Source organism: Rhizobium sp. P1_C7, from assembly GCF_056406295.1.
Map to the genome: position 1 here is coordinate 342,102 of NZ_JBFUAL010000002.1, position 54,706 is coordinate 396,807.

The 54,706-nt window shown below is 60.3% G+C and carries 58 protein-coding genes and 1 pseudogene (1 of these 59 running past the window's edge); 30 read left to right on the forward strand and 29 right to left on the reverse strand.

From position 1 onward, the window contains the following. The 6 genes in view from napE to AC1D2R_RS04750 are tightly spaced (at most 8 nt apart) and all read left to right on the forward strand, a layout consistent with a single transcriptional unit that may run on beyond the window. Positions 1-107: the 3' portion of a periplasmic nitrate reductase, NapE protein gene (napE, locus tag AC1D2R_RS04725; RefSeq protein WP_477965237.1), read on the forward strand. 85 nt of this gene lie to the left of the window's left edge; only the last 107 of its 192 coding nucleotides appear in the window; its start codon lies off the left edge, out of view; it ends in the stop codon at positions 105-107. An 8-nt stretch (positions 108-115) separates the two neighbouring features. Beyond that, positions 116-616 (forward strand): ferredoxin-type protein NapF, encoded by a 501-nt coding sequence (gene napF / locus AC1D2R_RS04730; protein ID WP_477965403.1) that lies wholly within the window; start codon positions 116-118, stop codon positions 614-616. Further along, positions 609-866 carry a chaperone NapD gene (locus tag AC1D2R_RS04735; protein ID WP_477965239.1) on the forward strand — a complete coding sequence of 86 codons (258 nt, stop codon included), beginning with the start codon at positions 609-611 and terminating at the stop codon, positions 864-866. Before napF ends, AC1D2R_RS04735 begins: the two co-directional genes overlap by 8 nt. A 4-nt stretch (positions 867-870) precedes the next feature. Next, positions 871-3,378: a periplasmic nitrate reductase subunit alpha gene (gene napA, locus AC1D2R_RS04740; RefSeq protein WP_477965241.1), complete on the forward strand. Its 2,508-nt coding sequence runs from the start codon at positions 871-873 to the stop codon at positions 3,376-3,378. Continuing rightward, complete coding sequence (locus AC1D2R_RS04745; protein WP_477965243.1) at positions 3,345-3,848, forward strand: nitrate reductase cytochrome c-type subunit; 504 nt, start codon at positions 3,345-3,347, stop codon at positions 3,846-3,848. The genes napA and AC1D2R_RS04745 overlap by 34 nt, the downstream gene beginning before the upstream one ends. A 4-nt stretch (positions 3,849-3,852) precedes the next feature. Further along, positions 3,853-4,551, forward strand: a complete 699-nt coding sequence (locus AC1D2R_RS04750) for a NapC/NirT family cytochrome c (protein WP_477965245.1) — start codon at positions 3,853-3,855, stop codon at positions 4,549-4,551. Between the two features lie 144 nt (positions 4,552-4,695). Here AC1D2R_RS04750 and AC1D2R_RS04755 read toward each other — a convergent pair. Next, a pseudogene (locus AC1D2R_RS04755) lies at positions 4,696-5,049 on the reverse strand (chloramphenicol phosphotransferase); the annotation flags it as partial. 219 nt (positions 5,050-5,268) lie between these two features. Further along, positions 5,269-7,140 (reverse strand): L,D-transpeptidase family protein, encoded by a 1,872-nt coding sequence (locus AC1D2R_RS04760; protein WP_477965247.1) that lies wholly within the window; start codon positions 7,138-7,140, stop codon positions 5,269-5,271. A 401-nt stretch (positions 7,141-7,541) separates the two neighbouring features. Here AC1D2R_RS04760 and fumC point away from each other — a divergent pair, with 401 nt between their 5' ends. Both fumC and AC1D2R_RS04770 read left to right on the forward strand, forming a co-directional pair. After that, the gene (fumC, locus tag AC1D2R_RS04765; RefSeq protein ID WP_477965249.1) at positions 7,542-8,933 is read left to right on the forward strand and encodes a class II fumarate hydratase; all 1,392 of its coding nucleotides are present in this window, start codon (positions 7,542-7,544) and stop codon (positions 8,931-8,933) included. A 151-nt stretch (positions 8,934-9,084) separates the two neighbouring features. Beyond that, entirely contained in the window at positions 9,085-10,692 is a 1,608-nt protein-coding gene (locus AC1D2R_RS04770; protein WP_477965251.1) for a fumarate hydratase, read from the forward strand. Positions 10,693-10,697: 5 nt separating this feature from the next. Here AC1D2R_RS04770 and AC1D2R_RS04775 read toward each other — a convergent pair whose 3' ends face one another. Beyond that, positions 10,698-10,910, reverse strand: a complete 213-nt coding sequence (locus tag AC1D2R_RS04775) for a hypothetical protein (RefSeq protein WP_477965253.1) — start codon at positions 10,908-10,910, stop codon at positions 10,698-10,700. Between the two features lie 335 nt (positions 10,911-11,245). On the opposite strand from AC1D2R_RS04775, the gene AC1D2R_RS04780 reads away from it, so the two are divergent. Beyond that, positions 11,246-12,313 (forward strand): GGDEF domain-containing protein, encoded by a 1,068-nt coding sequence (locus tag AC1D2R_RS04780; RefSeq protein ID WP_477965255.1) that lies wholly within the window; start codon positions 11,246-11,248, stop codon positions 12,311-12,313. 43 nt (positions 12,314-12,356) lie between these two features. Here the strand turns inward: AC1D2R_RS04780 and AC1D2R_RS04785 are convergent, their stop codons facing one another. Beyond that, positions 12,357-12,968 (reverse strand): pyridoxamine 5'-phosphate oxidase family protein, encoded by a 612-nt coding sequence (locus AC1D2R_RS04785; protein WP_477965257.1) that lies wholly within the window; start codon positions 12,966-12,968, stop codon positions 12,357-12,359. A 50-nt stretch (positions 12,969-13,018) separates the two neighbouring features. Beyond that, positions 13,019-13,972: an alpha/beta hydrolase gene (locus tag AC1D2R_RS04790; protein WP_477965259.1), complete on the reverse strand. Its 954-nt coding sequence runs from the start codon at positions 13,970-13,972 to the stop codon at positions 13,019-13,021. 45 nt (positions 13,973-14,017) lie between these two features. Here AC1D2R_RS04790 and AC1D2R_RS04795 point away from each other — a divergent pair, with 45 nt between their 5' ends. Next, complete coding sequence (locus AC1D2R_RS04795; protein WP_477965261.1) at positions 14,018-14,485, forward strand: MarR family winged helix-turn-helix transcriptional regulator; 468 nt, start codon at positions 14,018-14,020, stop codon at positions 14,483-14,485. Between the two features lie 2 nt (positions 14,486-14,487). Here the strand turns inward: AC1D2R_RS04795 and AC1D2R_RS04800 are convergent, their stop codons facing one another. Then, positions 14,488-15,678: a low temperature requirement protein A gene (locus AC1D2R_RS04800; protein WP_477965263.1), complete on the reverse strand. Its 1,191-nt coding sequence runs from the start codon at positions 15,676-15,678 to the stop codon at positions 14,488-14,490. Between the two features lie 27 nt (positions 15,679-15,705). Beyond that, positions 15,706-16,080, reverse strand: a complete 375-nt coding sequence (locus tag AC1D2R_RS04805) for a gamma-butyrobetaine hydroxylase family protein (RefSeq protein ID WP_477965265.1) — start codon at positions 16,078-16,080, stop codon at positions 15,706-15,708. 134 nt (positions 16,081-16,214) lie between these two features. Here AC1D2R_RS04805 and moaA point away from each other — a divergent pair, with 134 nt between their 5' ends. From moaA to mobB, 4 genes are all read left to right on the forward strand, one after another. Then, complete coding sequence (moaA, locus tag AC1D2R_RS04810; RefSeq protein ID WP_477965267.1) at positions 16,215-17,261, forward strand: GTP 3',8-cyclase MoaA; 1,047 nt, start codon at positions 16,215-16,217, stop codon at positions 17,259-17,261. A 272-nt stretch (positions 17,262-17,533) separates the two neighbouring features. Further along, positions 17,534-18,442 carry a DMT family transporter gene (locus tag AC1D2R_RS04815; RefSeq protein ID WP_477965269.1) on the forward strand — a complete coding sequence of 303 codons (909 nt, stop codon included), beginning with the start codon at positions 17,534-17,536 and terminating at the stop codon, positions 18,440-18,442. A 7-nt stretch (positions 18,443-18,449) separates the two neighbouring features. Then, positions 18,450-19,082 carry a molybdenum cofactor guanylyltransferase MobA gene (gene mobA, locus AC1D2R_RS04820; protein WP_477965271.1) on the forward strand — a complete coding sequence of 211 codons (633 nt, stop codon included), beginning with the start codon at positions 18,450-18,452 and terminating at the stop codon, positions 19,080-19,082. Next, positions 19,079-19,600: a molybdopterin-guanine dinucleotide biosynthesis protein B gene (mobB, locus tag AC1D2R_RS04825; protein WP_477965273.1), complete on the forward strand. Its 522-nt coding sequence runs from the start codon at positions 19,079-19,081 to the stop codon at positions 19,598-19,600. Before mobA ends, mobB begins: the two co-directional genes overlap by 4 nt. Positions 19,601-19,649: 49 nt before the next feature. On the opposite strand, the gene AC1D2R_RS04830 is transcribed toward mobB, so the two are convergent. Continuing rightward, a complete protein-coding gene (locus tag AC1D2R_RS04830; protein ID WP_477965275.1) occupies positions 19,650-21,965 on the reverse strand; it encodes an OmpA family protein in 2,316 nt (771 codons plus the stop codon). A gap of 324 nt (positions 21,966-22,289) precedes the next feature. Here AC1D2R_RS04830 and AC1D2R_RS04835 point away from each other — a divergent pair, with 324 nt between their 5' ends. The 5 genes from AC1D2R_RS04835 (at position 22,290) to AC1D2R_RS04855 (ending at position 26,217) form a co-directional block, all read left to right on the forward strand. After that, positions 22,290-23,063, forward strand: coding sequence for a transporter substrate-binding domain-containing protein (locus tag AC1D2R_RS04835; RefSeq protein WP_037061208.1), 774 nt, complete (start codon positions 22,290-22,292; stop codon positions 23,061-23,063). 113 nt (positions 23,064-23,176) lie between these two features. Continuing rightward, on the forward strand, positions 23,177-23,980 hold the full coding sequence (locus tag AC1D2R_RS04840) for an ABC transporter permease (protein ID WP_477965277.1): 804 nt from the start codon (positions 23,177-23,179) through the stop codon (positions 23,978-23,980). Continuing rightward, positions 23,977-24,807 (forward strand): ABC transporter permease, encoded by an 831-nt coding sequence (locus tag AC1D2R_RS04845; RefSeq protein WP_477965279.1) that lies wholly within the window; start codon positions 23,977-23,979, stop codon positions 24,805-24,807. Before AC1D2R_RS04840 ends, AC1D2R_RS04845 begins: the two co-directional genes overlap by 4 nt. 157 nt (positions 24,808-24,964) lie before the next feature. After that, complete coding sequence (locus AC1D2R_RS04850) at positions 24,965-25,231, forward strand: usg protein (protein ID WP_477965281.1); 267 nt, start codon at positions 24,965-24,967, stop codon at positions 25,229-25,231. Positions 25,232-25,401: 170 nt separating this feature from the next. Beyond that, positions 25,402-26,217, forward strand: coding sequence for a class I SAM-dependent methyltransferase (locus AC1D2R_RS04855; RefSeq protein ID WP_477965283.1), 816 nt, complete (start codon positions 25,402-25,404; stop codon positions 26,215-26,217). A gap of 323 nt (positions 26,218-26,540) precedes the next feature. Here AC1D2R_RS04855 and AC1D2R_RS04860 read toward each other — a convergent pair whose 3' ends face one another. Then, positions 26,541-26,864 carry a hypothetical protein gene (locus AC1D2R_RS04860; RefSeq protein WP_477965285.1) on the reverse strand — a complete coding sequence of 108 codons (324 nt, stop codon included), beginning with the start codon at positions 26,862-26,864 and terminating at the stop codon, positions 26,541-26,543. A gap of 86 nt (positions 26,865-26,950) precedes the next feature. Between AC1D2R_RS04860 and AC1D2R_RS04865 the strand changes: the two genes are divergently transcribed. The 4 genes from AC1D2R_RS04865 to AC1D2R_RS04880 all read left to right on the forward strand — a co-directional run bounded on the left by AC1D2R_RS04865 (position 26,951) and on the right by AC1D2R_RS04880 (position 28,731). Next, positions 26,951-27,133, forward strand: coding sequence for a hypothetical protein (locus AC1D2R_RS04865; RefSeq protein ID WP_477965287.1), 183 nt, complete (start codon positions 26,951-26,953; stop codon positions 27,131-27,133). Between the two features lie 95 nt (positions 27,134-27,228). Beyond that, positions 27,229-27,915 (forward strand): glutathione S-transferase family protein, encoded by a 687-nt coding sequence (locus tag AC1D2R_RS04870; RefSeq protein ID WP_477965289.1) that lies wholly within the window; start codon positions 27,229-27,231, stop codon positions 27,913-27,915. Between the two features lie 26 nt (positions 27,916-27,941). Beyond that, positions 27,942-28,244 (forward strand): ArsR/SmtB family transcription factor, encoded by a 303-nt coding sequence (locus AC1D2R_RS04875; protein ID WP_477965405.1) that lies wholly within the window; start codon positions 27,942-27,944, stop codon positions 28,242-28,244. Between the two features lie 10 nt (positions 28,245-28,254). Continuing rightward, positions 28,255-28,731 (forward strand): SRPBCC family protein, encoded by a 477-nt coding sequence (locus AC1D2R_RS04880; RefSeq protein ID WP_477965291.1) that lies wholly within the window; start codon positions 28,255-28,257, stop codon positions 28,729-28,731. A 19-nt stretch (positions 28,732-28,750) separates the two neighbouring features. Here the strand turns inward: AC1D2R_RS04880 and AC1D2R_RS04885 are convergent, their stop codons facing one another. The 6 genes from AC1D2R_RS04885 to AC1D2R_RS04910 all read right to left on the reverse strand — a co-directional run bounded on the left by AC1D2R_RS04885 (position 28,751) and on the right by AC1D2R_RS04910 (position 34,005). Then, positions 28,751-29,575 carry an ATP-binding cassette domain-containing protein gene (locus AC1D2R_RS04885; protein WP_477965293.1) on the reverse strand — a complete coding sequence of 275 codons (825 nt, stop codon included), beginning with the start codon at positions 29,573-29,575 and terminating at the stop codon, positions 28,751-28,753. A gap of 10 nt (positions 29,576-29,585) precedes the next feature. Then, entirely contained in the window at positions 29,586-30,422 is an 837-nt protein-coding gene (locus AC1D2R_RS04890; RefSeq protein ID WP_477965295.1) for an ABC transporter permease subunit, read from the reverse strand. A 120-nt stretch (positions 30,423-30,542) separates the two neighbouring features. After that, entirely contained in the window at positions 30,543-31,718 is a 1,176-nt protein-coding gene (gene ssuD, locus AC1D2R_RS04895; RefSeq protein ID WP_477965297.1) for an FMNH2-dependent alkanesulfonate monooxygenase, read from the reverse strand. 33 nt (positions 31,719-31,751) lie between these two features. Next, positions 31,752-32,717 carry an aliphatic sulfonate ABC transporter substrate-binding protein gene (locus tag AC1D2R_RS04900; protein ID WP_477965299.1) on the reverse strand — a complete coding sequence of 322 codons (966 nt, stop codon included), beginning with the start codon at positions 32,715-32,717 and terminating at the stop codon, positions 31,752-31,754. A 200-nt stretch (positions 32,718-32,917) separates the two neighbouring features. After that, on the reverse strand, positions 32,918-33,883 hold the full coding sequence (locus tag AC1D2R_RS04905) for an aliphatic sulfonate ABC transporter substrate-binding protein (RefSeq protein WP_477965301.1): 966 nt from the start codon (positions 33,881-33,883) through the stop codon (positions 32,918-32,920). Further along, a complete protein-coding gene (locus AC1D2R_RS04910) occupies positions 33,880-34,005 on the reverse strand; it encodes a hypothetical protein (RefSeq protein WP_477965303.1) in 126 nt (41 codons plus the stop codon). The genes AC1D2R_RS04905 and AC1D2R_RS04910 overlap by 4 nt, the downstream gene beginning before the upstream one ends. Before the next feature lie 122 nt (positions 34,006-34,127). Here AC1D2R_RS04910 and AC1D2R_RS04915 point away from each other — a divergent pair, with 122 nt between their 5' ends. Together AC1D2R_RS04915 and AC1D2R_RS04920 are read left to right on the forward strand one after the other, a co-directional pair. After that, complete coding sequence (locus tag AC1D2R_RS04915) at positions 34,128-35,018, forward strand: NAD(P)-dependent oxidoreductase (protein ID WP_477965407.1); 891 nt, start codon at positions 34,128-34,130, stop codon at positions 35,016-35,018. Next, positions 35,015-35,701: a DNA alkylation repair protein gene (locus AC1D2R_RS04920; RefSeq protein ID WP_477965305.1), complete on the forward strand. Its 687-nt coding sequence runs from the start codon at positions 35,015-35,017 to the stop codon at positions 35,699-35,701. Before AC1D2R_RS04915 ends, AC1D2R_RS04920 begins: the two co-directional genes overlap by 4 nt. 2 nt (positions 35,702-35,703) lie before the next feature. Here the strand turns inward: AC1D2R_RS04920 and AC1D2R_RS04925 are convergent, their stop codons facing one another. The 3 genes from AC1D2R_RS04925 to AC1D2R_RS04935 form a co-directional block, all read right to left on the reverse strand. Next, the gene (locus AC1D2R_RS04925) at positions 35,704-36,192 is read right to left on the reverse strand and encodes an Lrp/AsnC family transcriptional regulator (RefSeq protein WP_477965307.1); all 489 of its coding nucleotides are present in this window, start codon (positions 36,190-36,192) and stop codon (positions 35,704-35,706) included. 66 nt (positions 36,193-36,258) lie between these two features. Further along, positions 36,259-36,903: a uracil-DNA glycosylase family protein gene (locus tag AC1D2R_RS04930; protein WP_477965309.1), complete on the reverse strand. Its 645-nt coding sequence runs from the start codon at positions 36,901-36,903 to the stop codon at positions 36,259-36,261. Beyond that, the gene (locus tag AC1D2R_RS04935) at positions 36,897-37,436 is read right to left on the reverse strand and encodes a thermonuclease family protein (protein ID WP_477965311.1); all 540 of its coding nucleotides are present in this window, start codon (positions 37,434-37,436) and stop codon (positions 36,897-36,899) included. Before AC1D2R_RS04935 ends, AC1D2R_RS04930 begins: the two co-directional genes overlap by 7 nt. A gap of 106 nt (positions 37,437-37,542) precedes the next feature. Between AC1D2R_RS04935 and AC1D2R_RS04940 the strand changes: the two genes are divergently transcribed. Next, entirely contained in the window at positions 37,543-39,078 is a 1,536-nt protein-coding gene (locus AC1D2R_RS04940; RefSeq protein WP_477965313.1) for a sensor histidine kinase, read from the forward strand. A 58-nt stretch (positions 39,079-39,136) separates the two neighbouring features. On the opposite strand, the gene AC1D2R_RS04945 is transcribed toward AC1D2R_RS04940, so the two are convergent. After that, positions 39,137-39,517, reverse strand: a complete 381-nt coding sequence (locus AC1D2R_RS04945) for a diacylglycerol kinase (protein ID WP_477965315.1) — start codon at positions 39,515-39,517, stop codon at positions 39,137-39,139. A 124-nt stretch (positions 39,518-39,641) separates the two neighbouring features. Beyond that, positions 39,642-40,658 (reverse strand): nicotinate-nucleotide--dimethylbenzimidazole phosphoribosyltransferase, encoded by a 1,017-nt coding sequence (cobT, locus tag AC1D2R_RS04950; RefSeq protein ID WP_477965317.1) that lies wholly within the window; start codon positions 40,656-40,658, stop codon positions 39,642-39,644. A gap of 137 nt (positions 40,659-40,795) precedes the next feature. Between cobT and AC1D2R_RS04955 the strand changes: the two genes are divergently transcribed. From AC1D2R_RS04955 to AC1D2R_RS04965, 3 genes are read left to right on the forward strand one after another with little or no spacing between them, the layout of a single operon-like run. Beyond that, positions 40,796-41,578 (forward strand): adenosylcobinamide-GDP ribazoletransferase, encoded by a 783-nt coding sequence (locus AC1D2R_RS04955; protein ID WP_477965319.1) that lies wholly within the window; start codon positions 40,796-40,798, stop codon positions 41,576-41,578. Between the two features lie 19 nt (positions 41,579-41,597). After that, positions 41,598-41,813 (forward strand): DUF1289 domain-containing protein, encoded by a 216-nt coding sequence (locus AC1D2R_RS04960; protein ID WP_477965321.1) that lies wholly within the window; start codon positions 41,598-41,600, stop codon positions 41,811-41,813. Further along, positions 41,810-42,511 carry a TIGR02281 family clan AA aspartic protease gene (locus AC1D2R_RS04965; RefSeq protein ID WP_477965323.1) on the forward strand — a complete coding sequence of 234 codons (702 nt, stop codon included), beginning with the start codon at positions 41,810-41,812 and terminating at the stop codon, positions 42,509-42,511. Before AC1D2R_RS04960 ends, AC1D2R_RS04965 begins: the two co-directional genes overlap by 4 nt. A gap of 23 nt (positions 42,512-42,534) precedes the next feature. Here AC1D2R_RS04965 and AC1D2R_RS04970 read toward each other — a convergent pair whose 3' ends face one another. Beyond that, positions 42,535-44,073, reverse strand: a complete 1,539-nt coding sequence (locus AC1D2R_RS04970) for a gamma-glutamyltransferase family protein (RefSeq protein WP_477965409.1) — start codon at positions 44,071-44,073, stop codon at positions 42,535-42,537. 26 nt (positions 44,074-44,099) lie between these two features. Further along, positions 44,100-45,356, reverse strand: a complete 1,257-nt coding sequence (locus tag AC1D2R_RS04975; protein WP_477965325.1) for an amidohydrolase family protein — start codon at positions 45,354-45,356, stop codon at positions 44,100-44,102. Between the two features lie 488 nt (positions 45,357-45,844). On the opposite strand from AC1D2R_RS04975, the gene AC1D2R_RS04980 reads away from it, so the two are divergent. Then, positions 45,845-45,976 (forward strand): hypothetical protein, encoded by a 132-nt coding sequence (locus AC1D2R_RS04980; protein ID WP_477965327.1) that lies wholly within the window; start codon positions 45,845-45,847, stop codon positions 45,974-45,976. 84 nt (positions 45,977-46,060) lie between these two features. Here the strand turns inward: AC1D2R_RS04980 and AC1D2R_RS04985 are convergent, their stop codons facing one another. The 7 genes from AC1D2R_RS04985 to AC1D2R_RS05015 form a co-directional block, all read right to left on the reverse strand. Continuing rightward, a complete protein-coding gene (locus AC1D2R_RS04985; protein ID WP_477965329.1) occupies positions 46,061-46,822 on the reverse strand; it encodes an ABC transporter permease in 762 nt (253 codons plus the stop codon). After that, positions 46,819-47,745, reverse strand: coding sequence for an ABC transporter ATP-binding protein (locus tag AC1D2R_RS04990; RefSeq protein ID WP_477965331.1), 927 nt, complete (start codon positions 47,743-47,745; stop codon positions 46,819-46,821). The genes AC1D2R_RS04985 and AC1D2R_RS04990 overlap by 4 nt, the downstream gene beginning before the upstream one ends. Positions 47,746-48,208: 463 nt before the next feature. Next, on the reverse strand, positions 48,209-49,519 hold the full coding sequence (locus tag AC1D2R_RS04995; RefSeq protein ID WP_477965333.1) for an extensin-like domain-containing protein: 1,311 nt from the start codon (positions 49,517-49,519) through the stop codon (positions 48,209-48,211). 223 nt (positions 49,520-49,742) lie between these two features. Beyond that, positions 49,743-50,453, reverse strand: a complete 711-nt coding sequence (locus AC1D2R_RS05000) for a TfuA-like protein (RefSeq protein ID WP_477965335.1) — start codon at positions 50,451-50,453, stop codon at positions 49,743-49,745. A gap of 41 nt (positions 50,454-50,494) precedes the next feature. Continuing rightward, complete coding sequence (locus AC1D2R_RS05005) at positions 50,495-51,901, reverse strand: pyridoxal phosphate-dependent decarboxylase family protein (RefSeq protein ID WP_477965337.1); 1,407 nt, start codon at positions 51,899-51,901, stop codon at positions 50,495-50,497. Positions 51,902-52,086: 185 nt separating this feature from the next. After that, positions 52,087-52,326, reverse strand: coding sequence for a hypothetical protein (locus AC1D2R_RS05010; RefSeq protein WP_477965339.1), 240 nt, complete (start codon positions 52,324-52,326; stop codon positions 52,087-52,089). A 441-nt stretch (positions 52,327-52,767) separates the two neighbouring features. Beyond that, entirely contained in the window at positions 52,768-54,429 is a 1,662-nt protein-coding gene (locus AC1D2R_RS05015; protein WP_477965341.1) for an alpha/beta hydrolase, read from the reverse strand. Between the last annotated feature and the right edge of the window lie 277 nt (positions 54,430-54,706).

Sequence of the window (54,706 nt, forward strand, 5' to 3'; positions counted from 1 at the left end):
CGTTCGGCATCTGGCCGATGATTGCAGTCGGTGTGGTCGGCGGTTTCGGTTTCGCCGTTTGGATGTGGCAGATCGTTTTCGGGCCACCTGGACCGCCCGGACATTGAGGCGGGTGATGCGCGCGGAATTTATCTCACGTCGCGATCTGTTCCTGGGCTCCTCCGCCCGGAAGAGCCGTGGAATCTGTCCCCCGGGTGCGTCCTCCCGAAGTCTTCAATCGTGTACAGGCTGTGGGCTCTGCGCCGAACATTGTCCCACCGGGATTATCGGCTTGATCAACGGCCTGCCATCGCTCGATTTCTCGTCGGGCGAATGTACGTTCTGCGGCGAATGCAGGACAGTCTGTCCGGAGCCTGTATTCGAACCGGATGCTGTGCGTCGCTTTCCCCACGCCGCCGTGATCACCGATGCCTGCCTGACAAAGCAGGATGTTGCATGCCAGTCATGCGGCGAAAGTTGTCCCGAACAGGCAATCCGTTTCCGGCCGCGCCTGGGCGGCCCGTTTGTACCGGAGCTCAACGAGCAGATTTGCAATGGTTGCGGCGCGTGCCTACAGGTCTGCCCTGTCGGAGCGATTGGAACCAAACCCCGCGAACAGGAGGCGGCCGATGTCTGAGACAACGTTGTCGTATCACATTTCAAGCGCGGTGATCGCGACGCTGCCCGCGCGGACAGACGACGTTCTTGCCGAGATTGGCATGATGGAAAATGTCGAGGTCCATGGGAATGCAGGCGGCAAGATTGTCATCGTCATCGAGGGCACGAGTACCGGCATGATGGGAGAATGCCTGTCGATGATATCGCTCCTCGACGGGGTCATCTCGGCGAATATGGTCTTCGAGCATGTCGAAACGGAGGAGGCGTAGAGCAATGACCGGAGGATTGACGCGGCGTGATATTCTGAAGGCCCACGCAGCCGGAATTGCCGCCGCTACGGCAGGAATAGCGCTTCCGGCTGCCGCACAGCCCGTGCCGGGAGGGGTTGGCGCGCTGGAGATCAAATGGTCGAAAGCGCCCTGTCGATTTTGTGGGACCGGTTGCGGCGTGATGGTCGGCGTCAAGCAAGGCCAGGTCGTCGCGACCCACGGTGACATGCAGGCGGAGGTAAATCGCGGCCTGAACTGCATCAAGGGCTACTTCCTTTCCAAGATCATGTACGGCCAGGACAGATTAAAGACTCCGCTTTTGCGCAAGCGCGACGGCGTCTACGCCAAGGATGGTGAGTTCACGCCGGTGAGTTGGGACGAAGCCTTCGATGTGATGGCGCAGCAGTGCAAGAAGGTGCTGAAGGAGAAGGGTCCAACGGCTGTCGGCATGTTCGGCTCCGGCCAATGGACGATCTTCGAGGGCTATGCGGCAACCAAGCTGATGCGTGCCGGGTTCCGGTCCAACAATCTCGATCCAAACGCCCGCCACTGCATGGCGTCAGCTGCAGTCGCCTTTATGCGCACCTTCGGCATGGATGAGCCGATGGGATGCTACGACGATTTCGAGAACGCAGACGTCTTCGTGCTCTGGGGATCGAACATGGCGGAGATGCATCCGATCCTGTGGACGCGTGTTGCCGATCGCCGCCTCGGCCAGCCGCATGTGCGCGTCGCGGTTCTGTCGACCTTCACCCATCGCAGTATGGACCTGGCCGACATCCCGATCATCTTCAAACCGGGAACCGACCTTGCGATCCTCAACTACATCGCCAACCACATCATCCAGACCGGACGCGTGAACAAAGCGTTTGTCGAGCAACACACCAAATTCGCCCGCGGCGCGACTGACATCGGTTACGGCCTGCGGCCGGACAATCCGGTGGAAGTGAAGGCTGCCAATTCGACCGATCCTGGCAAGACCGAGCCGATAGACTTCGAGGCCTTCAAGGAGTTCGTCGCCGAATACACACTGGAGAAAACGGTCGAGATGACCGGTGTCGACCCGGAGTTCCTGAAGCAATTGGCGGAGCTCTATGCCGACCCCGACCGTAAGGTCATGTCGCTCTGGACAATGGGGTTCAACCAGCATGTCCGCGGCGTCTGGGCGAACCAGATGGTCTATAACCTGCACCTGCTAACCGGAAAAATCTCCGAGCCGGGAAACAGTCCGTTCTCGCTGACGGGCCAGCCTTCGGCCTGCGGCACGGCGCGCGAGGTCGGAACCTTCGCGCACCGTCTCCCGGCTGACATGGTTGTTACCAATCCCGAGCATCGCAGGCATGCAGAGGAAATCTGGCGCATCCCGCACGGCATCATCCCCGAGAAGCCGGGTTACCACGCGGTGCAGCAGGATCGCATGCTGAAGGACGGCAAGCTCAATTTTTACTGGGTACAGGTGAACAACAACGTCCAGGCCGGGCCGAATACCGCTAACGAGACCTATCAGGGCTATCGCAATCCCGATAACTTCATCGTCGTTTCTGACGCCTATCCGACCATCACGGCGATGAGCGCCGACCTCATCCTGCCGGCGGCCATGTGGGTGGAAAAGGAAGGCGCTTATGGCAACGCGGAGCGAAGGACCCATGTCTGGCATCAGCTTGTGCAGGCGTCCGGGGAAGCGCGCTCCGATCTCTGGCAGTTGATGGAGTTCTCGAAGCGTTTCACGACCGATGAGGTTTGGCCGCGCGAGATACTCGACTCCAATCCGGCCTATCGCGGCAAGACGCTATTTGACGTGCTGTTTCGCAATGGCGAGGTGGACCGTTTTCCACTCAGCGAGATCAATGCCGACTACGCCAATAACGAGGCCGAGGCCTTCGGCTTCTACGTCCAGAAGGGCCTGTTCGAGGAGTACGCATCATTCGGACGCGGACATGGTCATGATCTGGCACCCTATGATCTCTATCACGAAGTGCGTGGACTGCGTTGGCCCGTTGTGAACGGGCAGGAGACGAAGTGGCGCTACCGCGAGGGATACGACCCCTATGTGAAACCCGGTGAAGGCGTGAAATTCTACGGGCAGCCGGACGGTAAGGCGGTCATCCTCGCAGTGCCATACGAGCCGCCGGCGGAATCGCCCGACGAGGAGTTCGATTTCTGGTTGGTGACAGGGCGCGTGCTCGAACACTGGCATTCCGGATCGATGACCATGCGGGTGCCAGAACTCTACCGGGCGTTCCCTGGCGCGCGCTGCTTCATGAATGCCGACGACGCCCGCAAGCGGGGCATCAACCAGGGCGCGGAAGTGCGCATTGTCTCTCGGCGCGGCGAAATCCGCTCGCGCATCGACATCCGGGGCAGAAACCGGATGCCTGCAGGCGTCATCTTCGTCCCTTGGTTCGATGCCAGCCAGTTGATCAACAAGGTTACGCTCGACGCCACCGATCCCATCTCTAAACAGACGGATTTCAAAAAATGCGCGGTCAAGATTCTCCCCGTCGCCTTTTGAGGCGGCCCGAATGGACAGTAGTCGCGGCTGGCCTCTTGGTGTTCGTCGCGACCGCGGCCATTGGTCAAGTGGTGTCGCAGCAGGTACCACAGCTCGAGGGCCCTACGCCTTCGATGGAAACGGGCGCTGCTGCGCCATTACCGAAATGGGTGATCGACGACCAGCGCAAGATGCGGGCGTACCCCGACCAGCCGCCGATTATCCCGCACTCGATCGAGGGCTACGAGCTTTCGGTCAATGCCAACCGGTGCCTTTCGTGTCACAAGCGCGAGTTCACGCAGGATTCGGGCGCGCCGATGATCAGTGTGACGCACTACATGACGCGAGATGGACAGATGATCGCCGACGTTTCGCCGAGGCGCTACTTCTGCACAGCCTGTCACGTTCCGCAGGCGAATACCCCACCACTGGTAGACAGTACCTTCAAGGATATGAGCGAATTGGGTTTCAAGCCGGCGGGAAGCGAGTGATGCCATGATCGCCTGGATCAGGAAAGCTATTCTGTGGGCTTGGGGGATCATGATCACGCCAGCCGGGACGCTCGGACTGGGTTTCCTGACGTTGGGTGGTTTCATTGGCGGCGTGATGTTCTGGGGCGCGTTCAACACGGCACTGGAGCTAACCAATACCGAAAAATTCTGTACCTCATGCCATGAGATGCATGACAACGTTTATCAGGAACTGACGCGCACGATCCACTTTTCTAACCGCTCAGGCGTGCGCGCGAGCTGCCCCGACTGTCATGTGCCGCACCAGTGGACCGACAAGATCGCGCGCAAGATGCAGGCGTCGAAGGAGGTGTGGGGCAAAATCTTCGGAACGATCAACACCCGGTCGAAATTCCTTGAGCACCGGCTTGAACTGGCGCAGCACGAATGGGGCCGCATGAAAGCCAACGACAGTCTGGAATGCCGAAACTGCCATTCCTCGGTCGCGATGGACCTGCAGAAGCAAACCCAAAGAGCCGCCGAAATCCATACGCGATACCTCCTCTCGGGAAAAGCAACGTGCATTGATTGCCATAAGGGCATTGCGCACGAATTGCCCAACATGGAAGGGATTGATCCCGGCTGGAAAATGCCGAAGGAGTTGGAAGGAAAAAAGATGGCCGGAAGTACACCGGTCGACGATCTCCGGCGCGCCTTGGGCGAACTTCACGCGGAGGCTTTCTGACGGTCTAGAAAAGGCCGAGAGGCCCCGGCGCTTGTCGAGCATCTTCGGGTCGAGGCGCGAACAGGCAACGGCAGGCCTCAACAAGCGCCGCTGCAGCCTATCTCGCATCTCTACGGCTAACAACGTGATCCCGTAGCCGTTAATCGATTTCAAGTGCTCGCGCCGTGGGGGCGACGAAATGCGGCGTGCCAATTCCTCTTCGGCACAAAAGCAATAATTGGGACAAAAACCGCGTCGCACTGTCTGGCTGCGTCAACGAATTGGAGGTACGTCCGAGTGCTCCGCTCGTCTCCTTCGACACCGGCATGAGTGAAGATGAAATTTGCCGAGAGGCGATTGCATCCAAGACGGTTGCCTGACCCGTCCAGTGTACTCCGATACTCCGTTTGGCAGCGGAGAAGTCCCATCCTCAAGTAGGAGGCGTAGTCGGGTTGTTGAACCAGTGATTGCCCACAATCTTTGCGGGATAAGCGAGCGAAGTTGTTTGCCGATTGTCAGCTTCCCGACGCCTGGGAAGTATGACGAATGTGGACTAAGCGACTACCAACGCTACCGTCGTTGGCGGTTGGGGGTATTCGCTACATGGTTCCAATAAATTGTCTACGGTCGCCAAAGCCACGACCGCCATTGGACGCGGCAACAGGACCTAATCTGATCGACTTAAGATCGGACGTAAAAAAATCGCTGCGCGGCAAAAGGGCCGCGCAGCGCTGGAGATCAAATCTGGGCGTCCCGCGCCTTCGTCGTGGCCTGGAAGGCTTTTTCGACATAGGCATCGCGACCATAGACGTCGTCAAAATACTGCACGACACCGTCCTTGTTCGGCCAAGCCGTGAAGTAGGCGACATAGACCGGGATCTTCTGAGGAACCTGAACGGCATGGTTCTGGCCGGTCGCGATTTCCTTTCCGATCTCGCCCACCGTCGTGCTCAGAACAGCCGCCGCCATGGCGCGCGGATCGGCAAGGCGAACGCACCCGTGGCTGAGCGCTCGGATGTCCCGCTTGAAGAAGCTCTTCGACGGCGTGTCGTGCATGTAGATCGCATGCGAGTTGGGGAACAGGATCTTCAGTTCGCCGAGCGCATTGTCGCCGCTCGGCGGCTGCCGCACGGAAACATTCGAGGTCGAGCCGTACCAATCGACGCTCGAAGACGCGACGGCACGTCCGTTGACCTGAACCTCGTAGCCCATGCGGTCGAGGTAGTTCGGGTCTGAGCGCAGATGCGGCAGCATTTCGTTGATGATGATCGACTGAGGCACGCCCCAGAACGGGTTAAACTCGACGGTCTCGATCTGGTCCTGGAAGAAGAACGTCTGATGCGACGACTGTCCCACAACCACCCGCATCGACAACTGCTCCTTGTTGTCGTTGTGGTAGTAGACCATATAGGCGGGCTGATTAATGAAGACGTAGCGCGAGCCAAGGTCGTCCGGCAGCCAGCGCGCCTGTTCCATGGCGACGACCAGCTTTTCGATCCTCGAGCCGTTGGTGTCGCCACCAGTCATGACGCGAATGGTGGCCTGGCCGATTACGCCGTCTGCCTTCAGGCCGTGTTCCTTCTGGAAGCTTTCGACCAGAGAAACGATCTCCGGAGAATAGTCAGTGCCACCGGCATACGATGCAAGCGTCACGGCATTTTCGGCCTTGAGCGCAGCCGATCCATGCTTGTCGATAGCCTTGACAATGTTCGGGATCTCTGTCGAGTTGCCACCTGGGCGCAGAAGACCGTCGAGCGCGATATTGATCCGCTCCTCGGCATGACCTTCGCCCCTCAACTTCGCAAGTTCAGACTTAAGTGTCACGAACTCCGGGCCATCGGGCGAGCGGCTGGAGACGTAAGCCGCCACATCCGGGCTCATGCGCGCAAGTTTCAAAACCGGATCCAGATTGACGGCCTTGCGCACGAAATCGTGGTAGCCCGACAGTTTGTTGGGATCGACGCGGCCGCGCACCGTGTCCTGCGTATATGCCAGAACCTTGGCCGACAGCTGGAGTTCGAACTGAGTCAAAGCGCGGTCGCGCGCTGCGGGATCCGGATTGACCGGATCGACCGACGGTACCTCGATTGCATAATCCGCGGGATCAAGACCGACGGAAGCTGCGTCGGCCAGCGCGCTCATCGCTGCCTTGGCGCGGTCGCTGATGTCAGTCCCCGTGAGCCAGATCAGCGGATTTTTGGCATCGCCGTAATAATTCTCCAGCGCCTTGGCGACTTCGACCGGCGCACGCACCTTCGCCTCGATCAGGAACCGGCGCTGTACCGACGGCGCAACCTCGGCCGATGCTGTCGTAGCGGCAACGGCGCCGGTGACAACCGGATCCGTGAACTTGCCGGTATCGACATAGCGCATGGGGTCAGGCTTGTAGGTATAGTAGGTCGGTGCCGAAACCTTCGGCAGCGGCGCGTCGGGCGCCATTTGACCATAAGGAGAGACCGGTACCGGACGGATCATGGTGCTCTGGGTCCGGGCGCGGTCGCCACGGATCATATCCATTAGCGTGTACGCATGCGCGGGCGCGACCCCCAGGGCCGCTACGCCGCATGAAAGCGCGAGTGCGGATGCCGCACTTTTCAAAAGGAATGCCATATTTTTTTCCAGTCCCAGTATCATGCTGTCTTCAACCGCGGGCGTAGCCCAGTTTAGAACTCGTATCATCCGGCGCCAGCCGGTCACATGGCAGAAAGCCAGCGCCACCGCCAGCCTTGAAGAACTCAACCTTCAGTAACGTAGCAGACCCGTCGCCAGCCTCCAATTCACACAAAATTATGTAATTATTGGTTAATTTTTTGTTTTATTTTCGGTTTGTGGCACAGGGGGGCAAAGGCCGCTGCAGGATAAAAGTTAAGCCGTGTCCGAAAAACCACGGAAAGCGCGACCAATAACATGAATGTTCAAATCATATATTGATCTGAGCGGTTTTCTTCGAGCCCTTTCAGACTTATAAGAGCGCATCTTTGCAGCCGCTCCCGCGAACGAAAGGCCTTACTATGACCTCCATCCGCACCGAAACCGACACGTTTGGCCCGATCGAAGTCCCGGACGACAAGTATTGGGGAGCTCAGGCACAGCGTTCGCTGGGCAATTTCAAGATCGGCTGGGAAAAGCAGCCGCTGTCGATTGTTCGCGCCCTCGGCATCGTCAAGCAGGCCGCAGCACGCACCAACATGGCACTTGGCCAACTTTCCCCGGAAATCGGCAACCCGATCGTCGCCGCCGCCCAGGAGGTGATTGACGGCAAGCTCAACGAGCACTTCCCGCTTGTTGTCTGGCAAACAGGTTCCGGCACGCAATCCAACATGAATGCCAATGAGGTGATCTCCAACAGGGCTATCGAGATGCTCGGCGGTGTGATGGGCTCAAAGAAGCCGGTTCATCCGAACGACCACGTCAACATGAGCCAATCCTCGAACGACACCTATCCGACGGCGATGCACGTAGCATGCGTGGAGGAGATCGTCCGCCATCTGCTGCCGGCGCTGAAGCATCTCCATGCCGCGCTCGACATGAAGGTCACGGAATTCAGCCACATTATCAAGATCGGTCGGACGCACACGCAGGATGCAACGCCGCTAACGCTCGGCCAGGAGTTCTCCGGTTACGCCGCGCAGGTCGGTTCCGCCATCAAACGTATCGAAATGACACTGCCCGGCCTCTCGCAGCTCGCACAGGGCGGCACGGCCGTAGGCACGGGCCTCAACGCACCGATTGGCTTTGCCGAAATGGTGGCGGAAGAGATTGCCTCCATCACCGGCCTCCCCTTCGCAACCGCGCCGAACAAGTTCGAGGCACTCGCCGCCCATGACTCGATGGTCTTCAGCCATGGCGCTATCAACGCGGCGGCGGCAGCATTGTTCAAGATCGCCAACGACATCCGTTTTCTCGGCTCCGGTCCGCGCGCCGGCCTCGGCGAACTTTCGCTGCCAGAGAACGAACCGGGCTCCTCTATCATGCCCGGCAAGGTCAACCCGACCCAGTGCGAGGCGCTGACCCAAGTCTGCGCGCATGTCTTCGGCAACAACGCAGCGCTTACCTTCGCGGACAGCCAGGGCCACTTCGAGCTCAACGTCTACAATCCGATGATGGCTTACAATTTCCTGCAATCCGTGCAACTGCTCGGCGATGCTGCGGTCTCCTTCACCGACAACTGCGTCGTTGGCATCGAGGCACGCGAGGACAACATCAAGGCGGGCCTCGAACGCTCACTGATGCTCGTGACCGCACTCGCCCCTAAGATCGGCTACGACAACGCCGCCAAGATCGCAAAGACCGCCCACAAGAACGGGACCACGCTGAAGGACGAAGCACTCGCAAGCGGTCTCGTCACCGTCGAGGAATACGATACGATCGTCCGCCCGGAAACAATGATCGGCCCGAAATAAGGTCCGACGCGCCCGCCTGCTGCACCGCCGCTCTTGCGGCGGTGTGTTTTCGTCTATTGTTGACCGAAATCTGTAGGTTTTAGAATTATTGCAATTGCGAAGGCGCGCGAATAGACCATCTGCGATTTCGGTCCGCATGAAAGGTCCTTCGATGGCTGACGATCTGTTTCCCCTCAGCAAAGATTCTACCCAATATCGCAAGATCAGCAGCGACTACGTCTCTGTCGACACCTTCAAGGGTCAGGACATTCTGATCATCGAGCCGGAAGGTATTCGCTTGCTGGCAGAAACGGCCTTTGCCGACATCAACCATCTTCTTCGACCCGGCCATCTGAAGCAGCTCGCCTCGATCCTCGACGATCCGGAGGCAACTGACAACGACCGCTTCGTCGCCTATGACCTCCTGAAAAACGCCAACATCGCGGCCGGCGGCGTACTGCCGATGTGCCAGGACACGGGCACCGCAATCATCATGGGCAAGAAGGGGCGCCGCGTCTGGACCGAAGGCGAGGATTACTCGGCCCTCGCCAAGGGCGTCATGGACGCCTACGAGAAGAAGAACCTTCGCTATTCTCAGCTTGCTCCCCTCAAGATGTTCGAAGAAAAGAATACCAAGAACAACCTGCCTGCTCAGATCGACATCTACGAGGAAGGCACGGATAGCTACGACTTCCTTTTCGTCGCCAAGGGCGGCGGCTCTGCGAACAAGACCTTCCTCTATCAGGGCACACCATCGCTTCTGACGCATGACCGGATGATCGACTTCCTGAAAGAGAAGATCCTGACGCTCGGTACGGCAGCCTGCCCCCCCTATCATCTAGCGATCGTCATCGGCGGCACCTCGGCCGAGGTGAACCTGAAAACCGTCAAGCTCGCCTCGACACGCTACCTCGATGACCTTCCGACCGAAGGCTCCGAAAGCGGCCATGCTTTTCGCGACATCGAGATGGAGAACGAAATCCACAGGCTCACGCAACAGATGGGCGTCGGCGCCCAGTTCGGCGGCAAGTATTTCTGTCATGACGTCCGTGTCATCCGTTTGCCGCGCCACGGCGCATCGCTGCCGATCGGCCTCGGCGTCTCCTGTTCCGCCGACCGGCAGGCCAAGGGCAAGATCACGCGCGACGGCATCTTCGTCGAGCAGCTTGAAACCGATCCGTCCAAATACATGCCCGAGATCGACGAGGCGAAGCTGTCGGAATCCATGGTTCGCATCGACCTTAACCAGCCGATGCCCGATATTCTGGCGGAACTAAGCAAACACCCCGTCAAGACCCGCCTTTCGCTTACGGGCACCATTATCGTCGCCCGTGACCTCGCGCACGCCAAGATCCGCGACCGCCTGGAAAAGGGCGAAGGCATGCCTGACTACATGAAGAATCACCCTATCTACTACGCAGGCCCGGCAAAGACCCCCGCGGGCTACGCCTCCGGTTCTTTCGGCCCAACGACGGCCGGCCGCATGGACAGCTACGTCGATCAGTTCCAGTCCTTCGGTGGCTCGATGGTGATGCTTGCCAAAGGCAACCGCTCCCGCGCCGTGCGCGAAGCGTGCAAGAAGCACCAAGGCTTCTATCTTGGCTCGATCGGCGGCCCGGCTGCGCGCCTGGCACAGGACTGCATCAAGAAGGTCGAGGTGCTCGAGTATCCTGAGCTGGGCATGGAAGCTGTTTGGAAGATCGAGGTCGAAGACTTCCCTGCGTTCATCGTTATCGATGACAAGGGTACCGACTTCTTCCAGGAGCTCAATCTCGGTTGAACGGGTCAGTGCAACGATGCGGTCGGCTGATGGTCGACCCTTACACCGTTGCTCATCGCAACCACGTCGGCGGCGCGAAGCACTTCATCGGCCTTGATGCTTGCGAGGATGTCGGTGCGAAACACACCGTCGAAAAACCCGTTATGCTGCAGCAACGCAGATCCCGAGATAACTGCAGCGATAAAAACAATGGGCCAAGAGTGACGAGAGGCTTCCATGATCCCATGCCCCCCAATGGGACCACTGCGGGTCCGTTACGGATTAATATGCTCCTCGCTCGCTGTCTGCAGAACGAGCATTGGAAACCGACTGTCAACGACACGACGACAACCAAGGTTAGGCAAGCAGTCTCCCTAAAAATTCTCGAGAATGTTTTCCGGCAGCCTGGCGGCACAGCCGGTGCCATGTAAATTATCGAATAAAAATCATTGGCATAAGAAGAAATCATAAAACTCACATACAATCGTTGGTATATCCAGCCTTAATCATTTCCCAACATTTTTAAGCTAACAAGTAGAAGACTGCATTTGAGATCTTCAAGAGGAGTAGCCGAATGACTACGGCTGTGGCGCCCAAGGCGCAGGTTCCCGATGTGGCGGGCCAGATCACCTTTGCCATGCGCTCGATGGGCGTAGCTCCGATCCCGAGGAACTACGAACTCTTCTATGAAGCCTATATCGGATCAAACCCGGCATTGACCAGAGATCTGGCGGCATTGGGCAACCACGCCACCCAAGTGGAACTGGACGAGCTCGGCATACAGCACTTTACGCACAGTCCGGCGCGCATCTACGATGACGCCCACCGGCGTATTGCCGCCGAGCTGGAGACACTTCTGCGCGTTCTTCGCCAGGAGCAGACTTCACTTGAGAGCTACAACAAGCTGCTTGGCGAGACCTATAACCGGATCAATTCGAAGAACCACTCTAGCGCCGACCTGATACAGAACGCACTCGATCTGCTGACCGAGGCAACCGGCGACACGATGGCGCATGGCGAACGGACAGTCGAGAACGTCGTTCAACGATCGCAGGAGATGGATCAGGTTCGCAAGGAACTCGATGAGTACAAGCGCATTGCCAACACCGACTCCCTCACGCGCCTGTCCAATCGTCGCGCCTTCGACGATCGCCTCGCTGCGGTGTTCAACAATCCTGCGGTGCGCCCGGTCACGGCGCTCGTGCTGGCAGATATCGATAACTTCAAGAAAATTAACGACACCTACGGCCATCCGGTTGGCGACAAGATCCTGGCGACCGTCGCTTCCGTGATCCGCGCCAATGTTCGCCGTGAGGTTTTCGTGGCGCGCACCGGCGGCGAAGAGTTTGCCTTGATTATCGAAGGCAATACGGCTGATGAAGTCATGCGGACGGCGGAGCGTATCCGCCGGACACTCGAAGCTACCCCCTTCAAAAACTCGCGTACCCGGATCAACTACGGCCCTGTTACGGTTTCCATCGGCGTGTGCATGGCCTCCACTGCCGAAGATCCCGGCGAACTGTATCACCGGGCTGACGTCGCCCTCTATGGCGCCAAGAATTCAGGACGCAACTGCAGCGTTCTGTTCGAAGACGGCATGCAGAAGGATTTCATCAAGAGCTGGCTCATCTACAAGGGGTAGTGCTGTTCCTCACGAACCTGCGTTCACCTGTAGATGACGTGCTTCACCACATTGTCTTCACGGCGCGGCCGGCCCATTCACGATCATATGTTTCGTGATCGAATTCGTCGGTTGCAGCTTTCAGCATCAGACCCGGCGTCGGCAGGCTCTTTGCGTCTGCGAAATGCTCCGGGTTCCACAGGTCGGACCGCATCAACGCCCTCGCGCACTGGAAGTAGACTTCATCGATCGTTATGACAATCACCGTTCGCGGGTTCTTTCCGTCCATCTCGAAGCTTGCCAACAGCGCCTCGTCATTCGAGACCACGCCACGCGCGTTGATACGCATGGTCGTGTTCGAGCCAGGAATGAGGAACATCAGCGCCAGGCGTGGATCGCGGACGATATTGGACAGCGAGTCGACGCGATTGTTGCCGCGCCAGTCCGGCATGTGCAGCGTCTTGTCGTCGACAACACGCACCACCCCGCCGATATCACCGCGAGGCGAACAATCGAGGCCTTCCGGTCCAACCGTTGCCAGCGCGACGAACGGCGATGCCTCGATCATCTGACTGTATAGCGGCGTCAGATAATTCGTGACCTTCGCGACTGATGCCTGTGTCAGGCCTCCGGCATAGATTGCCCCGAGTTCTTCTACCGTCGTGATGATTTTCATGATCGTCCTGCCGAGTTGCCCTTGGCGGCCATTAGCCGACTACGATGACGCTACAATGACGCTCGCTTAGCGGAAACCTCGAAATGCGGAATTATCTCAGCTTGCTTGCTCAAATCATCGTCGCTGAGAAAACTGCGGATAGCATCAAGTACCGGGGTAGCGCTGACGATGCGGCGATGTCCGTAGCCATTTGCCCAATACATCCTTACCGCTTCGCCGGACGCCGCGTAGCGACGCGCGTGGTTGGCGCTGACCTCCTTGTCGTCCTCGGCGTGAACGACCAATACCGGCCGTCGGATGGTTCCTGCCGCCTCGCCTGCGTCGAAATCCTCGAGTCTCCGGCCGGTCACACGTTGGACTTCGTGTTCCAGCACTGATTGCGCCGCCTTGCCTAGGCCGAGCATCCTGCCAAAGCCCTTGAACAGCCAGTGCATCTCGCTCGGCGATCCGATCAGCACAAGCTTCTGCGGAAGAACTGCCGGCACGTCGGGGAGCATGCCGGCTGCTGCAACCATCAGCGCGGCACCGCCGAAGGAATGCCCGATGGCAGCGTCGAACGAACCGAAGCGCTCCTCCGCCGCCCTGATCGCCTGTACGGCCAATCCCATATGAAGAAGGCGGCCACCTGCGCGGCCATGGCCGGGAAAATCGAGGGCAATCACCTCCGCGCCCGTCGCCGCCAATGATGCCACAAGATCCGCCATGTACGGGATGCCCGATCCCCAGCCATGCGTCACGAGATAGCGCTGACGCATGCCGACCGCACCGCCGTTGACCCGATAGACATGCGCGCGACGTCGGCCGGCGAGCCGCAGGGTGAACATCTCCGCCTCAGCGAGCTTCCGCCTGCCCACCGCATGCGCTGCTCTCGCCTTCTCGCCAGTCGGCTTGGCGGAGGGCGTCCGGCAGAACAAACGGAACGCCGCCTTGCCGGCCAGTATCGGTGAAATGCCTTCCAGCGCCGAAAAGCCGAGGCGGGTGACCTTCGCTGTAAAGTTTGCCATAGTGGGAATCCAATTATGTTCAACACTGAACAATAAAGTACAACGATGAACAAAAATCAATCCCTGCCGTGGGATCATCCGCGTTTTCGCAGCTGGATCGCTGTTGCGCGTGCCTGTCAGCTCATGCAGCAGTCGCTCGGTCGCTCGCTGGCCGCGTTGGACATCAAAACACCGCACCTCGACATTCTGATCAATCTCTACCGTTTCGAAGGTCTCTCCCAGCAGGAACTTGCCCGCAAACTGCTTGTCGGGCGCTCCAACATGAGCATGCTGTTGCCGCAAATGGAAAGGCGCGGCCTGATCGAACGCCGCAGCCACGACAAGGACAAGCGGGTGCTGAGACTGTACCTCACCGAGGAAGGTCGAAGCGTCACGGAACACGCCATGGTGATCCAGACAGAGCTAATCGAGCGCGTGCTTTCGCCCGAGCCGATCGATCAGTGCATGGCCATCGCGAACTCCATGGAGCGCATCATCCGTGTCCTGCAGCATGACCTCCGCGAGGACGACTGATCTTAGTGCAGCGTGTGGGCGGCAGGTTGTGCGGAAAGCGATCGGTACTCCCAGGCAGCGACGACGATCAGCACCAGGGTCGCGAGAATACCCGTCACGTAGACCTCAGTGAACGGCGCGACGAAGGCGAGCAGGATCAGCAGGACCAGACCGGCAAAGTGAGACAGCGGCGGCTTCCCGCTCGTTGCGCCCTTGACCCAGAGATTGCCGGCCAGGAACAAGCCGGAGCCTCCCAGGACGGAGGCCACGACACCAAGATCTCCGGTCTCGTGCGGGTGCGAAAACATAAACTCGACTGCAACTGCATGCACGATAATACCTGCCAAGATCGGGATATGCGCATAGGTGAAGACCTGCCGTGCAATGCTGCCGGGTGTCGCGTCGTGCTCGATCCGATGTGCCGCCCGCTCGTGTCCAAATCGGAAATAGAGCCACCACATGGTGACGGTGCCGACAAAGCCCGTGGCGAACACGACAGCAGTCAGCGTCGAAAACGGAAGTTCGGAGAACGTGCGTCCGGACACCAGGATAGCCTCGCCAAGGCAGATAATGATGAAGAGCGCGCAACGCTCAGCCATATGGGCGCCGGACACATCCCAGTCGGCCGCCGTCGACTTCCCGAGACCGGGCACGAAAAAGCCGGAAGCCGGACCCGCATATTCGATAGCAATCGCCACCAGCCAGGCGACAAGCCGTGCCTCGTGCTCAAGAAAACCGCCGGCGATCCAGAAGCCGCCGGATACGATCAACCAGACGCTGATACGGACAAAATTGCGATAATTCAGAGAACTGGCCTCTTTCACGGCGTAAGCAGCAAAGAGCGAGCGCCCGACCTGCATTGCAACGTAGGCACAGGCAAACAGCAGCCCCTTGTCGCCGAAAGCTTCAGGAATGGAGGCGGACAGCACGAGACCGAGCAGCATCAGCACAACCAGCATACCGCGCACGGGCATCTTGTCCGGATCGAGCCAGTTGGTTACCCAGGCCGTGAATATCCACACCCACCAGACGGCAAAGGTCATCAGGCCGGCTTCGACGGCGCCGAGCGGCGTATAGTGACCAGCCAGAGCATGCGACAACTGCGATATCGAGAAAACGAAAACCAGGTCGAAGAAGAGCTCCAGGAACGTTACCCTGCTGCCACCCGGACTGCCTTTTACGCGCAGCCAGTTTCGTTGTTTCGGTGCCGCCATGCGTTTTCCCTCGTGGCTTTGGTTTCCCTAGCGTGGCTTTTCCGATGTATCGCGAGTCATGCCTTTTTCGCGCAACTCGTTTTCATAGGCGCCGAAAAGCTCTTCGCCACGTTCGCCGAGTTCGCGCAGATAGGTCCATGTGTAGATACCGGTATCGTGCATGTCGTCGAAGCCGATGCGAACGGCGTAATTTCCGGTCGGCATCATCGAAATGATCGCGACATTGCGCTTGCCGGACACGGTGACCTTCTGGCCCGGCCCATGCCCCTGCACTTCGGCAGATGGCGAAAGCACCCGCAACATCTCCGCCGACAATTCGAAGCTCTGCCCGTCGTTGAAGGTCACGTCGAGACGCTGCCGGTCCTTCGATACCCTGAGTTCATTCGGCCAGATGTCGCTCATGATCCCAATCCCATTCGATTTCAGGAGTAGGCAATGAACCTTTGCGAGGCAAGTTCAATTTACCGTGCTCCGTCGCCGTTTCACTTGACGCAGCAATGACATATACACACATAATTCGCATCGCGGAGGTAGTCGTGAACAGTAAAGTTGGAACCATTGGCAATGCCACCCCGCTGGTGGCGGATGCGCGGCCGATGATCGACCCGTTCCAGCGGGCGATCAGCTATCTGCGCGTGTCTGTGACCGACCGCTGCGATTTCCGCTGCACCTATTGCATGGCGGAAGACATGAACTTCCTGCCGAAGAAGGATCTCCTCACCCTGGAGGAGCTGAACCGGCTCTGTTCCGCCTTCATCGCCAAGGGCGTGCGCAAGCTACGCCTCACCGGCGGCGAGCCCCTGGTGCGCAAGAACATCATGTACCTCGTGCGCGAGCTCGGCAAGCAGATCGGCTCCGGTCTCGACGAGCTGACACTGACAACCAACGGCTCGCAGCTCTCCCGTTTTGCTGACGAACTGTACGATTGCGGTGTCCGCCGCATCAACGTTTCTCTCGATACGCTCGATCCGAACAAGTTCCGCCAGATTACCCGATGGGGCGATTTCGCCAAAGTGATGGAAGGCATCGACGCCGCCCAGAACGCAGGCTTGAAAATCAAGCTGAACGCCGTCGCGCTGAAGGATTTCAACGACATCGAGATGCCTGAGATAATCCGCTTCGCCCACGGCCGCGGCATGGACCTTACGGTGATCGAAACCATGCCGATGGGCGAAATCGAAGAAGACCGCACGGACCGCTACCTGCCACTTTCCAAGCTCCGCGCAGACCTCGCGCGCGACTTCACGATGTGCGAGGTCGGCTATCGCACCGGAGGCCCGGCGCGCTACGTCGAGGTCAAGGAAACAGGCGGCCGCCTCGGCTTCATCACCCCGATGACGCACAATTTCTGCGAAAGCTGCAATCGCGTCCGCCTGACGTGTACCGGCACGCTCTACATGTGCCTCGGCCAGAACGACGCCGCCGATCTGCGCGCAACGCTGCGCGCTACCGAGGACAACGGCCCGCTCTTTGCCGCAATCGACGAGGCGATCTCACGCAAACCCAAGGGACACGACTTCATCATCGACCGCACCCACAACCGCCCGGCGGTCGCCCGCCACATGAGTGTCACCGGAGGGTGACACGAGCGCCTCGCGGTTTCCGTGTAGGGCTCGGCCCAGATAACAACCTCGACCTCGCCGAATTGATCTCGTCATTGAGCTCAACCCAGTTGAGAAGGGCATCTGAATTCCGATTGTTAGACGAATGTCCTAGCAAGCATTACGTTAGGTGAGTCTCGCTCGCTGTCCATGTATGCAACGCGCAACAGAATTATTTCAGGTGTGTCCTCCATTCGGTTTCCCTAACTGCCCTTCCCAATTAAAAGGAGCCGTACGAGAATCGGAAGAGTTTCATGCCGCGGTCACGCAATACTGAGGGTGCAATCTACATGACTTCGGCCATGGCCGGATTCTCCGCCAGCGACGCGCTTTCGAAATCGGTCGTCGCCTATATGAATGCCGGTCAACTCATGTGCCTGCGCGGTCTGATCACCAGCATCCTCGTCTATCTGATCGCACGCAAGATGGGTGCACTGCGCTCCCTGCGCGTGGTTTTGAAACCGATGGTGATCGTTCGCGTCGCGTGCGAGATGCTGGCTGCGGTCACATACATCACCGCGCTGGGAATGATGCCAATCGCCAATGCTTCCGCCATTTTGCAGTCCCTTCCGCTGGTCGTCACTTTTGGTGCTGCGCTCTTTTTCCGTGAGCCGGTCGGTTGGCGCCGCTGGTCGGCCATTACCGTCGGCCTGATCGGCGTCATCATCATCATCCGGCCTGGTCCGGAAGGCTTTACGGCAGCGGCGCTGCTCTGCGTCGCCAGCGTTCTGGCGACGGCAGGCAGAGACCTGGCGACGCGCAGCGTCGATCCAGAAATTCCATCGCTAATGATCACGGTTGTAACTGCGGTCTCCGTTTCGATCTTCGGGGCGATACTCATCCCGTTGCTGGGCGGTTGGCGGCCGGTCAGCGCCACGTCGTTGTCCCATATCGTGCTGGCAGCGGTGCTCGTGCTCGTGGGCTACCAGTCGGTTATCTTGGCCATGCGAACCGGCGAAATCTCCTTCGTCGCGCCTCTGCGCTATACAAGCCTGATCTTTTCCGCTCTGCTCGGCTTCTTTTTCTTCGCAGAAACACCGGACCGATGGACCTTGATCGGCGCAGCCATCGTCATCGCCTCGGGCCTCTATACATTCTATCGTGAGGCTAAGCGCCGCGGCGCTCCCGTCGCGCAAGAGTCCGAACCGAGAACACCTGTCTGAGGGAGCCATGCGCGAATTTAAGCTGGATCGATCCAACATTCCAGGCGTCGTCCTTGCGGGCGGACGCTCCTCCCGAATGGGGCGTGACAAAGCCTCTGTGGCTCTCGCCGGCCGCACGTTGCTCGACCGGGTCATCGACCAACTGACGCCTCAGGTCAGCGCAATCGCCGTCAATGCCGATGTGACGCCGGATATTTGCAACCGGCCGTTCATTCCCGATATCATCCCCGGCAAAGCCGGGCCGATGGCAGGGATTCATGCCGCCATGGCCTATGGCGCGACGCTGCCCGCTGTGACGCATATCGTCACGGTTTCTGTCGACAGCCCATTTTTTCCCGTCGATCTCGTGGACTGGCTCGCTGCCGCAATCGATACGCCAAATAAAATCGCTGTCGCCACTTCGGAAGGCCGCATCCATCCGGTGTTCGGTCTCTGGGCCGTCTCCCTCGCCGGCGACCTAGAAACGTGGATCGCCTCTGACGAGAAACACCGCGTCCGCGACTTCCTGTTACGGCATGACGTTACGGAAGTCGCATTTCCGCTACGCCCGACACGGGCCAGCCTTCTCGATCCTTTCTTCAACGTCAACACGCCCGATGACCTCGCCGAGGCAGAACGCTGGCTGAGGGTGCTGGCATGACGACGAAGCCCAGGATCTTCGGCATTTCAGGATGGAAGAATTCCGGCAAGACCGGCCTTGCCGTTCGGCTCGTCGAGGAATTCACCCGGCGCGGCTACCGGATTTCGACGATCAAGCATGCCCACCACGACTTCGACATCGACAAAGTCGGCGCGGACAGTTATCGGCACCGCCAGGCCGGTGCGCATGAGGTCACCATCGTGTCCGGTACGCGGTATGCCATCATGCACGAGTTGCGCGGCGCACCGGAGCCTACATTCGAGGAGGTTCTCGGCCGGATCGCTCCCTGCGATCTCGTCCTGATCGAGGGTTACAAGCGCGAGCCGATCCCGAAAATCGAGGCACGCCGCCTGGACGCCACAAACCGCGAGCCTCTGGCGCCAACCGATCCCCACATCGTTGCGGTCGCCGCCGACCACCCGGTGACCGACACCGCCCTGCCGGTCTTCGACCTCAACGACACGAACGCCATCGCCGACTTCATAGCGGCGACCGTCGCATTGCCACCGCGAAAGTAAAGAAGCCGCCAGTCACCCGGCGGCCTCTGTTGTTCTGGTGTGGCTTCGCTCAGTTGCGCGAGGCGACCGGCCGCACCAGCGCCGTCACTCGACGGATGGTAACGCGGCGGTTTTCCTGTTCGGGCCCCTGCGTATTGACCTTCAGATAGCGTTCGCCATAGCCCTGCGTCGCAAGGTTTTCAGGCGGAATACCGTAGACGTCGCTCATCACGTTGGCGACCGATTCCGCGCGCTGGTCCGAAAGAATCAGGTTGCTCTGATCCGAACCGACAGCATCCGTGTGGCCTTCGATGAGGAACGTTTCCGTCGGATCGTTCTTCAGGACTGCGTTGATCGCATCGGCTACCTTCCGCAGGCTGCGGGCTTGGCTCATGGGGATTTCAGCACTTCCTGTCGCAAAAGTGACCGTATCCAGATCGATGCGGCGCACCTTGTCGCGGATACGCGCCGAGTACTTCACTTCGTTCAGCGAATAGACGCGTTCGACAGGCTCGACCGGCGGCTCGCGCAGGAAGTCGTAGTAATCGCGGTCCTCGTCGTTGCTCGTGTCCATAATGTAATCTTGCAGTGGAATGCGCAGGCGCATCGGCGGCAGGTCGGCACCCGGATCCTGGAAGTAGTCGCGGTCCGGATTGTCGTAGAGTTCGGGGGTATAATAGAGCACTTGTTCGCGGCCGCGGTTGTCGATACGCGAACGCTGGATGATATCGCCGTAGCGATTGCGAACCGTCACGATCTGGTAGCCGTCGCGATCGATCGTCTCGCGGTAGCGGTCACGCGGAAGCTGCTCGTAGATCGGCCGTTCACCGTCGCGCAGGAAGCGGCGGTCGTCGTCACCTCGAACGTAGGTCTGATTGTTGAACTGGATGATCACGCGGTTGTCGTCGCCACGCTGACCGTAGTTGGCACCGTCCGGCCGGGCGAATTGCGGTCGCTGGTCGAGACGCCGGCCCTGCTCGCTCGTGATGGCTTCGATCTTGAGCGGCGCAGGCTTTGCGCCATCTGGTGCGATCTGTGCGTCGGCGTCCGACTTGGGCACGCGGACCTGCTGCTCTTGGCCGCGCTGCTTGTCGCGCTCACGCCGGGACTGAAGGCCGCCTGAACGATCGGCATCCTTGTCGCTGTCGAGAACGGCGGCGCCGTTTTCAATGGGCAGGACAACGGTTTCGGTGCTCTTGCTCGGATCGGCAGCAATCTCCTTACGTCGCTCCAGCTCCTTCGGAGTGACCTTTTCCGGGGCCGGAATGGCCTGCTCTGCCTGACCTGTTGCCGGCTGTGCACCACCGTTCGGCTGCGCCGGAACGATCTGCTCACCCTGTTGCTGAGCCGTCGCATCGGCAGGCTGTTGAGCTGGCACCTCGCCCTGCTGCGGTTGGACCGCCTGTTTTGCGTCTGCGGGCCGAGGCTCCGGGGGCACCTTCCCGGCAGCAGGTTCCTCCTGCGGCTTCGGTGCCTTCTCCGGCGCGGGCTGTTCCTGCGAGGCCGGCACCTGCTCAGCTGCCGGCTTCTGCCCCTCGGGCTGCGTCTGAAGCGCTTCGTCGGCAGCCTTCTTGCGTGGCTTCACCGGTTGTTCGCCGCCATCTGCCGCTGGCTGCTTGCCGTTCTTGCGCGAAGGCTTCTGCTCTTCGATTTGCGGCTGCGCCTGATCGGCCTGCGGCACCGGCTGATCCAACTGTCGCTGCGGCGCGGTTTCTTCCTGCTGTTGTTGCTGCTTGTCATGCTTGTTGCGGCGCGGCCTCTCAGCTGGAGCTTCCTGCTGTGCAGGTTGCGCGGCGGCAGGCTGTTCGGCTGCTGGCTGTTCCATCGCGGGTTCGCGCTTCTTGCGAGGCTTCTCGACCGGAGCCTCCTGCTGTGGTGGCTGCTGGGCAGCAGGTTGCTCGGCCGACGGCAGTTCCGCCGCAGGGTCGTGCTTCTTGCGCGGCTTTTCCACAGGAGCTTCCTGCTGCTGAGGAGGCTGTTCGACCGGCGGTTCGGGTTGAGCGCGCGGCTTTTCCGCGGGAGCTTCCTGCTGTTGAGGTTGTGGTTCCGCTGCAGGTTCAGGCTGCTTGGCAGGGGCTTCGGCAGGAGCCTGCTTCTGTTCTTGAGCTTCGGGCTGCTTATGGCGCTTCTTCAGCAGTTCCTCGTCGGTCGGCGCATCCTGCGCGACTTCGGTCGGCGCATCCTGCACGACCTCGGGCGACGCGTCCTGCACGACCTCGGGCGACGCGTCCTGAGCCACCTCGAAGCTGTCGACAATCGCCTGCGACGTCGTGCGTGCCTGCTCGACGCCTGCTGCCGCCGCAAAAGCATGTGCCGGAGGCATCACAAGCGACAGGGACAACAGCGGAAAGGCCGCACTGGCAAACAATATGGATTTCAGTCCCATAGGGGCTCCTCTTGTATTATTTCTTCGCTTTACCGCGTTCGCAGCCGCGTCTGTTTCGGCACGCAAATCAGCGTCCGGAAACAGAGCGGGGCCCGCTTTGTTCCACGCAGTCTTAGGAACTGCAGCATTAACCCGGTATGAATATGGCAGTCTGCCAATGTTCACCTTGGTCGCTGTGAGCGGCGCATAAGCGCTGCGATTCCAGTTGCAATTTTTTCAGAAAGAGTTTGATTATCGCGGCAAGGCGTTGCCAGGCAGCGCCCCATCCGGGCCGCTGCCGCAAAACAAGAAGATGGCCGGCGGTCACCAACAGAGAGGACTATCATGCGTATCTCCACCCGTTTTCTCGCCGCCGCGTCGATTGCCGCGATGTCACTATTCGCCGGTTCGGCAATGGCTGATGGCGAGAAGTATGTCATCGGCACCGACTCGACCTACCCCCCCTTCGAGTATGTCGACGCCAGCGGCCAGTTCCTCGGCTTCGATATGGATATCGCCCGCGCACTCTGCGCCGAGATGAAAGCCGAATGCACCATCGTCAGCAGTGACTGGGACGGCATCATCCCTGCCCTGCAGGCCAAGAAGTTCGACATGATCATTTCGTCCATGTCGATCACGCCGGAGCGGTCCAAGCTCGTCGACTTCACCAACAAGTACTACAACACCCCGCCGGCAGTCGCCGTGCCAAAGGACTCCACGGTGACCGACGTGGCTGGCCTCAAGGGCAAGACGATCGGCGCGCAGACGTCCACGACTCACTCGAACTATGCTGAAAAGCATCTTCCCGATACCGAACTGAAGCTCTACCCGACCGCCGACGAGTACAAGCTCGATATCGCCAATGGCCGCGTCGATGCTGTCATCGATGATGTCGTAGTGCTCTCGCAGTGGGTCAAGTCGGACGCCGGCGCATGCTGTAAGATCCTGACGACTCTTCCCGTCGACAAGGAAATCAACGGCGTAGGCGCCGGCATTGCCGTGCGGCAGGGCGATCCGCTGCGCGAAAAGCTGAACACCGCAATCGCCGCGATCCGCGCCGACGGCACCTACAAAAAGATCCAGGACAAGTACTTCGACTTCAACGTTTACGGCGAATGATAAATTCTGTACGCCGCTGACAAAGGTGATGGCGGAAGGCTTGCCCTTCCGCCATTTTTGTTTGACAAAGATCGCAAGAGAAAAGCGGCAAAAGCCGCGAGGGGAAAAGTGGCATGGGCGGATTATTTTCCGCGCTGGTCTCGTTGTGGGCCTGGATTGGATATGTGTTTGATCCGCTATGCGGACCCGCGGGGCTTTTCACTTGGTTCGGCTCTTCGACGATCCTTGCCTGCGGAGATACCGGCTGGGGTGACGAGATCGCCGCCGGCCTGAAAATCACCATCGCTGTCGCGCTCGTGACGCTGCCGATCGGCCTCGTCATCGGCTTCGCGGTTGCGCTCGGCCAGCAATCGGAGGAAAAATCGATCCGCCTTGCCGCGGGCATCTACACCACGATCTTTCGAGGTCTGCCGGAACTGCTGACGCTGTTCATCATCTACTACGGGATGCAGATCCTCATCCAATCCGTGCTCGCATCCTTCGGATATGACGGCCGCGTCGAGATAAACGCCTTCTTTGCCGGCGTCATCGCCCTGTCGGTGGTCTTTTCCTCTTATTGCTCCGAAGTACTGCTGTCAGCCTTCCGCGCCATTCCCAAGGGTCAATACGAAGCGGGCGATGCCCTCGGCCTTCACCGTGGACGCACGATGATGCTCATCGTTTTCCCGCAGCTCGTTCGCATTGCGCTTCCCGGCCTCGTCAATCTCTGGATGATCCTGCTCAAGGACACGTCCTATGTCTCGATCATAGGGCTGGCCGACATATTGCGTCAGACCGGTGTCGCCGTGAAGGTCACCAAGCAGGCGTTTCTGTTCTACACCCTCGCCTGCGCGATCTATCTTGGGCTCGCCGTTATTTCCTCCATCGGTCTCAGTTATATCGAACGCTGGGCGAAGCGCTCGGAGGTCCGCAGATGAGCTATGCGCAAGTGCTTATCCCGCCACAGCCGGCACCCAAGGAGACGGGAAGGCGCATCACGGGTGGGCGTGTCATCGGTTACGTCGTCGTCGGTCTTTGGTTCCTTCTCGCGGCCGTTTTGGTTGGAATGGTGATCAAAGGGTGGGACCCCGAAAAGTTTACCCGCTACGGCCCGCGCTATATCCATGGCCTCCTCACAACGATCACCCTCGTGGTGATATCGGTGGTCTGCGGCGCCATTCTCTCGCTGCCGCTCGCCTTCGCGCGGATGTCGCCGAACAAGCTCGTCAACGGGCTGGCCTATTGCTATGTCTACGTATTCCGCGGCACGCCGCTGCTCGCCCAGCTGTTCCTGATCTATTACGGCCTCGGCCAGTTCCGCCCGCAGCTCGAATCCGTCGGTCTCTGGTGGTTCTTTCGGGATGCCTGGTACTGCGGCCTGTTTGCGATGACCATCAATACGGCCGCCTATCAGGCGGAAATCCTACGCGGCGCCATCGAGAGCGTGCCGCGCGGCCAGCACGAGGCAGCCGCATCGCTCGGTATTCACAAGGCCGTGGCTTTCGTCAAGATCATTCTGCCCCAGGCCCTCATCGTCGCCCTGCGCCCGTATGGCAATGAGATCATCCTCCTCATCAAGGGATCGGCCGTCGTCGCCATCATCACCGTGCTCGACCTGATGGGCGAGACGCGCTACGCCTTCTCCCGCACCTTCGACTACCAGACCTATCTTTGGGCAGCGATCTTCTATCTCAGCATGGTCGAGGCGCTGCGTCACCTCTGGGGCTGGATCGAACGCCGGCTGACACGCCATCTGAAGCGATAAAATGTTGGCAGCACTCTCCGACAACAGCTGCTAACACATTGAAACTAAATTCTAACATTCCTTTTACTGGCATTTTCTCAAGCTTCGGTTAACCATGTCATGGTTCCATTTCACTGGGCGCTAATAGGCGCCGGGTGGGAACAGAAGCGAGACGACGATGCACAAGGATATGGAAAGACAGCTTCAGGGCTACGGCCTGACCACAGCCCAGATCATCTACCGCATGCCGGATCACAAGGCGATCCTCCAGACCTATATATGGCAGGACTACGACCTCGCCCCGGACTTTCCGGAGATGCGCGGCTTCCTGAAGTTCTGGCAGGAGAAACTGGACGGGCCACTGCATTCGGTGCGCTACATTCATCGCAAGCTGATCTCGGCGACCGAATGGCGCGCGCTGAGGGGCGAGTTCATCATCAACTAGCGCCCGGCCGTAGATCCATCGGACATGCGCCTGGCCTCGAACAAATTCAATGTCCGCCGGTTCTCGCCGGCGAGCGAGCCTTGTAGACTGTCGCGCGGAAAGGCAGCCATTGCAAAAGGAGGCCAGTCACCGTAGACGCTGCGCAAGAAATAGAACGGCGGTGAATTGCTATGGCGAAGAAGATCGATGAAGACGCACTTGCGGAAGCCTACAACCGGGCGCTGGCGCTGGAAAAGACCGGCGACGTCGACGCGGCCGTGAAAGCCTATGAGGAAGTCCTCGCAATCGATCCGGACGACCATGGCGGCGCAGCCGTCCGAATCGCCGCCATGGGCCGCGGCGAAACGCCGGCCAAGGCGCCGGATGCCTACGTCGAAACGTTGTTCGATCAGCATGCCGAGGTCTTTGAGGACGTTCTGGTTGAACAACTCGGCTACCACGTTCCCATGCTGGTCCGCCAACGCCTGCAGGAGCTGAATCTCGGCCCCTTCAAGCGCATGCTAGATCTCGGCTGCGGCACGGGGCTCACTGGCGGCACGCTGCGCGATCTGTGCGAGGACATGACCGGTATCGATCTTTCAGAAAATATGGTCGAGATCGCCCACGAGAAGGACTTGTACGAGACGCTGTTCGTCGCCGAAGCGGAAGACTTTCTGGAAGACAACGACGAAGAGCCCTTCGACCTCATCACCGCAACCGACGTGCTGCCCTATCTCGGCGCGCTCGAGCCTCTCTTCTTCGGCGCCGCCGAAAACCTCATGCAGGGTGGCCTGCTCATCTTCTCCTCCGAGACCCTGCCGGATGCCAGCCTGGAGGGCCGCAGCTACATGGTTGGCCCACACCAGCGCTTTGCCCACGCCGAATTCTATGTCCGCGAACGTCTGACTTCGACCGGTTTTGAACTGATCGAGATCACCGACATCAACGTACGCATGGAAGAGGGCAAGCCGACCCCCGGCCATTTGGTGATCGCTCGCTTGGTTTGATGAGTATTTCACGCAAAATCCATCCGAATTCACTATTCCCCGTAAATGCAAACACTGATTGCGTTTCGTTGGTGGACTGACGTCCATTTAACGCCGACTTTCCCCGGACCACGGGGGGAGCAGTTCATGGACAGCGCACAATCGACTTATGACGCAAGCCTGCTGCCTTTATTCGATGTGGTGTTTCACCCAGCAACCCCTGCTGCCCGCCGGAAACTTTCCTCAGTCAGATCCAGATCATCGGGGCCTTGGCGTTCGTCGGCGCCGTCGTAGGGGCGATCTGGCAATTTCATCTGCAGCCTCGCCGATTTCGACCTTTCCACCTACACCATCATTTGGCGGACAAAAGAGATATTCGCCTCTGTGGTCGCCTTCAAGGATCCCCGCAGGCAGTCAGCGGCCTCCTGGCGGGAAGCGACGATGTACCGGCATATTTCATGGATATGGCTGGCGCTTGCACGCCATTGCCCCCGCAATTTCATCAAGATATCCTGGGTGAAGATGGACGACGGCCAGTTCCACGCTGTGACGCTCGTCACCCCTGTCGGCGTCATCGACGGATCGACTACGCAACCCGCTTCAGGTTGGAAGAGTGCGGCATCTACGATGTCCAGAACTCGGCAACCTACAATCGGATCCAACTCCATCGAATCCCCCCTACGGTATTTACCAGACTACCGCGCCGTCGGAGCGACAACCATCGGTGCCCTATCGCAAGTGGGCATATCGAACCGTGACCGCCAACGCAGCCACCATCACGGCATGCATGGAGCATCTGATGGAATGGATCGCTGACGACCTGCATGTCCGTCGCCTTCGCCACACCTGGCAGGAAATGTCCGATGAGCTCGGCGACCGCCAAGCGCCTGGACACCTGACACCCTCGGCGCAGCCGAACGCATGCCTAGGAACATAACTTAGCCAATCGGAAAACTACTCAATTGCCGACGAGCCGGAAACCTGATACTTAGCCATTCAGATAAGTTTCTCTATGGCACCAAAGGTGACAGCATGACGCTCGTCCTTCATCAGCATCCGCTTGCTTCCTTCTGTCACAAGGTTCTGATCGCGCTTTACGAAAACGGCACGCCGTTCGAGTCCGTCCTTGTCGATCTCGGTGACGAAGCGTCGAGAGCGGCCTTCCTGCACCTCTCACCACTCGGCAAGATGCCCGCGCTGCGCGACGAAGCTCGCGATCGCACCATCCCGGAAACATCGATCATCGTGGAATACCTCGACCGGTACTATCCTGGCCCGGTGCGACTCGTTCCGGAAACGTTCGATCAGGCGTTGGAGGTCAGGCTCTGGGACCGGTTCTTCGATCTATACGTTCAGGAGCCGATGCAGCAGATCGTCAGCGAGCGCCTGCGTCCGAACGGCGACGAGAGCCGCGCAGACGATGCCAGAAGAGCGCTCCTGAAAGCGTACGAGATTATCGAACGGCAACTCGGCGGGCGCGCATGGATCACCGGCGACAGCTTCACACTTGCTGATTGCGCCGCCGCACCTGCCCTCTTCTATGCCGAAACGCTGGTGCCGTTCGGCGACGATCAACCGCGGCTGAAAGGCTATCACCAACACCTGCTGGAGCGTGCCTCCTTTGCAAGGGTCCTGCGGGAAGCCATGCCCTATTTCAAATTCTACCCCTATCGCGAGAGCCTGCCCGCCCGCTTCCGACCGAACGACGCGGCCGAGTGATACAGGAGCCAGCCAGCCTTGATCGCATGTTCCACGCGCTCGCCGATCGCAGCCGCCGAGGCATGATCGATCGCCTCGGCCGCGGACCCGCATCCGTATCAGAGCTGGCAGGACCCTTTTCCATGGCGCTACCGACGGTCATGAAGCATCTTGGCGTCCTGGAGGAAAGCGGCCTGGTGCTCTCTGTCAAGATCGGCCGGGTACGAACCTACCGCTTGCAGCAGGAGGCGCTAGCAGACCTGGAGCGCTGGCTGGTCGAACGCAAGGCGAGTTGGAACAAGACCTTCGACCGGTTGGACCAGTTCCTGGCAGACGAACAATCAGACTGAGGAGAATGCCATGAAGAACACGTCGGCCGAACACGCCACGCTGACCGTCGAGCGCCAGGTGAAGGCGTCCGCCACGCGCGTTTTCGCGGCCTGGGCCAACTCCGAAACCAAGCGCCAATGGTTTGCCTGCCACGACGAATGGGTGCAGCTGGAGTATAGTCTCGACTTCCGCATCGGCGGAGCCGAGCGAAATCACGTCAGCGACACCGATGGCGTCCTCCATGCTTACGAGGCCCGCTATATCGACATCGTCCCGAACGCGCGCATCATCTACGCCTATGACATGAAACTTGACAACACCCGTATTTCCGCGTCCCTCACGACGGTGAGTTTAGAGGCGACTGCCAACGGGACGACGATGGTCTTCACCGAACAGGTCGTGTTCCTCGACGGCTATGCCGACAACGGCTCACGCCTGCAGGGAACCGAAATCCTGATCGATCGGATTCAGACTTTCGTAGAACGCGAGGCAGGCGCCGCTCACTAGGCCGTGCGCATCGGTCCGCTCACGGGCCGCCGTCCGTCCCAAGAATGGCGGCAAGCAGCCTACCTTCCAGTTCGGCGAGGGCCGGATTGCCGTGACGGCGAGGATGAGGATACGGGATCGCCAGATCGAGCGCGACGCGCCCCTCGTCCAATACAATGACGCGATCGGCGAGTTGCACCGCCTCGCTGACATCATGAGTCACCAGCACCGTCGTGAAGCCAAGCTCGCGCCACACGCGGTTCAGGAGTTCTTGCATGCTGATCCGGGTCAGGGCATCGAGCGCTCCGAGCGGTTCATCGAGGGCCAGGACGCCCGGCTTGCTCACCAGCGCACGCGCCAGCGCCACGCGTTGACGCTGGCCACCCGAAAGGCGCGCCGGCCACTCCTTGGCCTTCTCCGCGAGCTGCACCTCGGCAAGTACCGCCTCGGCCTCGCTGCGCGCAAGCCGCTTGTCGATTTTGTCGCCGAGCCCGACGACCACGTTGTCGACAACACTCAGCCAAGGCAGTAGACGCGGCTCTTGGAAGACGATGCGGGCGTTGGCCTCGGTATCGGCTCCATCTGCATTTCCGAAATGCAGCTCGCCCGCGGTGGGCTCGTCGAGCCCCATAACGATGCGCAGCAGCGTGCTCTTGCCGCAGCCGCTCTTGCCGATCACGGCCACGAACTGTCCGGCCGGGATGTGCAGGTTGATACCGCGAAGCACGCGGTTGCTGCCGAAGCTCTTTTCGAGCCCCTTCAGCGTAATCGCCGCGGCACCGGCCCCGAGAGGAGCCGCGCGATCGATTTCGTATTCCGGCTCGTCGGCAGCGCCTTGAAAACGCTCATGCGCAGTGAGGGTCATGGCGTCACTCCTATTTCTGGTAAACCGGGTTCCATTTGAGCGCTCGCCGCTCAAGCGCGCGGGCGACGACGTCTGCGAGCTTGCCGAGCACGGCGTAGATCACCAGGGCCAGCACCACGACATCTGTCATCATGAACTCGCGGGCGTTGTTGGCCATGTGGCCGATACCCGACGACGCCGCGATTGATTCCGAGACGATAAGCGTCAGCCACATGATCCCGAGTGCATAGCGAAGGCCGACGAAGATCGATGGGAGCGCACCGGGAAAGATCACCTTCCGGAACAGCGTCCAGCTGCCCATGCCGTAGACACGACCCATCTCGATCAGGTCGCGGTCGACGTTGCGCACGCCGTGATAGGTGTTGAGGTAAACAGGAAAGAGCACACCGAGCGAGGTGAGAAACAACTTCGATTCCTCGCCGATCCCGAACCACAGAATGACCAGCGGAATCATCGCGAGATGCGGAATGGTGCGCAGCATCTGCAACGTTGTATCTGTCAGCTGCTCCGATACCTTCGAGACGCCGTTGGCAATGCCCAGCAGAAAACCGATCACCCCGCCGACCAGCAGCCCGGCAAAGGCGCGCGCGGCGCTCACCAGGATGTCATGCGGAAGCTGGCCGGTTACGGTTGTCGCCCAGAAGGCAACCGCCACATCGGCCGGCGAAGGCATGATGCGCGAAGAAATCCATCCTGCGGAGGATGCAAGCTGCCACGTCGCGACGATCGCCACGGGCACCAGGTATGGCAGCAGAGTATCGCGGCCCGGCAGCGAAACGGCGAAGCCCGCCCGGCCCTCTGTTCGTTCGGTTAGCGCCCGGCTGATCAGCGTATCGAATGTCGACATGAAGTCTTTCCTCGCTTCTGCGTACTGCCGCGGGTGACCTGCGACCTCACGCCAAACCTTCGCGTGAATTCAATCGTTGTTGGGCCGCCCGCAATCGGCGGACGGCGCGGGAAGAGCAGATCAGGAACTGGAAACCACTTTCAGGTTGCCGCCATGCGAGCCGCCGCCGAAGACCTGTCGCTTGCCGAAGTCGCTCTGGAAGCCATGGCGCTGTTCTTCGCGGGTGATGCCGAGTTCGGGAAAAAGCAGTTCTGCAACGCGATAGGCTTCCTCCAGATGCGGATAACCCGAGCCGATCACAGTATCGATGCCGACGTCCTGATATTCGCGCAGACGCGCGGCGACCGTCTTCGGCGAACCGACGAGTGCAGTGCCGGCACCGGCCCTCACCAGACCGACGCCCGCCCAGAGGTTCGGCGAGACTTCGAGATTGTCGCGGCGGCCACCGTGAAGGGCCGCCATGCGCTTCTGGCCAACGGAGTCGGACTCGGCGACGAAGCGTTCTTGCGCCTCGCGGATCGTCTCGTCGTCGAGCTTAGAGATCAGGCGGTCTGCAGCTGCCCAAGCCTCCTCATCCGTCTCGCGCACGATGAAATGCAGGCGAATGCCGAAGCTGACCTCGCGGCCCTTCTTGGCGGCGGCGGCACGCACCTTCTCGACCTTCTCGGCAACCTGGGCCGGGGGCTCGCCCCATGTCAGGTATTTATCGACGCGGCCGACCGAGAAATCGATACCGGCATCCGAGGACCCACCGAAGTAAAGCGGCGGACGCGGGTTTTGCACGGAGGGGAAACCGAGGCGTGCATTGGTTGCCTTGATGTACTTGCCGTCATAGCTGGCAACGCCCGTCTCCAGCAGCTCTTCGAACACCGTGAAGAATTCATCGGCATGGGCGTAGCGTTCATCATGCGCCAGATGAATGCCGTCGCCGGCAAGCTCCGCAGGGCTGCCGCCGACGACGATGTTGAGCAACAGGCGCCCATTGGAAATACGGTCGAGCGTTGTCGTGAGGCGGGCGTAATAGGCAGGAGATGCGGTACCGGGACGGATAGCGACGAGGAACTGCAGCCTCTCGGTCTTGGCAGCCAGTGCAGCGGCTGTCACGAAAGATTCCTCGCAGGCAACCCCGGTCGGCAACAGGACGCCCGAGTAGCCGAGGCGATCGACGGCCTGCGCGATTTGCGTGAGGTAGCCGATCTCAGGGGCGCGGTTCAGCTCGTTGGATCCCAGATAGGCGCCGTCGCCCGAAGTGGGAATGAACCACAGGAAGTTGATTGGATCGTGTTGGGCGGTCATGGGAAGAGATCCTCGTGTGTCAGGAAAAAGGGTTCAGCTCGCTTTGGGGTGCCAGACGATGTCGCTGACACTGAGCTGCTTCGGCACGACGCCGAGCTTGTAGAAATCATCTGCCAACGCCTGCTGGTAGGTAAGTGCTGCGTCAGGGAAGAACGAGACCTTGCCGAGGTCGGCCTGGCTGCGCGTCAGCGTGACCCGGGTGATGTCGGCAGGAACGCCGGTGATTTCGGAGAGCGTCTTGACGGAGCCGTCGAGATCCGCTTGCGCCGCAGCGCCGACCTTCGCCAGCTCGTCGACGACATCGGCGATGATATCGGGATGCGCGGCGGTGAACGTGCCGTTTCCGAGGAAGTAGCCCCAGTTGTCCAGCAACCCCTCGGATGTTGTCACGACGCGCGTCTGCGGATCTGCCTCGGCAACGGCGAAGAATGGATCCCATATCGCCCAGGCATCGATCGCGCCGTTCTTGAAGGCCGCACCCGCATCCGCCGGCGGAAGGTCGACTTCCGTGATGTCGGACAGAGTGAGTCCGGCCTTGGCGAGCACTTTCAGCGCGAAGTTATGGGCACTGGAACCACGCTTGTAGGCAAGCTTCTTGCCCTTAAGATCTTCGATCGTCTGGATTGGCGAATCCTTTTGGACGAGCAGCCCGTGAAACGCCGCCGGGCCGCGATAGGCGCCAACGTACACCAGGTTGCCGCCGGCAGCCTGTGCAAAAAGCGGTGGCACATCACCGGTCACGCCGAAATCAAGTGCATCGGCGCCGACGGCCTCGAGCAGCGGCGGGCCGGAGGTGAATTCGTTCCACTCGATGCTGACACCCTTGGCTTCCAGTCGCTTTTCCAGTGCACCCGTACGCCTTGCCAGCGCCAGCACGCCGAACTTCTGCCAGCCGATGCGCAACGTGGTATCGGCGGCGTGCGCGGGCCGCATCTGCGGCATGAGCGCCGTCGCCGCCGCGGCACCGACCAAGCCGAATGTCTGTCTACGGGTCAACATCGCGTATCCCTCTCCTGCCAGCTGACCGCTCTTGCGCTCGGCCGCTCGTTTCATGAGGCAATAGTGACATAGACGACCAATTAGATCGACAATATCAGTTTTCTATTCTGCTCAATTTCGGAGAATATTTTTCCCTCCCCGTGCAATCCAGGATGTCCCTGTGCCGCGGGTCGCGAAAACCGATGATCGTGCGTCCGTTGTCAGCTGGCCTTCGGGCGCCAGACGATATCACTGGTTTTCAGCTGCTTCGGCACGATGCCGAGGCTGAAGAATTCGTCGGCCAGCGCCTGCTGGTAGGCTGCCGCCTCGTCGGAGATAGTCGCAACACTGCCAAGGTCGGCGCCCGGTCGGGTCAGCGATACGCGCGTCACGTCGGCGGGAACGCCGGTGATTTCCGAAAGCGCCTTGATCGTATCCTCGAGATTGCCCTGGGCTGAACGCCCAACCTTCGCAAGTTCATCGATGACATCGACGACCACCGGTCCGTTCGCATCGGTGAACTCGGCATTCGCAAGGAAATAGCTGTAGGAGTCGACGATACCTTCCGCCGTCGAGAGAATACGCGTATCGGGGTCGGCCTCGACAATCGCCAGATATGGATCCCAGATCGACCACGCGTCGATACTACCGTTCTTAAAGGCGGCGGCTGCATCCGGCGGCGAGAGATCGACAGCCTCGACATCGGCTATACCAAGTCCCGCCTTGCGCAAAATCTTGACGGTGACGTTATGGGCGCTCGATCCGCGCTTGAATGCGACCTTCTTGCCCTTCAGGTCTTCCACCGTCTTGATCGCCGATTCCTTGCGAACCACGATGGCTGAGCCAGCAGGGCTGCCGCGATAGGTGGCGACGTAGTAAAGGTGGCCCCCGGCTGCTTGCGCAAATAGCGGCGGGACGTCGCCCGTCGCGCCGAAATCGAGCGCGCCTGCGCCAAGCGCCTCGAGCAGAGGCGGGCCCGAGGTGAACTCGGACCAGCTGACCGTGATCCCCTTGTCGGCGAATCGCTTCTCAAGAGTCCCTCGCCGCTTGGCAAGCGCCAGCACCCCGTTCTTCTGCCAGCCGATGCGGAATTCCGTGGCGGCTGCGCGGGCGGGTTTGATCGCAGGCAGAAGAAGAGTCGCTACCGATGCCCCAAAAAGCCCCAATGTCTGACGACGTGAAATCATGGCAATCCCCTTTTTTTGCGTATCGTGCCGGTTTGGCTCAGCCGACGCGCTTCGTTTGCGATGATCAAATACTGATTAATTCCATCAATTAGATCGACAATTTTATTTGTGATCTTCGCCATCGTTGAAACTTTCCTGACCCGATTTTTCCAGTTTCGCGGAATTCTGTTCCAAGTCGGGGAACACTTAGCCGCCGACGACAGCTTTTCGCCCGCCCCTCTTTCCGCTAATCCTCGTGCCTGACATTCATTCAGAGGATAGGCACATGACAACAGTCGCATTCATCGGTCTCGGCGTGATGGGGTTTCCCATGGCGGGTCATCTCAAGGTGAAGGGCGGCCACGACGTCACGGTCTATAATCGCACCGCCGCAAAATCCGCCGCCTGGGCAGAGAAATTCGGCGGCAAGTCGGCACCGACACCGGCAGAGGCAGCCAAAGATGCAGACTTTGTCTTCACCTGCGTCGGCAACGACGACGATCTCCGCTCGGTGACCTCGGGCAAGGATGGCGTCCTGCAAACGATGAAATCAGGCGCGATCCTGATCGACAACACGACAGCAAGCGCCGACGTCGCGCGCGAGCTCTACGCCGCTGCCAAAGGAAAGGGAATCGGCTTCATCGACGCGCCGGTATCCGGCGGACAGGCCGGAGCAGAAAACGGCGCCCTCACCGTCATGTGCGGCGGCGATGAAGCAACCTACGATGTGGCAAAGCCGGTGATCGACGCCTACGCCCGCATGGTGGGCTTGATGGGCGCGCCGGGCGCCGGCCAACTCACCAAGATGATCAACCAGATCTGCATCGCCTGCGTCGTCCAGGGTCTTGCCGAGGGCATCCATTTCGGCAAGCGCGCCGGTCTCGATATCGAGAAAGTCGTCGAGGTAATCTCCAAGGGCGCGGCAGGTTCCTGGCAGATGGAGAACCGTCACAAGACAATGAACGAAGGCAGATACGACTTCGGCTTCGCCATTGACTGGATGCGCAAGGATCTAGGCATCGTGCTCGACGAAGCGCGCAGTAACGGCGCCAAGCTTCCCGTCACGGCTCTCGTCGACCAGTTCTATGGAGATGTCCAGGCGATGGGCGGCAATCGATGGGATACGTCCTCCCTCCTCGCCCGCCTCGAAAAATGATCGGTCCCTCCGCGAGCGCAGCCGAACTGATCGCGCACCTGCAGACGCTGCGCTCGCAGGAGAACATCGCCGGCATGGCCCGTTTCGGCATTGTCACCGAAACGGCGCTAGGCATTTCCAATCCTGATCTCCAAAAGATCGCCCGCATGGCAAAGAAGGATCATGCGCGGGCGCTCGAACTCTGGGCTGGCAACATCCGTGAGGCGCGCATACTTGCGCTCTACACGGCGGATCCGAAGACCATCACCGAGGACACCGCGCGGCGATGGTCGAACGATTTCAATTCCTGGGAGATCGTCGATACCGCTGCCGACCTCTTCGTCGAGGCTCGTCTCCTGCCCCTCATCGCTGACTTTGCCGCCGACGAACGCGAGTTCGTGCGGCGGACTGCTTTCGCGATGATAGCCGGCGCGGCGGTTCACCTGAAGAAGGAGCCGGACGAGACACTGTTGGCCTGGCTGCCGCTGATCGAAAACCATTCAAGCGACGCGCGTAACTTCGTGCGCAAGGGGGTCAACTGGGCACTCCGAAACATAGGAAAGCGCAACCGCGGTTGCCACGCCCCTGCGCTATCTCTAGCGGAACGTCTGTCTGCCAGCGCCGACAAGACGGCCCACTGGATCGGCAAGGACGCCGTCAGGGAGTTGGCGAGCGACAAGATACTCGCTCGCTTGAAGGGCTGAGCTCAGTCCTCGTTCGACTTGGCGTTGTCGAGGAGCATGTAGTCGAGCGGTAGCTGTGTCGAGTACTTGATCTGCTCCATCGCGAAGGCCGAGGAAACGTCGCGGATCTCGATCTTGGCGATCATACGCTTGTAGAAGGCGTCGTAGGCGGCAATGTCGGGCACAACCACGCGCAGGAGGTAGTCGACGTCGCCGCTCATGCGATAGAACTCCACGACCTCCGGAAACTCGGCAACCACCTCTGAGAAACGGCGCAGCCACTCGATCGAGTGCGTTGCAGTGCGGATCGATACGAAAACAGCGACCTTCGTGTTGACCTTTTCGGGATCAAGGATGGCGACGCGGCGCTTGATCACGCCATCTTCTTCCATCTTCTGGATCCGACGCCAGCAGGGCGTCGTCGAAAGACCGACTTTCTTGGCGAGATCGGCAACTGCCAATGTCGAATCTTCCTGCAAAAGACGCAGGATCTTACGGTCGAGACGGTCCATGAATAAAGCCCCTTCGAATTATATTCTTTGTATATCCCGATTCCGGCCGTTTGGAAGAATTTTGTTTCAGTTCGCAAGTATTTTGATGCGTTCGCGCAGCACCGGCAGTAATTCGTCCTCGAACCATGGGTTCCGCTTGATCCAACCGGTATTTCGCCAGCTCGGATGCGGCAACGGGAGAATGGCCGGCGAGCGGTTGGAGAACAATGTCGCCCGCCAGGCGCGCACCGTTTCCGTCATGTTCTGGCGACGCTCGGCGCCTATATGCCATGCTTGCGCATACTGCCCGACGGCAAGCACCAATTCAATCTGCGGCATTGCTGAAATAACCCGCTGGCGCCAATGCGGCGCGCATTCGCTCCGCGGCGCCAGATCGCTGCCCTTGGCGTCATACCCGGGGAAGCAGAAGCCCATGGGCACGATGGCAAAGCGGTCACGGTTGTAAAACATCTCGCGGTCGACCTGCAGCCACGCGCGCAGCCGGTCGCCGGATGCGTCGTTGAACGGCATGCCGCTCTCGTGAACCCTGAGCCCAGGCGCCTGCCCTGCAATCAGCACCCTGGCCTTCGATGAAAGCACGACGACGGGACGCGGCTTATGCGGCAATCTGTCTTCGGCGCCCCGCAGCGGCGCATCGCGACAGATGCGGCAGGCCGCGATGTCGCTCCGCAGCATGTTGAGCTCGTCCTGTTTGTGAATAATTGTCACCATCCGAAGAGACCAAGTCCTCCGCGCGACGTGGACGTTTCTCGCGCATGATCGCGCGCCGCGCGCGGCATCTCGAAGGCTCCGGCCCAAAGGCCAACCTTCTCCGTCCGCGCCTGCGCCTCTTCCTGCCCGTAAGCACCATAGGACACGGCAAGGCCTTTGCGCACCATCACCCTATTAAGATCCACGCCATCGGCCAGGCAAACGACCAACAGGCGCTGGAAGCGGTCCCGCTCTCTGCCCACACAGCGCGTGTCGGACGCCGCCACCAGGCTCTGCAGCATCCGCTTGGCCTCCTGTCCGCATTGCCATGCACGGCCGGCACGCTCGCATGTCTGGCGGAGTTCCGGCGCATCGATGCCGAAGAGCCGCATTCGTTCCTGGCCGGTCGCCAGGCTGTCGCCGTCTGCCGCATGGAACCGGCCGGTATGCGCAATCTCGACCCGGTCATTCAGTTTTGCGGCAATCAGCCAGATGAACGCCAGAATCGCCAGCGCAGTCGCGCCGTCGCGTATCGTCCGAAAGCCGCGCGTCACGCTTTCGCCTCCTTAAAAAACAAATCGTTGGCAAAAATGGCAAACATATTCTTAAGAATTGCGCTTTAGGGTGAAGCCATCCGCGGATCAAGCTTCAACGTGTACAATGAGTAACGGCGTAAGCACATCGACCGATAAGAATATCGTCGACAAATCACGCAGTCACCGAAACAAGCCTGTGTCAAAGGCTGTGCGGCTGACGCGTGAGCGCCTTCAGTCGAGTCATGCACCAAGCGGCGCTTTCGATCGCGACGTACTCGTACTCTACATCAATGCCGTGCTTCAGGGCGCCTCCATAGTGCCACTGTTCGTCGTCATCGTCACAGCGCTCGGCATCTATTTTACCGGCGACGCCCAGATATGGCTCTGGGGGCTTCTCACCCTGACCGCTCATGCGGCAAACGTATTTCTCGCGCGGCGCGCTCGCAAACAGGAGATGACGGCCGTCAGCGCGCGGAAATGGCGCCGCGTCCTGTTGCTTGGCCAGTTCATGGTCGGTTGCTGCTGGGCCGTCTTTGCTCTGCAGGACTGCACGGCCTGCGAGCCCTCCAGCTTCGTGCTGTACAAGGGGGCGACGTTGCTGATCGCGCTATCGGTGACGGCGATGTGGAATTTCATGCTGACGCCCTGCGTACTGGTGACATTCGCACCTGTCGTGCTCGGGCTCCTTGCAAAGACCGGACTTTCGCGCGAGTTCCTCGAGATCGCCCTGACCGCCACGCTAACGACGACCGTAGTCTTCTTCCACTACATCAGCGACCGGCTGTTCAAATCGAACCTCAGGATCCTGGCCTATCAATCCGAGAAGGACGATCTGATCGCCGAACTGGAGGTCGCCAAGTCGATGTCCGACGAGGCACGCCGCCGGGCGGAAGAGGCAAACCTCGCGAAATCCCGTTTCCTCGCGTCGATGTCACATGAGCTCCGGACCCCACTCAACGCCATTCTCGGCTTCTCCGAAGTTATGTCGGCCGAGGTGATGGGACCGCTCAATAACCCGACCTACAAGGAATACACACACGACATTCATCGCTCTGGCCAGCATCTGCTGAACTTGATCAACGAGATCCTCGACCTCTCCCGCATAGAAGCCGGGAAATACGAACTGAGCGAGGAGGCTATCTCCCTGCTTGACATCTCCGAAGATTGCATCGGCATGGTACAATTGCGGGCGCGCGGCAAGAGTATCACTATAACGCAGCAATTTGAACCGGAGCTACCGCCGGTCTGGGCGGACGAGAAGTCTATGCGACAGGTGCTCCTCAACCTCATGTCCAATGCCGTGAAATTCACCCCGCAGGGCGGCGAAATCCACGTCAAGGTCGGCTGGACCGCAGGCGGCGGCCAATACATCTCGATCAAAGACAATGGCCCGGGTATACCCGAGGAGGAAATCCCGGTCGTTCTGTCGGCGTTCGGTCAGGGTTCCATTGCCATCAAGAGCGCCGAACAGGGTACCGGCCTCGGCCTGCCGATCGTGCAGGCGATTCTTGCCAAGCATGACGGACAGTTCCTCCTGAAATCCAGGTTGCGCGAAGGCACCGAAGCCATTGCCATTCTGCCTGCGATGCGCGTGCTGCAGAGCGTGCCGGCGGTCGAAGAAACTCCAGCCGTCTCGCCCAAGCGTCGAAGCTTCGCCTGAGCCGAATTGGTTGCTCTCTGAGGGGGGGCGTGCCGGCATCAACTGCATTTTGGCACGATCATGCGAAGAGCAAGTGCTTTCCGACTGTGAACAGCAGGAAAATCCCGCACGCGGCGATCATGCAAAGGACGGCAAAAGAGCCGAGATCCTTGGCATGCTTCCCGACCATCGAGATCTCGGGCGAAATCCGGTCGATCACTTCCTCGATGGCGGTGTTCAAGGCTTCGAACGCAAAGAGCACGAGGAACAGTAGGACTGCAACCATCATTTCTACAAGCGTCGCACCGACGGCCAGCAGCAGGATGAAGGAGACGGCAAAGAACAGCAGCTCCTGCCGAAACGCGGCTTCCTTGATCAGCCGACGGAAGCCGCCAACGGAATAGCTGGCAGCAGCAAAGAAGTGGCTGATGCCGGTGAGCTTGGTCACGGCAGGTTTCATCAAGTGCCCTCGTCGTCAGGTAGACGGCGGTCGCGTCACAGCCGCCATGTATCAGAAAATGCGAATACCGGTTCCCGGTCCCCGCCGCAAGACTCTGTCATAAACCTGTCACGAACCTGAACGCTCAGTGTTTGTTCGTAACACCCGCCTGCGCAAACGTCGCCATGCCGGAATGGCATGCTGCCGCAGCCTTGACGATGCCTGCGGCAAGCGCTGCGCCCGTTCCCTCGCCGAGCCGCATGCCTAGCGACAGAAGCGGAGTCTTGCCGAGCATCTCGATCGCGCGCAAGTGGCCCGGCTCCCCCGATACATGGCCGATCAGGCAATGATCGAGCGCGGACGGGTTTGCCACCTTCAGAATCGCCGCAGCAGCAGTTGCGACGTAACCGTCGATCAGTACCGGAATGCGTTCGACACGCGCGGCAAGGATCGCGCCAGCCATGGCCGCAATTTCGCGACCGCCGAGCCGGCGCATGATTTCCAGGGGATCGTCGAGATGGTCGCTATGCAGCGCGACCGCCTTTTCGACCGCAGCGATCTTGCGCTCAAGCATCTCGCCTTCCGAACCCGTGCCCGGACCCACCCAGTCCCGCGCCGAACCGCCATAGAGTGCATAGTTGATCGCAGCCGCAATGGTCGTATTGCCGATACCCATCTCGCCGATGCACAGAAGATCGGTGCCGCCGGCAATCGCCTCCATGCCAAATGCCATCGTCGCCGCGCAGTCACGCTCGGAGAGCGCCGGCTCCTCGGTGATGTCCCCGGTCGGATAATCGAGCGCCAGATCGAACACCTTGAGCCCGAGGTCGTAGGCAGCGCAGATCTGGTTGATCGCAGCGCCGCCCGCAGCAAAGTTCTCGACCATCTGCTGCGTCACAGCGGGCGGAAAGGGCGTGATTCCCTGCTTGGTGACACCGTGGTTCCCGGCGAAGATAGCGACAAGGGGACGGTTGACTGCAGGCGTCCTGCCCGTCCAGGCGGCAAGCCAGAAAGCAATTTCCTCGAGGCGGCCAAGCGCACCTGGTGGCTTCGTCAATTGCGCGTCGCGCTCGCGTGCGACCACCAGCGCCCTAGCATCCGGGCCTGGCAGATCGCGCAGAAGTGCCCGGAAATCGTCGAACGGCAGGCCTGAAACGCTCATGGGTACGGCTTCCTTGTTTTGTCAGTAACTTGTCTTTTGGCTGCAAATCAGCTTCTTTCGTCGCCACTCTCTTAAAGGCAGCGACGGAGGCGAACAACTCCAAAAGCGTTGCGTATTGTCGCGGGGTCGGGCGCAGCATGAATATCGGAAACTATGCCTTGGACGTTGCCCGCGCCGTCGCGTTCCTCAGCCGCATTCCCATGCCGCCCGCAGCGTTCGCCGGGTTCAACGGCAAGCTTGATCGTGTCGCGCGCGCATTTCCCGTCGCCGGCATTCTCATCGGCCTCTTGCCGGCCATTGTCCTCTACGTGATGCTCCTCGTTCATGCCGACCGGTTGATGTCTGCCCTTGTTGCGCTTGCGGTTCAGGCAGCCGTCACCGGCGCGTTGCACGAAGACGGGCTGGCAGATTGTGCCGACGGCATCGGCGGCGGACGCAACCGCGACCACAGCCTGACGATCATGAAGGACAGTCGCATCGGCACCTATGGTGCGATTGCGCTGATCCTGTCCTTCGCCATTCGCGCTGCCGCAATTACCGCCATTGCCCGCGGCGCACCATCCTTTGCCGCGGCGCTGGCGCTGCCGGCAGTCGCCTGCATCAGCCGCAGTGCGCTCGTCTGGCACTGGCACAGATTGGCACCCGCAAAAATCGATGGGGTTGCGGCCGCAGCGGGGAAGCCGAGCGAAAGTGTGATGCAGACGGCACTGGTCTCCGGCTGCGTTCTTGCCGCTCTGCTGCTCTGGCCCGGCCTCGGCCTTCTACCGCTTGTCTGCAGCCTTCTGGCAGCAGGCCTAGCGGTGATGGCATTCACGACGCTGATCCGAAAGAAACTGAACGGCCAGACCGGCGACACGCTCGGCGCGGCAGCACAGATTTCCGAGACGGCAGCGCTTTGCGCCCTTGCCATGGCATTGTGAAACCTCGATATAGTTTTTCATGCAAACACCCTGCATTGACGTGTGCTCCATCGATTCTGCCAGCGGCCTCTGTGCAGGCTGTGGCCGTACGATTGAAGAAATCAGCGGCTGGATGTCGTTTTCCGACGAGAAACGGCAGCATCTGATGGCCGTTTTGCCGGCTCGGTTGCAGTCGAACGACTTAATGGCCTGCAGCCTGTCCACAACCGTCAAGACGGCGGAGCAGACCGCATGACGCGCCTGACCATTCTCCTAGGCGTTCTCGGTCTCGGCCTTGCAGTTCTCATCTTCAACAGCGAGAGCCCTCGGGTGCTCGGCATGCGGACCGACGATTTCGGCCGCGTCGTCTATTTGTTGCCCATAGCGCTGATGCTGGCGGCGGGCATATGGGGGCGCCGTATCAGCGTCGGCGAAACCCTGCGCCACCTGATGATTTGGCTGGTGCTAATACTCGGACTTGCCACCGCCTATGTCTACCGGCAGGAAGCGCTCGGCGTGGGCAACCGCCTGCTCGCCGGCCTCGTTCCCGGCCGCGGCGTCGTCGTGACCACGAGCGAAGGCGGCGAGGAAGTGATCCTGCACAAGCTCATGAACGGCCATTTCGAGGCTGATGTCCAGATCAACGGACAAACCATCTCGATGCTCGTGGATACCGGGGCCAGCATGGTCGCACTGTCGCGCTACGACGCCGAGCGTGTCGGCATCATCCCCGAGAACCTGACCTATTCCATGAGCGTGATGACAGCCAACGGCCGCGCCCGGGCTGCACCCGTGACGCTGTCCGAGGTGGCGATCGGCCCTATCGTGCGCAACAATGTCAATGCAAGCGTTGCCGAGGACGGCAAACTCGACCAAAGCCTGCTCGGCATGAGCTTTCTCTCGACGCTGGGCTCGCTGCAGATGCAGACTGACGAGCTGAGAATGCGCGACTAGACAGATCCGTGCAAACAGCAATGCTAGCTGATCCCGACCGCCACGCCGTCGCTGCGCGGATCGTTCGCACCGTCCATGTTACCGCTGCCATCGATCCGGATAACCCCCGCCTGGCCGGCGAGCGGGCTTCTGGCCGCAATCGGGCTGACCTCGTGGCCCAGTGCTTTTAGCCCGGCAACCGTCGAGAGAGCGGCATCCCCTTCGATCTTCAGCGTGTCGCGGCTGTCCGAAAAGGTCTTGCCGAGCAAGAAGCGAGGCATCTGTAGTGCTTGCTCCGGCGCGTAGCCGTGGTCCAGAAGCAGGCTCAGGATCACCGATAGCGTTTGCGGTTGCCCGTCGGCGCCCTGCGTGCCGTAAAGCAGATGTGGCTTGCCGTCCTTCAGTGCAATGCCGGGATTAAGCGTGTAGAACGGCCGCTTGCCCGGCCGAAGCCGATTTGGGTGGCCCTCGATCAGGTTGAACGCGCCGCCGCGATTCTGCCAGAGAATGCCGGTGTCACCGGCAACGACGCCGCTGCCCCAATCGTAGTAGGTGCTCTGCAGAACACTCGCGCAGCGCCCCTGGCTGTCTGCCGCTGCAAAGAAGACCGTGTCGCCAGTCCGGAAGGGCTGCGGCCAGGCAAGCGCAGCGGCCATGTCGATTTCCGCCGCCTGTGCCGTCAGATGTTCGTCCGAGAGCCAGCGTTCGACCGGAACCCCCGCCTCGTCAGGATCGCCAATGCTGTTGCGATCGCGAAAAGCGCGTTTGATCGCCTCTACGCAGCAGTGATAATATTCCGGGCTCCCCGCCGGATAGCGACGCGCACCCAACCGATCGAGAATGCCCATGGTCTGCAGCGTCGTTACGCCCTGCGTCGGCGGCGGTGGGGCCAGCAGCTCCATCTCGCCGTAGTCGAGGCTGAGGGGCGGAACGCTTCTGGTGCGCGTGTCGGCAAGATCGCCGGCGGTAATGGGGGCACCGACTGCCGCCAGCCCGGCCGCGATCCTGTCGCCAAGCGCGCCGTCGTAGAATTCGCGCGTCCCATGGCGCGCGATGCTCTCCAGGCTGCACGCAAGTGCAGCTTGGCGGAATATGCCGTCTCTCAAGTCTCCCGGCGCGAAGAGTTTGGCAAAGCCCGGCCAATGGATCGCCTCGTCCATACGGAAATCGAGCCAGAACGCCTGCGACGCCGCCATTCGAAACCCATCGCGCGCATAGCCGATCGCCGGTTCCAGAAGTCGTGCGAGGCTTGCTGTTCCCTGCCAATTGGCAGCGGAATACTCCCGCGCTGCGCCCCAGCTGTCGACCGCGCATGCCGTCGTCAGCGCCGACATTGGACCACGCTCTGAAATGCTTGCAATCCGATCGGCACTCGCCGCGGCCTGACCGATCCCAAGCAGGCAATTACGCCGGCCCTCGTTGTCCGCCAGCATCCAGACCGCATCGCCGCCGATCCCGCAGAAATGCGGATAGGTGACAGACAGCACGGCCGCCACGGCAATTGCCGCCTCGACCGCGTTGCCGCCCTCGCGAAGAACCGCGGCCCCCGCCTCCGTCGCCAGCCCATGCGGGCTGGTCACCATGGCGCGCGCGGACGAGGATACAGCAGTCATTGCAGATCTTCCGGAATGTCAGACGTCGCTTGCGGGCGGTAGAGCTCGGCGCGTGGCCGCGAGAATGTCTTGCGCCCCTTTTTCCACCCCGCAACGACCGGCGCGATCGAACGGATCGCATCCGACGCGCTTGGCGCATCAATCAGCACAATATCCGCGTTGGCGCCCACCGCAAGTCCGTAAGGTGCCCGCAGTTGCCGCGCCGCCTCCGTCGTCACCATGGCGAACACCGCGTCCATTTCGGCGTCGCGGGCAAGATGCGCAAGGTTGGCATAGAGGTTGGCGACACGCCCGAGCGAGCAGTCGCCGAACGGTGTGAAGGGATTGAGAATGTTGTTGCTGGCCAGGCTGACGCGCACGCCATGTCCCAAAAGCACCGACCCGGGCGCCAGACCCCGCGGCGCAAGCCGGGGATGTCCCCGGCCGGTGAGAAACAGATCCGTCGCGGGCAGGATCGTCACCGCGATCCCCGCCTCCGCCAGCTGCACCGCCGCAACGCGCAGCGCCTCCGGCGTCATCGACGAAAGCTTTGTCACATGCCCGACCGAGACGCGGCCCTGGTAACCGTGCCGGATTGTCTCGCAGGCAATCTTCGGCAGGATCGAGCCTTCCGGATCGAGATCGAAATCGGCGTGGAAATCGACGTCGACATCGTATCGTCGCGCCAGCTCGAAGATCGCCTCGACATGCGCATTCGGATCGGGATCAGTATAGGGACAACCGCCGACGAGCTGCGCGCCTCTCTCCAGCGCCCGGGCCAGCATCCCCGCCGTTTCCGGCTCGTTGGTGATGCCCTCCTGCGCAAAGGCGCAGAGCTCCATGTCGATAGCCCAGGCGTAATCGCGCGCCAGCCTCTGCAGCGCATCGAACGAACGATGCCCGGCTCGCGGATCGACCTCGACGAAGCTGCGCATCCGCGTCGTGCCCTGCAGGATGGCCCTTTCGACCGCGCGCGCCGCGCGCTCATAGACATCGGCTTCGGTGAAGGCCGCCTTCGCCCTCGCCGTCAGCTGGATCGCCTCTCCAAGCGTGCCCTCGCAGATCGGGCATCGGTCGAGGATCATCGCCTTGTCGAGATGGATGTGGCTCTCGACGAAACCGCCGAAGGCAAACAGTCCCTCCCCATCTTCGCGCAGCCCTTCAAAGGCAAGCGAATTGCCTATCGCCCCGATCCGACCATTCGCAACAATGATATCGACGAGCTCGGTTTCGATCCCGATCCGTACGTTTGAAATAATGAAATTGGAAGACAATGTGGGGAACCGGTGTCAAGGCTGGAGGGCTGCGCCTAGCCCGCGATATAACTAAGCATATAGCGCGATGCTGATCCCGCAAGACGGGGAGATGGCAACACCCTTGCTCTTCCAACGCAACACTACGCCCTACCCGGCGCGACTTGGCTGACCCGCAGGCTGCCGCTCTCACACCACGGGCCTCCCAATTCAGATTGTGATAAATAATGCACCTAGAAGGGCAGAAATTGAGCCTATAATGACCTTCAGACACGTCAGGTGATGATTGCCGCCGCATTTGTGGCGTTTGGAATACCCGGCATCGCAAGCGCGGAATCAGACACAAGCCTGTCGAAGCAGGGCTATGCCGTCGGCAAGCTTGGACAGGGAAAGTCCAGGAGCCTGGGCTGTGTGTTGTCAAAAGGCAGGAAAATGTTCTTTTGCCGCCCAATGCCAGCTTGGCAATTGTCAGTAGCGAGGAGCTAGACAGCTTCACCTCGAGCGGACGAATGGTCAAAGTGGATCGCGCAGTCTTCGAGGCCGCTATCAGGGGGCCGGATCCGTCGATCCCCATGCTGTCGGATCTGCAGGCAGGTCGGACGAAACCGGCGGACGTGGGCACCTGCGGCGCGCTCGGCTGACGAACGCGTCGCATTCGTAGCGAACGTCGCCTGCATCATTCCGCGGGTCAGGGTGGCACGCTCGATGGCGCCGCCCGCTCGAACCTAGTTTCGTAGCCGGTAGCCCGTCTTGAACATCCATCCGAGCATACCGAGGCAGATCGCCAGAAAGATCGTGATCATGCCGAGGCTGACCAGCGGATTGACGTCGGCGATACCGAAGAAGCTCCATCGGAAACCGCTGACCAGATAAAGAACGGGATTGAAATGGCTGACCGCCTGCCAGAACGGAGGCAACATGTTGATCGAGTAGAAGCTACCGCCGAGGAAGGTGAGCGGCGGCACGACGAGCATAGGGATGAGGTTCAGCTGCTCGAAATTGGTTGCCCAGATACCGATCATGAAGCCGAACAGGCTGAAGGTGATCGCCGTAAGCAGGAAAAACAGGACCATCATGAAGGGATGCTCGATCCTGACGTCGACGAAAACGGTCGCCGTCACGAGGATGATGACGCCGATCATCAGACCCTTCGTCGCCGCTGCTCCAACATAGCCGAGCAGGATTTCGGTCATGGCAACCGGAGCCGATAGCACCTCGTAGATCGTTCCCGTGAATTTCGGAAAATAGATGCCGAAGGAACCATTGCTGATGCATTGGCCCAGCAGCGTCAGCATGATCAGGCCCGGCGTGATGAACGCCCCGTATGAAACGCCCTCCACTTCCTGAATGCGCGAGCCCACCGCCGCACCGAACACGATAAAATAGAGTGATGTCGAAATGACAGGCGAGACGACGCTCTGCAACAACGTGCGGCGCGTGCGCGCCATCTCGAAATAATAGATCGACTTGATGGCCTCGAAATTCATTTCGCCCCTCCCACGAGTGCCACGAAGATATCCTCCAGCGAGCTCTGCTGCGTGGAAAGATCCTTGAAGTGAATGTTGTGCTCGCCAAGCCGTGTCAGCAGCGTCGCGATGCTCAGTTGCTCGTCCTGCGCATCGAAATCGTAGACCAGCCTCCTGCCGTCGGCGGCGAGCGAAAGCCCGTTGCCTGCAAAGTTGTTCGGCAGCGTCTCAAGAGGCTCGGTGAGCTCGAGGATCAACTGCTTGCGGCCAAGCTTCGCCATCAGCGCCGACTTGTCCTCGACTAACAGCAACTCCCCGCCATTGATGACGCCGACGCGGTCGGCGATCTCTTCGGCCTCCTCGATGTAGTGCGTCGTCAGTATGATCGTGACGCCCACCTCTCGCAGATTTTCCACGACCTGCCACATATCCTTTCGCAACGCCACGTCGACTCCCGCCGTCGGCTCGTCGAGGAAGAGGATCTCAGGCTCGTGGCTCAGCGCCTTGGCTATCAGCACCCGCCGCTTCATGCCGCCGGACAGCTGCCGCAGCGTATTATCCCTCTTGTCCCACAGCGACAGATCGCGCAGCACTTTTTCGATATGGGCCGGATTAGGCCTCTTGCCATGCAGGCCGCGCGAGAAGCTTACGGTGTTCCACACCGTCTCGAACTGATCGGTCGTCAATTCCTGCGGCACGAGGCCGATCATCGCCCGTGTCGCCCTGAAGTCCTTTACAACATCGTGTCCGCCGACCAGGACGGTGCCGCCGCTTGGGTTGGCAATGCCGCAGACGATCGAGATCATTGTCGTCTTTCCCGCGCCGTTGGGCCCGAGCAGCGCCAGGATCTCGCCCTTCTCGACATCGAGGTCGATGCCCTTCAGTGCCTGAAATCCGTTGGCATAGATTTTCGTGAGATTGCGGATGGAAATAATCGGGGCCATGCAGGACTCTTGCAAATTCGCGGGCGGGTTGGGCCGCTATATAGCCGCTTTAGCAAAGTTTGACATCCCAACGCCTGTGAACAGAGCATTCATTTGCCTGAAAACCGCCGTACTGGAAAAAAGGTTCCGGCAGACTCGGGGGTCCGTCACGTCATCAAGCGTTGACATTCGTGGAGTACAAGGCTTGCGGGACAGGCAGCAATCTCCGAACCGCCGCCCCGTCGGAGCAGTGCAAGGCGACCTCATTGCGCCTCGTCTGCCATCCCTAAGCGTGAGAGCGTTGCTGCGTGCCGATTGTGCAACGCCGAAGCGGACCGGTCCTTCTGTCAGTCCGGTCGCCCTTCCCTTCGCCGGCCATCGCGCCGGCCTTCCTTTGTCCGTTCCTCGCAGCTCGCACAGGCGTACTACGCTTATCGGCAAATGCCATGCACGGCCGGCGTCAGCCGTCACCGACCAGGGCCGATCAATCGCAATAGGCCCTGCCGCTCTGTCGTGATCGGAGGTCGAAGTGAAAATGGTTCCAGTGTTCCGGATTGCTGCCCGGGCCGAGCACCGTATTGAAATATTTGCAGCTGTCGTTGCGAACCGCCTGCAGCAGCCGACCTTCGCGGAAGGAGAAAAGACCCTTCTTGCGCACGTCGATCTCGTGGCCGCTCTTCAACACGAACTTGCCGACATCGATCGCGTTGCCGCGCGCATGTTCCGACATCGGATTGTATTTCTGGCGGCTGTTGTTCATGCGCCGGCAGCTGTAGCCGCCGAGCGGCTGGATGGTTCTAATTCCCGACCAGTAGCGAAAGCGGGCGGACGGGGCCAATTCGTTCTTCACCCACTTGGCAAAGGCAAGCGTCACCTGGCAGTTCAGCGTTACAGCCGGCTTCACGCCGATATTGCCGGACAGACCCTGCAACGAGATCGGATAGGGCACCTGGCAAGCGGGCCCCTGGGAAATCGCTGGCTTGTCGGCATAGACGACGCCCATGCGCTTCAGCTCGCGCCGGCAGGCAAGTTCCGCGGCAGGCATGACACTGGGATCGACCGGCGTCGGCTGGCTCATCATCGGATTGCCTGGCCGAAGCATGGCGACTTCATGCGGCTCGTTCTCCTCGGGCACGCGCGAGGGAGCCACGACGGCGCTTCCATCACCCCAGACTGGAGCCTGCCTCACGGCGGCCTCACTCGCCGGACGAGGGACGTGTGAACGGTTGAGCTGCGTCGGGGTGTCCGTACCGATGCCGTCGACGACCGGCTGGTCGGACTGGCCCTCGGCAATCTGCTGCTGCTGTTCCTGCGCGAGACCGACGACAGGCTCGGCGCCAAGCTCCGCATCCATGTTGACGCCCTCGGAAGGTACGGCAAGGGCCTGCGTTCCGCCCCAGTTTTGCGGCGGCTGCCCTTGCAGGCCGCCCGCAGCGCCGCGTGCCCCGGCCGAGGCTTCGTCGCTGTCAATGCGCGGCAACTGCCCGGACTGGGCCGCGGATGCCTGCATCGTCTGGGCGGAATGTCCTGTGCCTGCCAGATTGGGTGTATCCAGATAGTCTGCAGACTGCTCGGCACCGTTCACTGGCTGGCTGGACACCGGGTAAGCCTGCTGCGCCTCGGTTGCCGGCATGCGAACCGGTGCGGCAGAGCGCTTCGCCGGAGAGATCGAACCGACCCTCGTTCCACTATCCACGGTGCCCGGCGGAACGAGCCCATCCGTCGAGCACGTCGTCAGCGCCGTTGAAAGCAGCACCGGCAGCACGTAGGGCCGCAGAATGGAAAAAAACGCCATACTCTCATCGCTTCCGCAGACGGCAGTGACCAAACACTTCATTCGAAATTTAGTAAAAAACGGTGAATGAAAGCTTACCCGAGGTCAGGCTGCAGAACCCGAGCTCGCAAAGGACCGGTTGTAGCTCGATCTTCTGCAAGTAAAACAAAATGAGAGGATGGCATCAGGGACTGCGTCAGCGCCAGATTTGCGGGCCGACACCCGCCAAGACACCTATTGCAAGTCAGGGCGCCGAGGTCACCGACTTCCAGAAGTCGGTGACCTCAAACGTCCAATTGAAATCGGCGACAAACCGGCGATCCGGCATCCTTGTCAGGGTCTCGATCAGCATCAGCGCGTCGTTCAGCTTCAGGTTGACCCTATTTGCCCGCAAGTTCGTCAGCACCGCGCATGCGCGATCGGCGTCCTGAACAGCCGAACTTACCAGGTGCCTGTAGGTACGATCCTTGAAGAAGATCTGCTTTGCCGCGTGCTGAAGCTCATCGTGCTCCGCGTCCGTTATTAGAGAGAGTTGCAAACATCGCGAAATCGTCGCGCGGACATTCACGAGCGGTTCGCTGAGCGGCAGGAAGTTCATCTCGGCCGGCGCGTGCGCCTGGGCGACATCTGAGTCATTTTCCATCAAGCCCCTCGCAAAGTCGCGATAAATCTCTCCGACGCCAATCATCCCGAACACAGCACATTCCGCCGCCCTCAGCGCTCCCATGCTCGCGGCTCCCAGAATGTGAACCCCTTCTGAAAGCCCGAACAAGATTTCCTTGTGCCATATGGCGGGGACATACTCGTAAATCCCGTCAATGAGCCCGATGACGTTGGCACCCTCCTTGATTGCTCTATATACGTCGCCCTGTCTCGCGGGCGGGCGAAGTTGATAGCCTGGGCTTGGCGATAGGTTCGCACCATAGAGTGTCGGCCCAGCAAAGATCACTTTCATCTTGGTCGCAATAGCCCCCGTTCACCACCTGGTCATGCACCCTAAGCAGACTGCCTCGCAGCCCGGTAGGCGGCGATGATCGTGTCCGCGCTCCTTGTTGCTTCGTTCAGATCCGTCTGGTGGTTGGTCACCGAAAGCCGCAGGACCTGCCGACCGCGCCACGTTGCACCGCCTGCAAACAAATCACCCTGCCGCTGCAGCGCGCCAATCGTTCGCTGCGTCAGATCATCCCCCCGCTCGGCTGGAAGATCCGCGCCGAAAAGCACGATGATCTGGTTCAGGACGACCTCGTTGGCAACGACGATCCCGGGCTCCCGAGAAAGTGTCGTGGCCAACACGGCGGCCGACGTGCAGCAGCGTTCCACCAACGCCTCGATGCCACTGCGCCCCAGATGCTTAATCATCGCCCAGGTCGCGAAGCCGCGCGCGCGCCGTGATAGTTCCGGCACGTAGTGTGAGGGATCGCGCTCACCCTCGCTCGCCAACGGCAGATAGCTGGCGGCGATGGTCATGGCCCGGCGATGCGCCAACTCGTCCTTTACAATCGCATAGCCGCAGTCATACGGCGTCTGCAGCCATTTGTGACCATCCGTCGCCCAACTGTCGGCAAGTTCGATGCCATGTGTCAAATGACGCCGTTTGGGCGACGCCTGCGCCCAGAGCCCGAACGCGCCGTCGACGTGCACCCAAGCGCCTGCAGCGCGCGCGCACGGAATGATTGTCGCGAAGTCGTCGCAGGCGCCAGTATTGATTTGTCCTGCCTGCAGGATGACGATGGAAGGGCCGCGCACGTTCGCAATCGCCTCCGAGAAGGCCGACGGAAGAACTCGCCCCTGGTCGTCTGTCGGGACCCGCGCGACACGATCGTGACCGAGCCCAAGAAACTGCAATGCCGAAAAGACTGTCGTATGCGCATCGTCCCCGATCAGGACGGTGATCGCAGGTGCTCCGAACAATCCCTGGGCATCTGCATCCCAGTTCATCCGCCTCAACACCTCCCCACGGGCAGCCGCTAGGCAGGTGAAATTCGCGACCGTCGCACCGGTGACGAAACCCAGCGAACTCTCCGGTGGGAGGCCAAGGATATCGAGCAGCCAGCTGCCGGCAACCGTTTCCACGGCCGCGGCTGATGGCGTTGCGACATGGTTGCCGGCATTCTGGCCCCATGCGCTGGTCAGGAAGTCCGCGGCCACGCCCATCGGGTGCGAACCGCCGATCACCCACCCGAAGAACCGCGGACCCGCCATGAGGTGAAGTCCGGGCTCAGCCTTGGCGACAAGATCGTCAAGCACATTCGACATCGGCATCGGCTGCGCGGGAACGTCCTGCGTGAAAGCGGCAAGAGCGGATGCGTAGTCCCGCTCCGGCCGGTGGGGACGATCGCCGACGGACTCGCGAAAGCGCGCTGCATGCCCGGCTGCCTTTGAAAACAGTTCCTTTATGCTCACGGCATGTGCCTCCCGGCGAAACTGGACCGCTTCGCCACACGCGATGTCGGACGGCTTGAGTTTACGTCGGGACGCAAAAATGCGCAACGCAACCCTACGCTGGCCATTCAGCAATCTGGGTGGCGTGCAAGGAGATTTGAAGAGCCGCGCCGGGACGATCCCACGCGACGGCGATGCGCCGAGCGTCAGATTGCGCTGCGCAAGACGGTGCCGGCGGGCGCGTCTTTCTTGACCTGCCGAGCAGGACCGCCCCCGGTGCCGTAGATTTCATTCATAATCTTGGCAACCTCAACGGCATATCCCTGGGTCAATCCATGAAGTATCTGGCCGCCGAAGGTGGCCGGTTCGTCCGTCTGGTTGTCCCAGACAATCCACATATCGAGTGGATCGCAAATGATATCGTAACGCGGATTGAAGCTATTCATTGGTTTAACGCCTTCACTACTCCACCCGCTTACGTTGCGCGCACTTAACACACTCTTGCGGTAGCCACCAAGTTAGTACAGGCGAATTCTTGTATTTGTCTGAATCAATCGGCATGAACTCGGCCCGATGCCCTCACAATCGTCGTGGCCTTATCGAGGCGGGACACTGCCCGTCACAATCCGGTCGGTTTTCGAAATTTCCATCTGTGGCCAGTTGGATGCCGCCTCCGTCGCAGGTCGGCTGCCGATCGCAAGAATTGTGATCAGGCCGGCTACGATGGCAGAAAGAAGCAAGCCGCTATATGTCATTGTTCGAGCCTCAAAAGATGTGGTTACCCAGCCACTGCGGCGCAAACTGATGCGTGAGCCTTAACGAAAGCCCAACAGGCGTGGTTAACGCATGCGATAGTCCCGTTTGTGAACAGAATGGGCGGACTGAAATCAGTCATGCCGCTCGATCGCGGCGCCGATGTCCGCGAAATGCCGCTTGAGTTCGTCGATCTGCGGGGGCTCGATAACAGGCGCGGTGACCGCCACCCAGCCGTCGATATAATGTTGCGGCGCATAGACATGGCCGTAACCCATCGGCGAGGTCGTCGCGATCATCATATCGAACAACAGTTGCAGCATCGTCAGTGCCGGGAACCATCGGAGGCTCGCCGTAACGTCAGGGCCTCGCGGCGTCCACATCCACGCCGGTTCGCGATAGAAGGAGTGAGCGTCGAAGAACGTCACGGCATCGCTAGCATACTGCAGATAGACGATCCGGATTGGTCCCCAGGTTGCGCCGGGAATTTCGAGCTGGTTTTCCTGGTTGGTGAAGCGGATAATCGAATTGTCGCGGAATTTCGGCAGCCAGGCGGGCGAACGCGGGTCCCTGCCCGCCGTGACGGCCCTCCACGTCGCGCTCTCGAATGGCGGACCGCTCCAGAGGGCACCTTGAAAGGGGTCGGAGATGACATCGAAGAGATCCGCCGATATCTGCGAGTTGAGCGCGCCGAGACTGAGGCCGTGCAGATAGAGCTTCGGACGCTTGTCGTGCGGCAAGGTCGTCCAGTAGCCATACACCTCGCGGAACAGCGCCTTTGCGGACGCCGAGCCGTACTCCGGCTCCACCAGCAGCGACAGCCAACTCGACAGATAGGAATACTGCAGCGCCACGCTGGCGACATCGCCGCGATGCAGGTACTCCAGCGGGTTCATTGCAGCAGGATCGACCCACCCGGTACCGGTCGGGACGATGATAACGAGGATCGAACGGTCGAACGCGCCGTCGCGCTGCAACTCCCTAAGAGCGAGTTTCGCCCGCGCCTCGATCGTATCGGCATTGTTCAGGCCGACATAGACGCGGATGGGATCCAGGGCCTCGCCTTTCCAGAACGCGCTGATATCGGACGCCTTCGGTCCGGAAGCGATGAAATTCCTGCCCTGTCGGCCAAGGCCGTTCCATGCGACCAGCGAAGACGCACTGCCTGTCTTTACAGGATCGCTCGGCCTCGGAACATCGTCGTCCAGCAATGCGTCCACCTTCTGGAAGGACGAATCGATGACATGCAAAGCGCCTCGCAGAAGAACGCCCTCGACGACCGACCAGAAGAGGATGATCGCGATCAGACCTCCGACGACGTTCGATACGCGTCGCGGCACAAAACGCGACAACCAGTCCGACAGCCACAGAACGGTCAATCGGAACAGCCGCCCGAGAAGCACCATGGCCAAGAAAACCGCGGCCGCGACTGCCGCGAGCTTGTAGGGCTCGGCACTATCGAGACGTTCCATGTGCCAGAGATCGTGGATCGAATTCTGCCAGCCTGCCACCTGCCACAAGAAGACGACCGAGAGCACTAGGCCGCACACGACGACCGCTGCCTTCACCACCTTTGGCGGGGTCCGTGGAGCGGGGAACTGCAGATACCTCCAAAGTGAGGTGAGCACGACCCCAAAAAAATAGCCGACCGCCGCACTGACCCCGGACAGCGCACCCTGCACCAGAAACGACCGCGGCATCAGGCTTGGCGTCAGGGACGCCGCAAAGAACACAAAGCCCAAGGCCAGCCCGACGACAGAAAGGGAAGCGATGAGGCTCAATACGACGCGTTTCATGCTGTTCCCTCGTTCAGATGACACCCACCAATCCTTCGCCGGGCGGCAAGGCCAGAATTCAATGAGGTGGACCCTGCTGGCCCCGGTTAGGCAGGCCAGGAAATGACGGCGTTGAAATCCTTGGAATGTCCGGGGCTGACAGCGACAGATGTAAATGCTCGTGACGGACACCTCGAAGGGCCAAAGGCACTACCAGCCAGGCACTTAAAAGCCGCATCCACGCCCTCATTTAAATAGCTCGCTGTCAGCTTACTACTAGAAGGCGAAAATTCAAGTG

What these genes read in the sequence shown, in the direction of transcription:
- AC1D2R_RS04965 (WP_477965323.1), top strand. Translation starts at nt 41,810, where the DNA reads ATGACGCGCCTGACCATTCTCCTAGGCGTTCTCGGTCTCGGCCTTGCA.
- mobB (WP_477965273.1), top strand. Translation starts at nt 19,079, where the DNA reads ATGACGACGAAGCCCAGGATCTTCGGCATTTCAGGATGGAAGAATTCC.
- AC1D2R_RS04925 (WP_477965307.1), bottom strand. Translation starts at nt 36,192, where the DNA reads ATGGACCGTCTCGACCGTAAGATCCTGCGTCTTTTGCAGGAAGATTCG.
- AC1D2R_RS04840 (WP_477965277.1), top strand. Translation starts at nt 23,177, where the DNA reads ATGGGCGGATTATTTTCCGCGCTGGTCTCGTTGTGGGCCTGGATTGGA.
- AC1D2R_RS04890 (WP_477965295.1), bottom strand. Translation starts at nt 30,422, where the DNA reads ATGTCGACATTCGATACGCTGATCAGCCGGGCGCTAACCGAACGAACA.
- AC1D2R_RS04760 (WP_477965247.1), bottom strand. Translation starts at nt 7,140, where the DNA reads ATGGCATTCCTTTTGAAAAGTGCGGCATCCGCACTCGCGCTTTCATGC.
- napF (WP_477965403.1), top strand. Translation starts at nt 116, where the DNA reads ATGCGCGCGGAATTTATCTCACGTCGCGATCTGTTCCTGGGCTCCTCC.
- AC1D2R_RS04805 (WP_477965265.1), bottom strand. Translation starts at nt 16,080, where the DNA reads ATGAGCGACATCTGGCCGAATGAACTCAGGGTATCGAAGGACCGGCAG.
- AC1D2R_RS05000 (WP_477965335.1), bottom strand. Translation starts at nt 50,453, where the DNA reads ATGAAAGTGATCTTTGCTGGGCCGACACTCTATGGTGCGAACCTATCG.
- AC1D2R_RS04990 (WP_477965331.1), bottom strand. Translation starts at nt 47,745, where the DNA reads ATGGCCCCGATTATTTCCATCCGCAATCTCACGAAAATCTATGCCAAC.
- ssuD (WP_477965297.1), bottom strand. Translation starts at nt 31,718, where the DNA reads ATGACCGCCCAACACGATCCAATCAACTTCCTGTGGTTCATTCCCACT.
- AC1D2R_RS04980 (WP_477965327.1), top strand. Translation starts at nt 45,845, where the DNA reads ATGGTCAAAGTGGATCGCGCAGTCTTCGAGGCCGCTATCAGGGGGCCG.
- AC1D2R_RS04785 (WP_477965257.1), bottom strand. Translation starts at nt 12,968, where the DNA reads ATGAAAATCATCACGACGGTAGAAGAACTCGGGGCAATCTATGCCGGA.
- AC1D2R_RS04845 (WP_477965279.1), top strand. Translation starts at nt 23,977, where the DNA reads ATGAGCTATGCGCAAGTGCTTATCCCGCCACAGCCGGCACCCAAGGAG.
- AC1D2R_RS04815 (WP_477965269.1), top strand. Translation starts at nt 17,534, where the DNA reads ATGCCGCGGTCACGCAATACTGAGGGTGCAATCTACATGACTTCGGCC.
- AC1D2R_RS04910 (WP_477965303.1), bottom strand. Translation starts at nt 34,005, where the DNA reads ATGGCGAAGATCACAAATAAAATTGTCGATCTAATTGATGGAATTAAT.
- AC1D2R_RS04905 (WP_477965301.1), bottom strand. Translation starts at nt 33,883, where the DNA reads ATGATTTCACGTCGTCAGACATTGGGGCTTTTTGGGGCATCGGTAGCG.
- AC1D2R_RS04880 (WP_477965291.1), top strand. Translation starts at nt 28,255, where the DNA reads ATGAAGAACACGTCGGCCGAACACGCCACGCTGACCGTCGAGCGCCAG.
- AC1D2R_RS04835 (WP_037061208.1), top strand. Translation starts at nt 22,290, where the DNA reads ATGCGTATCTCCACCCGTTTTCTCGCCGCCGCGTCGATTGCCGCGATG.
- AC1D2R_RS04970 (WP_477965409.1), bottom strand. Translation starts at nt 44,073, where the DNA reads ATGGTGACCAGCCCGCATGGGCTGGCGACGGAGGCGGGGGCCGCGGTT.
- AC1D2R_RS04885 (WP_477965293.1), bottom strand. Translation starts at nt 29,575, where the DNA reads ATGACCCTCACTGCGCATGAGCGTTTTCAAGGCGCTGCCGACGAGCCG.
- AC1D2R_RS04985 (WP_477965329.1), bottom strand. Translation starts at nt 46,822, where the DNA reads ATGAATTTCGAGGCCATCAAGTCGATCTATTATTTCGAGATGGCGCGC.
- AC1D2R_RS04995 (WP_477965333.1), bottom strand. Translation starts at nt 49,519, where the DNA reads ATGGCGTTTTTTTCCATTCTGCGGCCCTACGTGCTGCCGGTGCTGCTT.
- AC1D2R_RS04830 (WP_477965275.1), bottom strand. Translation starts at nt 21,965, where the DNA reads ATGGGACTGAAATCCATATTGTTTGCCAGTGCGGCCTTTCCGCTGTTG.
- AC1D2R_RS04930 (WP_477965309.1), bottom strand. Translation starts at nt 36,903, where the DNA reads ATGGTGACAATTATTCACAAACAGGACGAGCTCAACATGCTGCGGAGC.
- AC1D2R_RS04870 (WP_477965289.1), top strand. Translation starts at nt 27,229, where the DNA reads ATGACGCTCGTCCTTCATCAGCATCCGCTTGCTTCCTTCTGTCACAAG.
- AC1D2R_RS04780 (WP_477965255.1), top strand. Translation starts at nt 11,246, where the DNA reads ATGACTACGGCTGTGGCGCCCAAGGCGCAGGTTCCCGATGTGGCGGGC.
- AC1D2R_RS04735 (WP_477965239.1), top strand. Translation starts at nt 609, where the DNA reads ATGTCTGAGACAACGTTGTCGTATCACATTTCAAGCGCGGTGATCGCG.
- AC1D2R_RS04775 (WP_477965253.1), bottom strand. Translation starts at nt 10,910, where the DNA reads ATGGAAGCCTCTCGTCACTCTTGGCCCATTGTTTTTATCGCTGCAGTT.
- AC1D2R_RS04945 (WP_477965315.1), bottom strand. Translation starts at nt 39,517, where the DNA reads ATGAAACCTGCCGTGACCAAGCTCACCGGCATCAGCCACTTCTTTGCT.
- AC1D2R_RS04750 (WP_477965245.1), top strand. Translation starts at nt 3,853, where the DNA reads ATGATCGCCTGGATCAGGAAAGCTATTCTGTGGGCTTGGGGGATCATG.
- AC1D2R_RS04800 (WP_477965263.1), bottom strand. Translation starts at nt 15,678, where the DNA reads ATGGCGGCACCGAAACAACGAAACTGGCTGCGCGTAAAAGGCAGTCCG.
- AC1D2R_RS05015 (WP_477965341.1), bottom strand. Translation starts at nt 54,429, where the DNA reads ATGAAACGCGTCGTATTGAGCCTCATCGCTTCCCTTTCTGTCGTCGGG.
- AC1D2R_RS04850 (WP_477965281.1), top strand. Translation starts at nt 24,965, where the DNA reads ATGCACAAGGATATGGAAAGACAGCTTCAGGGCTACGGCCTGACCACA.
- mobA (WP_477965271.1), top strand. Translation starts at nt 18,450, where the DNA reads ATGCGCGAATTTAAGCTGGATCGATCCAACATTCCAGGCGTCGTCCTT.
- fumC (WP_477965249.1), top strand. Translation starts at nt 7,542, where the DNA reads ATGACCTCCATCCGCACCGAAACCGACACGTTTGGCCCGATCGAAGTC.
- AC1D2R_RS04790 (WP_477965259.1), bottom strand. Translation starts at nt 13,972, where the DNA reads ATGGCAAACTTTACAGCGAAGGTCACCCGCCTCGGCTTTTCGGCGCTG.
- AC1D2R_RS04795 (WP_477965261.1), top strand. Translation starts at nt 14,018, where the DNA reads ATGAACAAAAATCAATCCCTGCCGTGGGATCATCCGCGTTTTCGCAGC.
- AC1D2R_RS04920 (WP_477965305.1), top strand. Translation starts at nt 35,015, where the DNA reads ATGATCGGTCCCTCCGCGAGCGCAGCCGAACTGATCGCGCACCTGCAG.
- cobT (WP_477965317.1), bottom strand. Translation starts at nt 40,658, where the DNA reads ATGAGCGTTTCAGGCCTGCCGTTCGACGATTTCCGGGCACTTCTGCGC.
- AC1D2R_RS04875 (WP_477965405.1), top strand. Translation starts at nt 27,942, where the DNA reads ATGTTCCACGCGCTCGCCGATCGCAGCCGCCGAGGCATGATCGATCGC.
- AC1D2R_RS04770 (WP_477965251.1), top strand. Translation starts at nt 9,085, where the DNA reads ATGGCTGACGATCTGTTTCCCCTCAGCAAAGATTCTACCCAATATCGC.
- AC1D2R_RS05010 (WP_477965339.1), bottom strand. Translation starts at nt 52,326, where the DNA reads ATGAATAGCTTCAATCCGCGTTACGATATCATTTGCGATCCACTCGAT.
- AC1D2R_RS04960 (WP_477965321.1), top strand. Translation starts at nt 41,598, where the DNA reads ATGCAAACACCCTGCATTGACGTGTGCTCCATCGATTCTGCCAGCGGC.
- napA (WP_477965241.1), top strand. Translation starts at nt 871, where the DNA reads ATGACCGGAGGATTGACGCGGCGTGATATTCTGAAGGCCCACGCAGCC.
- AC1D2R_RS04940 (WP_477965313.1), top strand. Translation starts at nt 37,543, where the DNA reads ATGAGTAACGGCGTAAGCACATCGACCGATAAGAATATCGTCGACAAA.
- AC1D2R_RS04900 (WP_477965299.1), bottom strand. Translation starts at nt 32,717, where the DNA reads ATGTTGACCCGTAGACAGACATTCGGCTTGGTCGGTGCCGCGGCGGCG.
- AC1D2R_RS04745 (WP_477965243.1), top strand. Translation starts at nt 3,345, where the DNA reads ATGCGCGGTCAAGATTCTCCCCGTCGCCTTTTGAGGCGGCCCGAATGG.
- AC1D2R_RS04855 (WP_477965283.1), top strand. Translation starts at nt 25,402, where the DNA reads ATGGCGAAGAAGATCGATGAAGACGCACTTGCGGAAGCCTACAACCGG.
- AC1D2R_RS04955 (WP_477965319.1), top strand. Translation starts at nt 40,796, where the DNA reads ATGAATATCGGAAACTATGCCTTGGACGTTGCCCGCGCCGTCGCGTTC.
- AC1D2R_RS04860 (WP_477965285.1), bottom strand. Translation starts at nt 26,864, where the DNA reads ATGGAGTTGGATCCGATTGTAGGTTGCCGAGTTCTGGACATCGTAGAT.